We start from the raw sequence: 57,671 nt of genomic DNA, 5'->3' as shown, positions 1-57,671 counted from the left end.
AAGTCTACTCGGTCTACTCTGGGTATTCATGGACAAATAACCCTAACTCAAGCAATGATATTGGCTCAAGAAGCCCTCTTGGATATGACAATCGGTATAAACCCTATCGATAAGAAGAAAAAGAAGATTGCAGATGCTAAAAAAATTCTTGATATTGAACTGTCTCAGCCAACTTTAAATGAGGCATACCAGATATATATCAAACAACGCACATTAAAACCGCGTACCCTGGATGATTACAATGATGTGGTTAATGGCTACTTAAAAGACTGGAAAAATACGAAACTCAAAGACATTACATGTACGATAATTCAAGAAAAACATAAAGAGCTTTCAGTTAATAGTAAAGCCCAAGCCAATATGTGTATGCGTGTCTTTCGAGCTATTTATAACTTTTCGATAGAACACTATCTTGATGATGATGAACAACCCATCATTCCCCCACTGAATCCAGTTAAAACTTTAACGGCTAAAAACTCATGGAATAAGATTCGCAGACGTAGCTCATATATCAATGAAGATAAGTTACCAGATTGGATTACAGCTGTATTAAGCTTTGAAGATCGTGGCCAGCAGCTTGAGACTAACAAAGACTTTCTCATCACGTTAATACTAACTGGCTTTAGACGCGAAGAATGTGAGTCACTGGCATGGTCATCTGTAGACTTGAAATATGGCTACATCACTTCAATCGATCCAAAGAACAATGAACCCCACACCTTGCCAATGGGTAATTTTCTTTGGGAAATGATGAAGAAGCGTAGAAAGCAAGTTACATCAGAGTGGGTTTTCCCTTCTGCAAAATCTGAATCTGGCCACATTACGAACATTTCTAAGGTTCGAGCCAAAATCAATAAAAGCTGTGGCATCCAGTTTACTTTCCATGATCTACGCCGTACCTATGGTACGATTGCAGAGAGTCTGGACTATAGTAAATATACGATTAAAAGGCTTCTGAACCACAAGAATGAAGATCAAAATGATGTCACAGCAGCTTATGTTCAGATCAGTGATAAAAAGCTTCGAGCAGCTATGAACGAGATCGAGGTAATAGTTTTAGGTAAACATAGGAAAATACTTCTCAACCATAATACTAAAGCAATTAAACTATATACATATTAGTAAAGTTGATAAGGTGAAAAACGACGAAAACTCTATCGATTTAAATAAAAAACTCAACACTTTTAAAAGCAGTTGCCATAAACGCTTTCCCCATAACTGTTAAAAGTCAATTATCTCCTTTAACATTTGTCTTTCTGTATCTCAATGGACTTACACCTGTCCACCCTTTAAATGCCCTAATAAAAGAGGTTTGCTCCCTATAACCTAATAATTCAGAAACATCCAAAATACTAAGCTTTTCATCTAAAAGATAATCAAATGCCATCTCTTTTCTAATCACGCTCAATATTTCCTTAAAATTATATCCTCTTTTTTTCATTTTCGATTGAAGCATACGTGACGTTATACCAAGCTTATTAGCCACATAGCCTAAATTTACATCACCACTCTTAATAGCTTGTAAAATATTCTCAGTTAGCAGCTCATAAAAATTATCTAGATTAGAAAACTTGGCCAATCTTAGATCAGCTTGTTTAATTAAAATATTATTTAAAAGTGGATCTGCACTTGGTATTAATAAAAAAATACTATTTAAAGATATTTCTAAGGATGCACCCTCATTTAGAAACTCTACAGGACATCCAAAAAAAGCTTCATAAATATATAAAAGTCTTTTTTTTGTTGAGCTAAGACGTATCCTGTTTATGCTAATTTTGTTTGGATAAACCAATTGATTTAAAACACTTACAAGAATTGCCATTAACAACTCATCAATCAACTGATTGTTTTTCAAACAACTCTCTTTCCCCCAATGAATTACTATCGATTCCCTCTTAAAAATAAAATTTGCATCCTTAATCTCCAAAGCAAGCCTTTGGTACTTTTTGAATAAATTCAATGCTTCAAGTAGGCTATTACAAGACAACAGTAAATAACCTAAAATTCCAAAAGTTCTTGGCTCGACATATTTTGAAATTTCCAATCCAAGTCCTGGCTTAGGATATTGTCTATTGATTTCTTCAAGTAATGCCACCCATTCCCAAAGAGGGATCAGCTCATCTGTTTTGAAGTTTAAAAAATTTTCTGAAATTAATAAGTTATTATCCTCGCAAAAAGAAACTAATAGGTTTTGCATCGCACTCGATACTAATTTAACAGAATTCGTATTCTTCAAAACGGTCTACCTACAATTGAATACCACTAAAGAACCGTACCAAGAAAAAACTTAAAATAATTAAATATCAATAGCTTAAAATATATTTAGCTTTATTGCTAATTTTGTTATATTTTTCTTATAAATTTAAATGAACATTCACTTAAAAGACAATTTTCTAAATCTAAAAAATTATCTCAATCTTTTTCCTGCATTCTTTGGTAAGCACTTACATTCACCAAACATGTTATAAAGAAAAAATACAGGAGCATCGGCTGGGTACACTTCATCTTTTTCCAAAAAATAGTACACCCCCTCATGTAAAACTTTAAATTTTTCTTGTTCCCTCCCTACAACAACCCCTTGAGCTAATTTCATTTTTTTATACCTCTGTATTAGCACAACTTTACTAAAAACGATCACATTACCTACTTTTATTCTGTCTTTATCCACCCTAATATATAAGCCACAGTTTCTGCATTGCCAATTTTTCATACATATCTATCGAAAGTTTCTTTGTTGTTATTTTTGTACAACGAACCTTTCCAAATACTGGCATTTTATTTAAAAAAATTATCATTTTATGCAAAAACTGATGTATTTTTCACATAAATACAGATTTTTCGTTTAAAAATAATTAACAATGTATCAGTGTTGATAAGCATAAGTGTAAGTAGTTTTACAGCAGTAAGTATTCCGTCAGTCAACTCTAATAAATTGGCTAAGCAGGAAGTTGCAAATTATTTAAACAATATCTGAACCATAAATTTAGTGGAAAAAAAGTCACTTTGTAGGAAAGACCAAAAAAATTTAGATACTTGCAAATGAAAATAATTGAGTTTATTAAATAGCTTCTAAAGTTTTATAATTTTTATTACTTGAAAAGGTTCTTTAATGACAAACAAAAAAGATCTCCTTGAAGCCATTAACGGTTATACAGCGGCATGGAAAACTCTTTTTAATAGTAGTACCCCTGCTGATCAACATGAAGAATCTGGTATAGCAATGCGTTGGGAGGATTCCAAGTTTCCCTTTGCAAATGCTGCTTTTCTAACAGATGAAATTAGTGACCCAAATGTTTTAAAAAATAGACTTGAAACCGTCGTTGAGCGTATGAGAGTCAAAGCAAATGGTGGACTGCTAAATATTTGCAATGATTTAATTTCAGGGGAAGCAAAAGTATCTTTTGATAATATTCTTAATGAAGTTGGTTTAAAGTACGTCATGCCTCTTAATGCTATGGCAGGAGACATCCTACCCGTTAAACCTAAGTCAGTCGCTGGGCTAGAAATTAGAAAAGTGCAGTCTATTACTGAATTTAACGACTTTTCTGACATGAATTGCTTGGCTTATGGATTTGATCTTGAATGGGGTAGATCTGGACTTGATAAAGTTTGGGTCGACAGCGCATATTCTTTTGTTGGATATGTAGATAATAAACCTGTTTGTGCTGCTTCGACTGCTCAAATTGATGATGTTCTTTATTTAGCTTTAGTTGCCACCATTCCAGAGGCTCAGCGAAAAGGATACAGTGAGGCAATCGTAAGACATGCCTTAATTGAAGGTCACAAAGCTACAAGTTTAAAGCGGACCTTACTGCATGCCACCCCTGCTGGTGCACCAGTATATGAACGAATCGGATACTACAAATCAGCAAATATAAGTGCCTATCAAATAGCTTAACTTTAAGTACATAAAAAGCTCTCTTATGAGAGCTTTTTATGTACTTATCACTCTTTTAATTTCTCGTTAACCTAAAAATAGATGTTTATGAAACGTTATTTCTGTTGAGACAATTTTTGAGGCAAAGTACATTGATGGAAGATCACACTGGTATGGGATCTATCGAGAAGATGATATGCCTTTCACTGTCGCTGGAATTTATGAACATGTCACAGTAAACGACGAACCAGTTATCTGTATGAGCATGCTCACAATCAATGCCGATGCTCACCCTTTTATAAACCAATTCCACGCACCTGACGATGGAAAGCGTTCAATTGTGGTATTCCAAAAGGCCAGCGTAATGACTGGTTAACATGCAGCAATGACCAAGCTAAAGAATTTTTGGTTGAGATGCCGCTTGGTGAATACATTGCAGCACCTAAAAATGAAATAAAAAAACCAGTCTGCCTAAGCTGGTTGCTTAAATTCTATAAAAATAAATTACATCAAGATATTTCACACATAGTGTAATATTTTAGTCTTTGAAAAATTAAGCGTTAAATTTTATGTGTTCAATTAATATTAGGCAGGCAAATATACATGATTTCAAAGAATTAACAGAAATATGGTTTAATGCTTCAGTTAAAGCTCATGATTTTATTCCAGAGTCATATTGGGAAAATAATAAAGTAAATATGCAAGATACCTATCTGCCAATGTCCGAAGTTTATCTTTTAGAAAATAAAAATAATATCTATGGATTTATTGCTTTAGTTGGAAACAGGATAGCTGCACTTTTCGTGGCACCTGAACAACAAGGCAAAGGATTAGGTAAATTGCTAATCAATCATGTAAAGAGTATTCGAGATAACTTAGAATTAAACGTATATCAGCAAAATACAAATAGCGTCAAATTCTATGATTCTGTTGGCTTCGAAATTACAGAAGAAACCTTTGATGAAGACACTCAATCAAAAGAGTTTTTAATGCGATGGGAAAGAGTTTTTAAATGAGAATACTGTAACCCAAAAAACTGAGATGCATAAGTTCCGACCAAACACACACTGACGAGCGACAAGTTACGACTTATCCTTGTTTCAGCAGAAAATTTTAAAACATTTTAGCCCAAATCTAAAATACAACTTGAATATGTTACAAATTGAAGTGATAGCCATGAGCCATTCAATCGAAATCAAGAATCATCTCAAGCGTGATTTACTCTCTGATGTTAAATCAATCCTACTTGTTGATCCTTCTATTCACATGGAGATTTCGATAGCGATTGAGTCGATTTCTGCAGGTTTCCTTTCCCCAAACCAAGACTATATCGATAAAAAATAGATATAAATGGCTTCTTCATCTTAATCAAGTGTTGTAATTCTCAATGCGCAGTCTTAACCACGTCACGCTTGCTTTGTAATGCAGTTTTTAGACCTTTTGAATCTTTGTCACCTCCAAGTCAAGGAGGAACATCCCTTTCTCCCCAACATACAAAGCACGATGTTCTTCTTTGATCTGGTCTAGTCAATCCACAATAAATGGCAATGATATGTTCAAATCTCTCGTTTGATTATGTTGAACCTTTTCTCAAGGCAAGAAAAAAGCAGCTATATAGCTGCTTACTTTGTCTGAATCTAAAATTTATAAATGGATTAAAGGCGTTAGTTACTTAATTACATTCATTTTCAGGATCACTCATCATCTTTTTTAAGTTGTTAAATTCCTGAATGTACCTATTTTCATCATAGACAAACTCTAAATTATTCTGCTTGTGATAAGTCACGAATTCGTCATAACGACTAGTAACCAGTTGATAAAAGGCAAACTCTGCTTTCATCCCGTCACATTGAATCTTTTTTGCTTTTTTCCATTCAGCCTCACTTAACTCCTGACCTTTATAAAACTCATTAAACTCATATTCTTTTAAAAGCTTTTCTTGGCTTTCATCCAAGATCCTCAAATATTCCTTTTCAAAACTTTGGTTATAGGTTGCAAAACTATGGCTTGATATAAATAGTCCAATTAAAACAAATGCTTTTTTCATTTTGATCTCTTATATATTTTCAATAAGATATATCAGATTTGAAAAAGTTAATCAGACTTCTGAGTACAAACGGTAACACTGGTAAAAACATATTTCTCAGGTCGATCAATCTCAGACACATCGGTAAAGTTCAGATAAATATCACGAATATTCACCCCTGTTTCAACCTCAAACTTATTAACTAACTCCGCAATCTGATAGGTTATAGCCTTTTCTAACTCTTCCTTTCGTGTACAACATTCGGCAATTGATACTTTTGACATTGTAAGTACCTCTATGTTTGTTAAATTCCAAGCCTCTTAAATTTTAGCCCATCTAGCCTCCTAAGATGTTCCAGAGTGTAACGCTATTCCTCTGGATCAAAGAACTTATCAAAATCAAACTTACCTTCCTTATAACGCTTAACCACTGTTGGCCGTTGATTTGCAGCATTCACCATTTCTTGTGCTTCCTTATTAGCATCATAACGGCGGACTACACCCATGAATTTTTCAACGTCATGTCTTTGAATCATCAACTTAAGCTTACCCATTTCACGGTTATAAGATTGAATACCCTATTTATCTTTCTTATGCGCGATGTGGCAAAGCTCATGCTCAATCAGAGCACAGTAATCGACATCGATTGCATGCTGGGAGTAAGTCGCATTAATCATGATCTGTTCAGCTTGGCCAACCACAAAGCGACCTTGTTTCTTAAATTCACCTTTAGTCCCTATCACGGCGGTCTGTGGATAGTGGAACACTCCTAAATGTGCATGATCAGAGTTAAAAAACCTCCCGAAGGAGGTCTTAAGTTACAACAAAATAATACGTACAGACTTAAATTAAATTACCACAGATGTCTGTTGTTCCTGCGGGATACTCGAGTTTCATTCGAGAATGGTCAGTAATAATTTCTGTTGAAAATTCTGAATCAACATCATTAACAAGCTGTGACACCATACTTGTTGAAACAAAAAATGCACTCTGCAGTAAATTATTAAAATTATATAAATAACCTAAATCAACACCATTTAACACAAAGCCAATCTGCTTAGTGTTTTGATTGATATAAACACCAATACGTTGATGCTCTGATGATGTTTCATTGATTACATATGGTTTTTGGAAAAAATCTAAAGTTCCCGAATTTGAAACATGAGCTACCTTAACAACTATAGCGTTCCCCAAAACAGTATTATCTAACTCATTAATACTTTGATTAGTAGCAAAACCACAACCAATCATTAAATATGTGCCATCGGATAAAACACCGTAGACCCCATTTTCAATTGAAATGCCTATGTTTGTTTCAGGCAATGTTGTAAGAGACGGCAAAGGCAAAACGCTTAGTTCATTTTCAAAAGCCACAATACCTGTTGGAGAAATAATTTTTTCACCTTCGAGAGTTTGAATTACACCATTATTCAAATCTTTAATTTGCTTAATTAACTCTTTGCTATATGCAGCAAGAAATACACTTTCTTGATTAGCATGGGCTTTAAAACTGAACTTCTGACCTTCCACAACAGGATATTTACAATAATGCGGATAAAGAGAGGAGATATCTTCTGCGGTTGCATCAAAATCATATGAACACAAATGATTTGTTGGACATGTTGCACCACTCATAACTTTGGCAGATTTTTTTAATAATGTGTTAAACATAATTTTTCCTTATAAATTAATAAAATGTACTATTTTTTGTACAACTTGATTATGTAACAAATTCAAGATACAAGCAAGTAATTCAAATACATTAACTCAATAAAAAAATTATATTTTTTAAAAATAAATCAAGAGCTTACATAAAATAAAATCTAAACTTAAGGTCATATTACATAATTTGTTCATGCATTTCACAAGGACCTTTAAATATTTCTGATAACAAAAAAGCCCATCGTTCGATGAGCCTTTAAAAGTATTTATGACGGAATCATGAGTTAGTCATCTTCTTTACATTTATTAATCTCTTCGGCAAAGCTAAGTAAAAATGCTGTAATTTGTGACTCATATTCTGGGGAATGCATCAATACAGCAATCTCTTCTGGAGTCTTACCAATTAGGGAAATACGTAAAAATAAATGTTCAAAAAAATTAGCACTAACAGTTGTAAGAACTCGCCTTAATGAATCAAGCATATCATCACCACGGCTTGATGCATGTACTAGGACAATCGGTTTGTCGATAATTTCAATACGTGATACCAACCAATCGATTGCGTTCTTTAGTCCACCAGGAATTGCACGAATATATTCAGGACTCGAAATAATTACACCATCGACGGCAGCTACAGCTTCAATGAAATTTTGTACAACGACAGGTGTTTTGTCTCCTTCATTATCTGGTGAGAAAACTGGCAGTAAATTGAGCTGATGGAAAACATCTATCTCTATTGAATGTGGTGCAATCTCACTCACGGCTCGCAATAAAGCAGTATTTGTAGATGCTTCTCGCGCGCTACCTGAAAGAGCTAAAATTTTCATGTATTCCCTATATACCCTAATATTTCATAAAAATTATTCTGATTAGAAACCATGTATGGATGCTATCAAACAAAATACAACCAAACTTGTGAATGAATAATTATAAGCAACAAAAAAGCCCGCACACTGAGAATCTTTAATACTAGAGACCGGCTTAAACTTCGGCCACTATAACCTAAAAATAGCATTTGCCCTGTGTAAGGCCAAGTTTTTGAATATCCAAGGAGCGAATATCAACTCATCTTGATTCAACCTGCTTATTGACTTGTAGCCCCTTCTGCAATTTGAACAGCTGAAGCAACGTGATTAACTGCTAATTTCAGTACATTCGATTTATATAAAAAAAGAAAAGCAATGCCACCAAAAATAATTTGAGCGAGTCATAGTTGCCATGATTTTGTTGTAGGCTTCTCGACCTTCTTTAAAAATAAACATGTACATTTACGCCTAACTTAAATGACAAGCAAATGAGTTTATTAAAATAAAAAAACATTAAAAATCATTAAATTATATCAAGACATCTAATCCTCTCAGCTTAAGTAATGATCATACTGCCCTATTTTGATCATTTAAAAGCCATTCAAATTTCTTTTTCTGGTGTTTTCGGATATGTATTTTCCTGAAAAGTCGTATTACACTGCTGCGACTCAAAGCCTATGATGATAAACATGAAAAAATTTTTAGGAAAATCTATTTTTAAAGCAACAGGTTGGACATATAACGTTGATCCAGCCATTTTAGAAAAGAAACAAGTCATTATCGGTTTTGAGCATACCTCCAACTTAGATACCATCCTTTCTCTCGCTTTATTTGAAATTTTAGAATTAAAAATTCATACACTGATCAAAAAAGAATTATTCAAAGGTCCCTTAAAACCAATTTTAGAACGTTTAGGTGGCATTCCTGTCGACCGTAAAGCCAATAAAGATATCGTGACACAAATGGTTGAACTTTTTAATCAAAGTGACAGTTTTAATCTCGTGATTGCGCCTGAAGCAACACGTGCCAAGGATGGTGAAGAACGCAAACCGATTCGTACCGGTTTTTGGCATATCGCCAAAGCAGCCAATGTGCCAATCATTTTGATGTATGCCAATGCCCGTACCAAGCAAGGTGGCATTCTAGGGAAAATTTATCCAAGCGATTTACAATCAGATCTGGAAACGATCAAAGCGCTTTATGCGGAATACGACATAGATGTAAAAATTAGCTAATTAATCCAATCTATTTGATCAATCTTTAACGCTTGATCAAGATTTTAAAGTTTGAATATGAGCGATGCTAGTTTTCAACAAAACCATCGCTATGCTAATATTCCTGCACTTTTTTTAAGTTTTATTTTTTGGAGTTACTTCCATGGCGGGTCATTCTAAATGGGCCAATATTAAGCATCGTAAAGCTAAACAAGATGCAAGTCGCGGTAAGGTTTTTACTAAATACATCCGTGAAATCGTAACCGCTGCACGTTTGGGCGGGCCAGATGCGGCGAGTAACCCTCGTTTGCGTGCTGTAGTTGAAAAAGCACTGTCTGTGAATATGACACGTGACACCATCAACCGTGCAATCCAACGTGGTGCTGGTGGTGAAGACAATGATGATTTAAAAGAAGTGACCTATGAAGGTTATGGCGTTGGTGGTGTTGCGGTTATCGTTGAAACCATGACCGATAACTTAAACCGTACTGTTCCAGATGTTCGTCATTGTTTCTCTAAAACCAATGGCAACTTAGGTACCAATGGTTCGGTGGCTTACCTATTTACCAAACGCGGTGAAATTTCTTTTGAAGATATTTCTTTAGAAGACAAAGTCATGGAAGTTGCTTTAGAAGCAGGTGCTGATGATATCGAGATCGATGAAGATAGTATCTTGGTTATTACCAGCCCAGAAAGCTTTGGTGATGTTCAAGATGCACTTACAGCAGCAGGTTTAAAATCTGACAATGCTGAAGTTGTGATGAGTCCATCGACTAAAGCTGAAATCAATGATATTGATCAAGCTAAACAAATCATGAAAATGATTGATATGCTTGAAGATCTTGATGATGTCCAAAACGTTTATACCAACGTTGAATTCTCTGAAGATGTATTAACGCAACTTGATGCTTAATTCATTCACATCAGTAAAAAATGCATCTTTTTAGATGCATTTTTTATAGCTTATTTAAAAGCTTATAGCAGTTAAAGACATTGTATTCTTTAATCACGAAGCTGGAATGTAGTGCAACGACACTGTCAATTTTACCAATACGGCGTAATAGAATTTCACTATAGTCATCCATATTGCGTGCCACCAATTCCAAAATAAAATCAGCACTCTGCCCCGTTACAAGAAAGGCATTGGTGACTTCTGGAATATCTTCGATTTCTTGCAGGAATTTATCAAAGGTTTCACTGTCATGTTTGCTCAACGAAACCTGTAAAAGAATATGCAAACTAAAACCGAGTTTATTAAAATTAATTTCGCGTTTAAGCTGTCCCATCACTTGGGATTCAATCAGATTTTTAATGCGACGATGTACTGAACTTACCGAAAGATTGATGCGTTCTGATAGTTCATTCAGATTGACATCTTCATCGGTTAAAATTTCAAGAATTTGTTTATCAAAACGATCCAATTCCATTTTACAGTTCTCTCTCTGAATTTATGTTTTTATCGGAACTGCTCACTCAGTAATTTTAAGGGTCAAGGGAAAACATTCGTTTAACTTTTGACGATGCTGCATGGATAACGCAAACATGATTCCGATAAACTTTTGGTTTATCTCTGTCCCAAAGCCGAAACAAGACCTTTTGAGCAACTGTTCAACTGATCTCCCAATTGTTGAACAACTCGTTTCGATCCCCATCACACCCTGAAACATAAGATAACAAAGCCTTTTTATAATTATTTCCCTCTTTTCAGTTTTTTTAAAGTAAATTTGGCAATAATTTCTAATATTTTCTGCTTAAAACGAATTTTCTTTTAAATATTAATTTTATTCCCCAATAATTTTTTACTTTCTTGGCTATTTCTCTCTATTCTTTCCCATAAAAAAGCCCCGATTATAATCAATCAGGGCTTTTCGACTCAAAATCTGATTTATAAACCACGCCAATCAACGCGCGCATTACGCTCAGTGGCATAAATACGCTGTACATATTGCCCAATCGGTAGGTCTGATAAATAGTCATAATATTGCTTCAGTTCGCCATCAAACTGTTCAATATCGTCATTCTCGAGTTCCCACGGCGTACCTTTGATCACCAATAAGGGTGCAAGAATTGAACAGACCGCAATATCCGCCAAACCCAGACGATCACCGACCATATAACGCCCTTGATTATCAATCAGACGCTGATTCAGATCACTAATCAACTCAGTCATCCGTAGTTTGGACTGCGCCACTTTTTCAGGGCTGAGTTTATAATTGGTCGACACCAGGCTTTTTAATATTGGTTTAGAAATCTTCTCGAACTGGCGCAAATAGCCTTGCTCGCCCATCATGATTTCAAGTGGATGATCGCCAACCGAAAGCGCATGTGCTAATGACCAGCGACGAACATGTACACCAAGCTCGTCAGTCAGCTTGTCAATTTCTAAAGCTTGCTCACGTAACTGTTCATCTCTTCTGAGCAAGGTATGCTCAGGATAGGTACTATCCAGATATAAAGCGATTTGTGTTGAATCAGCAATCCAGTGTTTATCATCTTTCAACATCGGCAATAAATATTGCCCAGATTTCAGATAAGTAAACGCACGATGAAAACCAGGAATCAAATTATGTGCCACATAGTCCAATTCCTTATGATCTAACAACCAGCGAGCTTTTTCACAATAGTGAGACAAAGGAAATTGGTATAAAACCCGCATAGACTCTCCAAATTTATTTTTCTATTCGATCAAACATAAGGTTTTCCCTACTTTAGAAGTAAAAGTTAATGAATACAATGTCCTTTTTGCTCTATCTTTTTAATTTCAGCGTGATTGCTTTATAAATATTCTTGGTGAGATTATTCCTTTATTTCATAGAAAGCGCCTTTTCGCATTGATCAATAAAGACACAACATCACTAAACACCTGTTTTTAATCAATATTTAATATCTGTTTTTCTGTTATTTTTCTCATAAAAAATGCTTAAGAATTATTGTGATATCCAAGCCACAACTGATGGTTTAGTGGAAAAGTAAAACTTTTGTAAAGTGTCTCTTATCTATTAGAGGTGCTCACATGTCCAGTAATCAATCAGTGATTCAAGTTCAAACACAACTGATTTCAAATGATCAGCAGGCCATTAATGCTGCCTATCAAGTTGCTGACTTTGCATTAGAAGATCGAAATAATCGTGATCAAAATCGTATTTTACCCACCGAACAAATTATTCAGTTTAGCCAAAAAGGTCTGGGTGGAATCCGTGTACCGCAACACTATGGTGGTGCTTTTGTCTCCAATAAGACCTTAGCCCATGTGTTTCGTATTTTAAGTAAAGCCGATGCCAATGTTGGACAAATACCGCAAAACCAATTCGGCCTTTTAAATTTTATTAATATCACCGGTTCAGATGCACAAAAGCAGTTTATCTACACTGAAATTCTGGCAGGCAAACGCATTGCCAATGGTGGACCTGAAAAAAACTCCAAAGACACCAAAGCTATTCAAACCACGTTAAGGTTGGAAAATGGGCAATACTTTTTAAATGGGGAAAAGTTTTATTCGACTGGGACTAGCTTTGCAGATTGGTTAGCGATTCGTGCCTTACATCCAGATGGCTATACCGTATTGGCAATTGTTGATCGACATGCTGCTGGTGTTGAAGTGATTAATGACTGGAATGGCTTTGGTCAACGTACTACAGCCAGTGGAACAGTAAAACTACGCAATGTTGTCGTTGATCCTGCACTATTTTTTGATGAGCGCATTATTGCCGACACTCCAAATGTTCGCGGTGCGTATTCACAACTTTTACAGGTTGCCATTGATGTTGGTATTGCTGAAGCCGCTTTTGATGACACCTTATCCAGCATTCGTAAAGCACGCCCCATTATTGATGCAGGTGTAGAAAAAGCCAGTGAGGAGCATTACACCTTACAAGAAGTTGGCAAGCTCAATATCCTGCTCGATGCTGCCATTTTATTACTGGACGATGCTGCCGAATATCTAGATGAACTTGATCAAATTGCTGAGATTTCTGCCGAGCAAGCTGCTCGTGCTTCAATTTTAGTGGCAGAAGCAAAGATCTATGCCAATGATGCAGCCCTGCATATCTCCGAAAAATTACTAGAACTTGGTGGAAGCCGTGCCAGCCTGAGCCAACATAATCTTGATCAGCATTGGCGCAATGCTCGCGTACATACCTTACACGATCCTGTGCGTTGGAAATTCCATGCCATCGGTGACTATTACCTCAATGGTACGCACCCTGCCCGCCATGCCTGGATTTAAGGAGCACATCATCATGACCTCTTATCAAGAATTACAAGGTTTTGCCAAAACCAATTTTAAAGCAGCCCATATTATCCAAAGCGATGCCGAAGCCCTAGACATTGCGACCCAGCTCAGTCAACAGTTTAAACAAGCGGCGGTTGAACGTGATGCCAATCGAAACTTGCCGTTTACCGAAATCGAAGCCTATAGCCAGTCAGGTTTATGGGCAATTACCGTGCCGAAACAACATGGTGGTGCAGAGGTTTCCAGTCTAACCGTAGCTAAAGTGATTGCGCTGTTTAGTGGTGCAGATGGTTCAATCGGTCAGATTCCACAAAACCATTTTTATGCATTGGAAGTATTACGCAATACTGGTACGGAAGCACAAAAGAAACGCCTCTATCAAGAAGTGTTACAAGGTGCGCGTTTTGGTAATGCGCTGGCGGAATTTAAAACCCGCACATCTGCACATAAACAAAGCACCTTAATCCCAAGCGAAAATGGTTATCTGATCCAAGGGGAAAAATTCTATTGCACGGGTAGCCTGTTTGCACATCGTATTCCAACCCTAGTGGTGGATGAAGCTGGTAATGAATTTTTGGCTTTTGTACAAAGAGACAGCCAAGGTTTAGAACTGATTGATGACTGGTCTGGCTTTGGGCAACGGACTACAGGCAGCGGTACAGTCAAATTTAATCAGGTCTTTGTGGCCAAAGAGGATGTGATTGCTTTTGACACTGCCTTTAAGCAGCTATCTTTGGTGGGTCCATTTGCCCAAATCATGCATGCCGCAATTGAAGTCGGGATTGCCCGTGCGGCTTTTGAAGAAACACTGGCGCGTGTGCGTGTCGCCCGCCCATGGATTGATGCCAATATTGATTCCGCTACTCAAGATCCCTTAACCCTATCTGAGTTAGGTCGTGTGGCAACCGATGTCAAAGCCAGCGAACTTTTACTTAAACAAGCAGCTCGCTCTGTAGATATTGCCAAACAGGATCTCAATGCAGAGACCTTGGCCAAAGCCTCAATTGATGTCGCCAAAGTGCGTGCGCATAGTACGGAAACTGCATTAAAGGCATCATCGAAACTGATTGAATTGGCAGGTAGCCGTGGCAGTCAACGTGCTGATGGATTGGATCGCCATTGGCGTAATGCACGTGTACACACCTTGCATGATGCTGCACGCTGGAAATATTACTTCATTGGTAATTATGTGTTGAATGGCGTTCTGCCGCCACGTCGGGGGACTTTGTAATGAGTCAAACGGCTGCTAAAAAAATCTTGTTAAATGCCTTTGATATGAACTGTGTCGGTCATATCAATCATGGCCTATGGACACATCCACGGGATCAATCACATCGCTTTAATGAGCTGAGCTATTGGACAGAACTCGCACAGACCTTAGAACAAGGTTTGTTTGATGGTTTATTCCTCGCGGATATTACGGGTGTCTATGACGTCTATCAAAATGGCATCGATCTCACCCTGAAAGAATCGATTCAGTTACCAAGTCATGATCCTTCTACCCTAATTTCGGCGATGGCTTTGGTCACGCAAAATTTAAGCTTTGGTGTCACAGTTAATCTCAGTTATGAGCAGCCCTATCAATTTGCACGGCGCTTTGCCAGTCTGGATCATTTAACCCAAGGTCGTTTGGGCTGGAATATTGTCACTGGCTATTTGGATAGTGCCGAACGCCTAATTGGGCAAAAAGGTTTAAAAGATCATGATGCGCGCTATGATCAAGCCGAGGAGTTTTTACAGCTTTGCTATAAATATTGGGAAGGTTCTTGGGAAAATGACGCCTTAAAAAAAGATAAACAACAGCGCGTTTTTACTGACCCGAACAAGGTCCACTCAATCAATCATCAAGGGCAATATTACCAAAGCCAAGGTGTGTTTCAGGTTGCACCTTCGGTGCAACGTACCCCAACACTCTTCCAAGCTGGTGCATCACCGAAAGGACTACAGTTTGCTACGCGCCATGCCGAATGTATTTTTATTGGTGGTGATCAACCAGAAAAGATTCGTCAACAAGTCAATAAGATACGACTACAAGCACAGCAACAAGGGCGAGATGAAGATGCGATTAAAATCTTTGTTGGGATTACCGTCGTTGTGGCTGAAACACATGAACTTGCCCAGCAAAAACTGGCTGAATACCGTCAATATGCTAGCCCTGAAGCAGGTTTAGCACATTATGCCAGTTCAGTCGGAATTGATCTTGCCAAGTTTGCAGATGATGAAGCGATTCCTTATCAAAAGAGCAATAGCATTGCTTCCGTTAATGAAAAGTTTAAAGAACAGCGCATCAGCAAGAATGACTTAAAAGCACAGCATATTCTGGGTGGACGTTATCCCCTGATTGTCGGCAGTGGTACTGAGGTTGCGGAATACCTGATTGAACTACTCGATCAAACTGGCATTGATGGTTTTAACCTGACCCGTACGGTTGCACCTGAATCACACCATGATTTTATTCGACTGGTGATCCCTGAGTTACAGCAACGTGGACGTTATAAAACTGAATATGCCACAGGTTCACTGCGGAACAAACTGTTTGCCCAAGGCGATCTTTTAGCCGCAAGCCATCCTGCTGATCAATTCCGATGTAGAACGCATAACCACGCAGATGAGCTAAAAATAATTGAAGAAATTAGCGCTTAACATTTAAGAAAAGAATTGGAGAAATATATGGCTCAAACAGCCTCTAAAAAATGGTTGGGTATTGGCCTTGTCGTTGTTGTCGCAATTATTGCTTTATTGATTTGGAATAAACAAAGACAGCACCATAGCAGTGAACTGGTGATTGGGATTAGTCCTTCTTTTGCCCATCCACTGCAAGTTGCAGCGGATGAAGCCAAACAGCAAGGTTTGAATGTCAAATTGGTCGAGTTTTCCGACTGGAATACCCCAAACATCACTTTGAATCATGGGGATATCGATGCAAACTTTTTCCAGCATCAGCCTTTTTTGGATAATGCCATTAAAGAAACTGGCTTTAAATTAAAGTCATTTGCTGCGGGTGCGGCTTCGCATGTTGGACTGTATTCAAAAAAATATAAAAGTTTTGATGAACTTCCGAATGGTGCAACTGTTGCGATTCCGAATGATCCTGTCAATCAAGGGCGTGCTTTATTGCTATTGCAACAAGCCAAATTGATTGAGCTGAAAGACAGTAACAATCACCTTTCTGCATTGAAAGACATTAGCGCGAATCCGAAGAACCTGAAATTTACTGAAGTTGAAGGCCCGCAAACTGCACGTGCGATTGATGATGTTGATCTCGCTTTTGGCTACCCCCATTACTTACGTTTAGCCAAAACGGCTGATCCTGAAAGTGCCTTATTGTTTGATGACAACACCAATAAACGTTATGCGATTTTATTTGTGGTGCGGGATGATTATCAGGACAAGGACAACAAGCTACAGAAATTTGTCGAGATTTATCAAAACTCACCCAAAGTTAAAGCAGCCTTGGATAGCGATTTCGGTCCAACGTTGTGGTTCCCAGGTTGGAAATAAGGAGAACAATCATGGTGAGTTTTGGTTCACAGGTCGATTTTTCAGTCCCGCATCTAAAAATACGTGGTTTAAATAAGTTTTATGATGTACAGGGCCAACGCTTACATGCTCTAAAAGACATTAATATTGATATTCCCAAAGCACAGATTGTTGGGATTATCGGAAAAAGTGGCGCTGGTAAATCATCCCTACTCCGTACCTTAAACGGCTTAGAGTCGATTGATACAGGTAGTATTCTGATTCATCAACAAAATATTGCAGAATTTAGCCATGCCGAGTTGATCAAAACTCGGCAGAAAATTGGCATGATTTTTCAGCATTTTAATTTAATGTCTGCCAAAACGGTGTGGGAAAACGTGGCTTTACCGCTACGTATTGCGGGTTATGACAAGGCTGAGATCGAACAGCGGGTCAGTGAGGTACTGACGCTGGTGGGATTAGAGGCAAAGCGACATGATTACCCTGCTCAACTGTCTGGTGGACAGAAACAACGTGTTGGGATCGCGCGTGCCTTAGTTTCTCAGCCTGAAATCCTGCTCTGTGATGAAGCCACCTCAGCACTTGATCCTGAAAGTACTGCCAATATTCTGTCCTTATTAAAAGAGATTAACCAAAACCTCGGTTTAACCATTGTCTTGATCACCCATGAAATGCAGGTCATCCAAGAAATTTGCGATCAAGTCATCGTAATTGATCAGGGTGAAATTGTTGAAGCCGGGCAAGTCTGGTCGATATTTTCCAATCCACAACAACAGATCACGCAGGAATTACTCAACTTTGAACAGGTGAATTTGCCCTTTGAGTTGAGCCAAACCATTCTGCCTCAGAGTACGCATCAGATTTTAAAATTGAAATATGTCAGTGAATCGAAATCAGTGCCTGATTTATATGAACTATTGGATGGCTTTAATAGCCCCGTTCAGGTGTATTACAGTCAAATTGATAGCATTCAGCAGCGTACCATCGGTTCACTAATCATCGGGATTCGCAATCTCGACTTTGATCTCAACCACTCACAATCTGAAAAACATCCTGCTATAACACAACTTGAGGTGATCGGTTATGTACAATCAACTCATTGATCTATTACTGACAGGCACTACCGATACTTTAATCATGGTCGGTGTTTCAGCGATTCTCGCCTTTTTGATTGGTCTGCCAATTGCTTTAATTTTGGTGAGTACTGCTGATTTTGGGATTTATCCTTCCAAAAAAATCAATCAGTCATTAGGCTGGGTGATTAATATTACCCGTTCTGTACCCTTCCTGATTTTAATGGTGGCTTTGATTCCATTTACCCGCTGGATTGTCGGCACCAGTTACGGCGTCTTGGCTGCAATTGTGCCGTTGACCATCGCCGCGATTCCGTTCTTCGCACGTATTGCAGAGGTCAGTCTACGTGAAGTCGATCAAGGGTTGATTGAGGCAGCGCAAGCAATGGGCTGTAACCGCAAGCAGATTCTTTGGCATGTATTGCTTCCTGAAGCTTTACCGGGGATAGTTGCAGGTTTTACTGTGACTATTGTGACCATGATCAGTTCTTCTGCCATTGCAGGTGCCATTGGTGCAGGCGGTTTGGGCGATATCGCCTATCGCTACGGCTATCAACGTTTTGATATGCAAGTGATGTTGGCGGTGATTTTAGTCCTAATTGTTTTGGTCATGTTGGTACAAACCACAGGCGATAATATTGCCAAACAGCTCGATAAACGCAAAGTTTAAGCTTGAAATAAAAATCCACACTCGCCATGACCTGACTTTGTCATGGCTTTCATGTAAAATCAGCAGCAATTTTTAAATAACACATTTGTGAGTGGTTTCATGGGTTTTAATTGCGGTATTGTTGGTCTGCCAAACGTAGGTAAATCTACATTGTTCAATGCATTAACAAAGGCAGCGATTGCAGCTGAAAACTTTCCGTTCTGTACCATTGAGCCGAATACAGGTATTGTCCCTGTTCCAGATCCACGCCTAGACAAACTTACAGCGATTGTTAAACCACAACGTGTTATCCCGACCACGATGGAATTTGTTGATATCGCAGGTTTGGTTGCTGGTGCGTCAAAAGGTGAAGGCTTGGGTAACCAATTCCTTGCCAACATCCGTGAAACTGATGCAATTGCACACGTGGTTCGTTGTTTTGAAGATGAAAACGTGATTCACGTAAATGGTAAAATTGACCCATTAGATGACATCGCAACCATCAACACTGAACTTGCACTTGCTGACCTTGATACCGTTGCTAAAGCGTTATTACGTTTAACAAAAGCGGCAAAAGGCGGCGATAAAGAAGCACTAGCAACTAAAGCAGTGTTAGAAAAAATTCAGCCTTTACTTGATGAAGGTAAACCAGCACGTGCAGCTGAACTTTCTGATGACGAACGTAAAGCAGTCCGTGGTTTTGGTTTAATGACGCTTAAACCAACCATGTATATTGCCAACGTGGCAGAAGACGGTTTTGAAAATAATCCACATCTTGAAGCGGTAAAAAAACTTGCTGCTGAAGAGAATGCGATTGTTGTACCCCTTTGCAACCAGATCGAAGCTGAAATTTCATTATTAGAAGATGAAGATCGCGCTGAATTTTTGGAAGCGATGGGTATGGAAGAACCAGGCTTAAACGTGGTGATTCGTGCAGGTTATAGCTTACTTGGCTTACAGACTTACTTCACTGCGGGCGTACAAGAGGTTCGTGCTTGGACTGTGAAAGTTGGTGCAACTGCGCCGCAAGCGGCTGGTGTGATTCATACCGACTTCGAAAAAGGCTTTATCCGTGCTGAATGTGTGGCATATGATGACTTCATTCAATACAACGGTGAAAGCGGCGCCAAAGAAGCTGGTAAATGGCGTTTAGAAGGTAAAACTTATATCGTTCAAGATGGTGACGTATTGCACTTCCGTTTTAATGTATAAATCAGTGTTTTGATTTCCAAACCGCCAGTAAAGATCTTATTGGCGGTTTTTTTTAACATTCATTTAAATGAACACTTTATCAATGCTTATGCGTATAGATAACCCCCCAGTAAAGATGCTCATTTATAATTTTTATCAAGCCATTTTTTTATAGAAGTAATGTCTTTGAATTTATAATTAACCCGCCGCACTACCTGTCCTTCAAAACCTTCTGCATCGTCACCTAGTAGGCTTGTTAATTCTGTTAACTTCATATTTTTATCTATCTGATAAAGATTAACTTCATAAAAACTACCTTCTATTTGCGGGGTACAACAATAATATGATGTGTGAAGAGTTATAAGTAAGGGGATTTTCTTTATTTTTGGTCTATAGACACTAACGGCTAAAAGCTGAGGACTTTCTTTAGCAGCAAAATCAAAATATTCATTTACAAGAATCTCCTTTTTTGAATTTCCAATATAATTTTTTAAGATCTCACCTTGCTCCGATGAACACGTATAATTAAATAATTTATAGTCATTTTTCTTAAAAACCCTCAAATCTATGACTTGTTGCATATGACATTGGTCTTTTGCAAGTGCATTTTGATAACAAAATAAAGATAAAACAATAAACAGGAAATGTATAAGGTGTTTTCTCATTTAAAAAAATCCATCTCGATAAAATAAAAACCCAATAAATATTTTCAGTTATAATTTTTATCAAGCCATTTTTTAATAGTAGCTATATCCTTAAATTTAAAATGCATATAATCATCTGAAACACCATCTAAACCACTTTGAGAGTTTCCAAGAATATTACTTACATCAACCAACCTAACTCTTTTCTCAGTTAAATAAATTTCATATAAGTTAACATTATAAAGAATACCATTGACTATTGGAGAATCCCATACTTGTGTATGAAGTGTAATTAACAATGGTCTCTGATTATTTTTTTTATAAACACTTACAGCTTCCAACTTCGGCAACCACTTCCCTATATTTATATCATATTTATTAATAAATATTTTTTGATTACCTCCTTCTAAATAATTAATCACAACTGGATTTTCTTCATTACAAGATTTACTTACTATTCGAAAATCATCTTTCACCTTAAGACTTATTTTCGTATATTTTAGATCGCAGCCTTCATAAGTATCATTCGTTTTTGCATTAGTACAACCAATCATTAAAAAGAGTGTTGTAATTAATAGAAATTTCATAAAACCTCACTATTGAAAAATATTTTTAGACTTATCAAAAAAAGAACGTCTATCTTCTATCATTTTTGAGGTTGCTCCAGCATTTACACCTTTTGTAATTTTATCAACAACTCCATAAGTAAAACCCTCATCGGCATAATTATCATGATAACCTCTACAATAATTACAATTTCGATATCAGCTAAAACTTAACAATAAGCAGGCTAAAGTCAAAAATATAAGAAAAAAAATACCGAAAAAGATAAGAGTATATTGAATACAAAAAAAGAGGGGGAATTTATTGAGAAGTTGAACTAGTTCATTTTTTCTTACTATAAAAAAGAAATCTTTATTGTAAAGCTTCTTGAAGCTCATGCCTTGCTTAATATTTAATACTTCACGAAAAAAAACTACTGGAACCAATCCAATAAAATATGAATCAAATGGGTTGAGTGGTATTTTATAATGTCTCTCATCTCCATATACAAGCCTACAAATACCTTTTAAATTACAGGATAAATAAACATACTGAACGATAAAAGTAAATACATATAGAAATAAAAAAAGGAAAGCAAGAATAAAAAAAGAAAAAATTTTGTCTTCTAAAAATAAATTAATAAAATTAATCATTTTCTATTTCTATCATTAACTTTATCATATACATATTCTGCACCTAGACCAGTACCTGTACCAACAGCCCAACTGGCAACTGCACCTAAACCAGCAGCAACTCCCAATACAACCCATCCAGTTCCACCACTAGCAAGACCAATTACCACAGCACTTACTATCATACCGCCAGTTAAACCACCAACAATTTTAGAGGTTTCAACAACAGCTGTCCTTTCTTTTTCTTCAGGTTTAGCATCCGCAATAGCATTCCCAGCATTATAAATATCCAAACCAATAAATAACAAACCTCCTCCTTTAACATATTTACTAATTTTCCCCAATTCCGCCATATTCTTAGCGTACGCTTTTGTACCACCTTTGTAATTGGGATCTCGAATCAATGCTGTACTTTTTGTAACTTTCCTCATGTTTTGAGTTTGGATGCCACGATCCCATCTAAAAATGTCATTTAAAAAGTTATTGTCAAACTGTCTATATAAAGAGGAATATTTTCGTCTAAATTCTGATTCATGCTTGGGGTTAGCTAGTCTTGAACCTTTAGCAGCCTCTTCGTTATATTTTAGGGTAATCTCTCCTTGAACTTTACTTAGTTTTGCCATCGCTCCAACCGAAAAATTCATAGAAGCATCTATCCCCCCTTTTGCTATAGTTCCCCAAGCAATACCACTGCTTTCTGATGAAACAGGTGATTCAAACTTATGCGTTAAAGGATGAGCATTAGGATCATTAAACACCTCATGTTTAGAGGCAACAACTTGATTTTCACTATAGATATCAAGTAAAAACTCATAGTTTTGAGCAAAGAACTCTGCATCAAAGTCCTTATCCTTGTTCATTTGATCTAAATTCTTTTGGGCTTCTTGGGCATCCTTTTTATACTGTGCTAATTCCTTTGCTGTGGTTGAATTTGAGAGAACAATGACCATTCCGGGTGTTAGTAAGCGGATGGGAGCCATATTAGATATGTGAGGATTATTTGCTTTAAGCGTATCCCAATCAGAAGCCACTAATGGCTTTTTAAACACTCTTTTAGACCAGTCCTGCATAGTTTCAGTTTTTTTAATTAAATACCATGCAACTTCCCCATCATCTAAATAAATTTCCTTAATATTCTGTTTCACCTTCTGCGTTATTTCTGTAGTCATTTTAATGGTAAAGGTGCTATGCGTTTTTTTATTTGGATAAGCTTTTACAGCAATTCTCTGTAAACTTTCACCACGCAAATAAACTTCATAAATTAACATAGTATTTAAGTTATATATTTCAGTCCAACCTGTTAAACCCTGCTCATCAAAACTACCTTCAAATGTTGTTGTTTTCTTAGTCGCATTATTAATCACAAAGAATTTATAAGTTAAATCTTTCAATTTGAGAGGGGCTTGAACATTGAGCTTTAGACGGCTGAAATAGGTACTCATAGCTGATCTCCAGAGTCTTCTTCTCCAGCGTGCTCAATTTCATTCATCATTACTAGAGTCGTAATTTGTTGAGCAGATGGCGATGTTTTTAGCTTCATAAGTCCTTTTTGATCAGTTTTTCCCTTTTGAACATTTCCCTCTTCATCAAATAATATGTAAGGTTTATCAGCCATAACCTGACTTTCTTTATTTTTTACCAAGTATTGTAAAACATAAGGATTTTCTACATCGGGTAATACTGAAATAACCGTATTTACTTTCACCCCACCCATAAACACATGCTGACCTGCCTTCACTTCAAATTTGCCACCTGTGGTAGCAACAATTCCTGAACCATTCAGTTTCAGTTGAGAGTTTTTACCTGTAATCACAATTTCTTTTGCACTAATAATTTCAATCCGATCTTCAGTCGAAATAATTTGAATGCCTTGTTTGGAGAACAAGTCTATGCCATCCGTTTGTGCATGGACTTCAAACTTCCCCTTCGCCGCAACCTGTTTAATACCTGTTTGGGCAGCAAACAAACTAATCCTGTTTTGCGCATGGGCAATCAGATTTCTTTGTGTACTCAGATGAATACTCTCGCCAGCGATCTGATTGATCTGTCTATCAGCCGAGAAATGAATATCTTCATGGCTACTCAGGCCAATACCATCGGGTGAACTCAGTAACAGCAATGCTTTATTGAGTTTGGCAATCTTTACTTCGATCTGTGCAGCAAATTCCTTTAACTGTGCCAGTGACTCAATTTCATCTGTCTGCTGATTTTTGGCGACGTCACTCAGTGCTTGGGCATTATTATGATTCGTTTCAAGTTGCTGTCTGGCTAACTGTGCATCTAGATGTTCGCCTTGTGCTTGGTCTTGCTTATGGGTCGAAAGCAATAAACCCTCTCCCGCACGTACTGCACCCCATAAATCGGTACGCAGTTCAAAGCCCTCGCCACGATCTTCGCTTTCAGCTTTGGCTTTTGGATGACTGAGTTGACCGAGATTCAATTGACTGACGGCATGGCTACTTTGCAGTTGTGCACTAATCTGCCCTGTGCTGTCATCAAAACGCAGTTGATTAAATCCTTCGCCTTTATATTCACGTGATCGAATGCCTGCCAGTTTTTTGGTCTCAGGAAGTTTTCCTATTTGATCAAACTGTGTAGGTGAGTGTTGCGCTTCATGAATCCGCCCCAGCACAAAAGGACGGTCAAGGTTGCCATCAAAGAAGTCAATCACCACAATTTCACCGATGCGAGGCAAAAACCGTACACCAAAACCTTCGCCAGCCCAAGGGGTCAGGACATCGACCCATGCTGAGTCAGTATCATCATCGTTCGTTCCCGCACCACCATCATGGCTATGGTCTTCTGTACGTGTAAATAGAAAACGAACTTTTATACGCCCCCATTCGTCCACATGGATTTCTTCACCTTCAGTACCAACAACTCGAGCTCGCATTGGGTGAGCAGTTGGCCTATGAGTTAAAGGATTATATTCAGGTACGATTTTGATATTACGGCGTTGTAGTGTCAGTTGGTTGGCTTGGCGCTCTGGATGGTCTTTGATGTGCCACTGACTCTGGTTGATCAGATCATGTATCTGTTGGCTTAGGTCTTTTGGCAAATTATTCTGACTATAAAACTGCTTGGCAATGATCAGGAATTGCTTATCATCCCCTTGATGTTGATCTATTTCAGGATGTCCTTTCAGTTCAAACCAATACCCGACATGGGCATCTCGAACGGTGCTATCGCGACAAATTGCTTTGATTTTAAGTCATGGTATTGCCCAATGTACTGGTTGAGCTTTTCAATTTGTGCATGACCTGACGCTGTTGCACCATCTTCACCTTTTAGATCCTGTATCCATGCTGGGCTAAAATGCCATGCATCTTCGAGTCTAAGTGAGTTTGCATCATAGTTTTCACTCTGCTGATGCGTACTTTGGACACTGCCTACTCCGTCTTCTTGTTCCAGTGCATCAGCTTGCCAACGCTGGATATGCACAGCAGTGGGTTGTAAGCTACGTTCTGCCCTCAGTTTGGTCATGCTGTCGTATTGTTCAGTGGCATCACTACGGTGGTAACGAATCGTTCTTCGAGCTAAGGCTTGATACTGGCTATTGTCATCAATCAAACGGAGTTTTTGCGCTTGGATTGGACTATTGCTCATTGGAACAATAAGCTGGGCCTCATCGACTAACCAGCTCAGCCCTTCACTCCGCATCAAAAATGTTAAAAACTCTGCATCGCTCTGATTATGTTGCATAATAAAAGGACGTACATCATAGTCTTTGCTCAACCCACTTAAATCCAGTGTCAAGCTTGAAGCAAATAATGGGCTCCTTTGTTGCCATTCCTTAAATATGACTTGCACCACCTCACACACGCTTTTATTCATAAATACGCGAGAGTTTCGCCTTTTATGCCACAGCGCGGTTGGATCTTCTAAAGTCAGTTTATAGAGGCTTAAACTGCCGTCAGATAAGCCTTGTGATGCTTGGGTGATGATCCCAGTGACACGGCTAAGCTGCCCCTGATCAGTCACAGTATCTATCGCAGCCTGACTACCAATAAATTGTTTGAGCGGGATGGTAGCATTTGTTGACAGACAGATTAGTTCAGCCTTGAGCCCTTGATTAAGGCCATGAATGCCCTCAATATGCTGCAAGAAAATTTGAGGATTTAAACTCTGATTTGAAAACTGAATATGAATGACACGTTTATGTGCAGTCAGCCCTATTTTTTCCAACAGGAGCTCAATATTATTTAATCGCATATTAATCTTGTTATATAAAACTAAATCCATTTAATTATTTATTTTAAATCAGCTCACAGTCTTTTATTTGCTATTTTAGGACTTTTTATAAAACAACTTATTCCTTTATTTTCCCGAAATAAAACAACCCCACTATTTATGCATTTTTTATTTTACAGGTTAGCTTTCAAGTTATAAATTTAATTAGGATTAAAATAAAAAACCCCTAAAATTAGACATTTCAGGGGTTGTATGTAGGACTTTTACATCAAGCTAACAACTTAAGACACCGTCTGCGGCTTCATATCCATTTCAGCGCGTTTGATTTGGGCTTCTTGTAAAATCCGTTGATGCAACGGCTTACGGAAACCCAGTAAGAAAACAAATTCAGCCAAAACAAATAAAGGCCCGATGGCTAAACCAATCAGATCATCAACAAAAGCTGGTTTTTTCTTTTCAAAATAATGGCCCACGAATTGGAATACCCAACCCACTACAAAGATACCGATACTCGCACCTAGCCAACTCCACAATGGTAAAGCCGCAATTTTCACAGCCAATGGATACGCCAAGACAAATAAAATCAGCATCAAAATACCAAATAACTTATCCAGTGAAATATAATAAATCGTACTTAGGACAATAAGTAGCATGGCTAAAGTAATTGAAAAGCCAGAAATTTCTATACCAGCACGTGCTGTTAAACACAGAATAGAAAATACAATTAAAGGAATACCCACAAAATGGGTCACAACATTATTTCGATCTAAGTGATAAGCCGCATATTGACTAAGTAGACGTTCCAAATTTGTCATTTCTCATTCCTCATATAATTCGTTTATGCTGTTAATCTATAAGAAATATTGCAGCGAAGTTGTCATGTAGCTGACAAATGGATTTATTTTTCTCAAAGGAACCCGTTGTGCTAGATTCGATTTATATCCAACATTTGCAGCAAAACTCATGGTTTAGCCACCTAGCCGAGCCTTTTCAAAATTTTATTATTGAACATGGCAAGAAACATATCTTCGAAAAAAATGCAGCCGTTTTTAGTGCTCAAGATCGATTTGATGGGGTTTATGGCGTATTGGAAGGCTCAATTAGCTTGGGTTATATCGACGTCAATGGCAATGAAGCGATTGCTGCAATTGCGGAACCGATCATGTGGTTTGGTGAAATTTCCCTCATCGACCAGCAACCCCGCTCACATGATGCGATTGCATTAAAGAAAAGCGTGGTGCTGCAAATACCAGCACAACCACTCAATGATTTCTTGCTGCAAAATCCGTATTACTGGTACTACTTTGCCCTGCTGACCAGTCAAAAACTACGCTATGTATTTTTAGAGCAAATTGCGATTCAAACCCAAAGCATTACCCAGCGCCTAGCACAACGCTTATTGTTTATTTTAGAGGGTTATGGCAATCGTTCGTTTATTCAGGATTTTAGTATTCAAATCTCTCAAGACCAATTGGCCAATATGTTGACGGTATCTCGACAAACTGTAAATCAAGAGCTCAACCTGTTTGAAAAGCAAGGCGTCATTCAGCTTGGTTTTAAGAAAATCGAAGTCATTGATTTAGATCGGCTTAGAAAATTGGCAACGGTCGGTCACCTAAAAGCGTAAGTATAATGTCTTGTATTTTAAATGGATAAGCACAGCATTTTTTTGCAATATGCTTTTAAGCTTAAACATAAATTAAAAGATAAACTCTCACTATAAAATACTACTGATGCCCTAAAATATTTCACAAAATCAGTCTGCTTTCTTGTCTTGAACACGCCTACATTAAAGCTAAGCACTATCGCTTACCCGATGCAGATGACAATCATGAGAAAAATTGCAACGATTTTAACAGCAGGCCTATTTACAGTACTCAGCGCTAGCGCATTTGCCTGCCCGAAAGGAACTCAAATCCAAGGTGGTACAGGACCAAATCACAAAGGCGGTAAATGTGTTGCAACAAGTGTGGTAAAAACCAAGAAAGAAGCAACCAAAGCAACAGATACTGCAAAGCATGACATGACGAAAATGAAAGATACTGCGAAACACGATGCGATGAAAGCAACAACAGATACGAAAAAAGCAGCCAATACCACAGCAACCAAAGCCAAACAGGAAGCAGCAAAAACAGTCAAAACCTCATAAGCGTTTGATGACTTTAACCATAAAAAAGCGAGATAAAACATCTCGCTTTTTTATTGAAATAACAGTCTGGCATCCAAAGCGACCAATCCAAGCTAGGATAAGTTGCAAATGAGATGATTTCAATGCGACGCTTTGGTCAATTGCATTTTTTTGACAATATTATTAGCCTGACGCAATTGCTCCTTGGCAGGCAAGCGATCATCTACTAGGAAACACCATAATTTTCGATCTGAAATAGGTCTATAAACCCCTTGTATAACCGTTGCTGGCTGTCCATCAATCATAACGCCTAAACCAATCATCTGATCAAATAGACCTTGATCTTGGCTTTGCGTATTTTTGTTGACCAACTGATTAAACTTTTTCTGTGCAGAAGCTGAAATTTCAATTTCAACAACTGCCCTTCCGTCAACAAGAATCGCCTTTGCATTGACTAGTTCATTGGCAGTAAAAAAGGGAGATGGGCTCACAAATCGAAATGAACGATCATTAGAAAAATGTACAGGCTTGGTCTTCGGCATTTGCAGCTGATAGGCAAGATGGAAATCTACTTGGGCATAACTGGTGTTTATTCCCAGTAAACCAAATAGAATCCAGAAAACCGATAAGATGCGAAAATACATTTTTCACTCCTACTTTGGAGAAGTATTACCTAGCGCTGGATTATCAATTGCATCCTTACACTGTGCTTTATCACGCTCATAATCAGCCTGCTTCTGAGTCGATGCATTGGCATTATCTTTTACATCACGTGCCCAAGTATCCAAACTGGTCAATGCTTTACGACACAATGCATATTTGCCTTCCGTTACGGAATCGGTCATTTTGACATTGATACGCCAATCGGTACTGAGCTGACGCAATGGTTTTCTAACTTTTTCTTCAATCTCAGTCACTTGTTTATTATAAACAATCGGATCGATGTCATTGATCAACTTCCATGCTGTATTGGCATAGGTGGTGGCATCATTGTTAAGTTTCGGCGCAGGTTTGATTTCGACCTTTTCTTTTGGCTCATTATTTGAGTTTCCGCAAGCAGCCAATAAAAATGCACTACACAACAAGATTGCGGTTACACGAGAGTTTGGATTAGACATAGCAAATCGCCGATGAAACATTTGGACATTATGCTAGTCAATTTGGGAATAATTCTCAATGATTGTTACTTATTTACCTAGCAGAATGCTTTTTATTCTAAGCAATTGATTTTATGCTTTTGTTCAGCCTACGGTCAGACTTGTCCATCTATAAAAAATTAAAACTTCAAGAAGGAAGACATCCACAATGTCACAAATCAAGATTTATGCCTTACAAACGACTATTGAACAGTTTAGAAATCAACTTTCGCATGCCATCCATCAAGCTTTGGTTGAAAGTTTACACTATCCCATCGAAAAGAAATTTCAGCGTTTTATTGCGCTAGCGAAAGAAGACTTTATCTATCCCAATGATCGGAGCCAGCATTATCTAATTATCGAAATTTCGATGTTTGAAGGCAGAAGTACGGAAGCAAAAAAACGTTTGATTCAAAGCATTTTCACTTATATTCAGCAACAATGTGGAATTTCAGCACAAGATATTGAAATTACAATTTTTGAAACACCGAAATGCAATTGGGGAATCCGTGGTCAACATGCAGATGAATTACAACTGAATTATCAGGTAGATGTGTAAGCAGCCAAATCGCAGATGAAGTGCAATTTTCTGTCTAACAAAAAGCAGGTTTTTTGTGTCAGATTAGCTTAATTCCGCAAAAAGTTCTGCTATGCTTAAACGCAAATTACTCAGGATAGGATTATTCGCATGAGCGTCACTCTTGGAACTCCACTTCAATCTTCTGCATTTAAGGTTTTACTGTTAGGTTCTGGAGAGCTAGGTAAAGAAGTTGTGATTTCTTTACAACGCTTAGGTGTCGAAGTTCATGCTGCAGATCGTTATGATCATGCACCTGCAATGCAAGTCGCACATTATGCTTATACCCTGAATATGGCCGATCCAGCCGAATTAAAACAACTGATTGAAAAGATCAAACCCAATTTAATTGTTCCTGAAATTGAAGCCATTGCTACAGAAGTTTTGGTTGAAATTGAACAGAGCCAAACTGCAACAGTGATTCCATCGGCTAAAGCAGTCAATCTCACTATGAACCGTGAAGGGATTCGCCGTTTAGCTGCTGAAGAACTCGGCCTACCGACCTCTGCTTATCGCTTTGCCAATACCTTAGAAAGCTTCCGTGCCGCATGTGATGACATTGGTTATCCAAACTTTGTAAAACCTGTCATGTCTTCTTCAGGTAAAGGGCAATCTCGTGTGAAGAGCTTTGATGAAGTGAATACTGCTTGGGATTATGCAATGCAAGGCGGCCGCGTCAATCAAGGCACCGTAATTATTGAATCGCAAATTGATTTTGATTTTGAAATTACCCTGCTTACCGTCCGTGCAAAAAATCCAGAAACAGGTGAAATCGAAACACATTTCTGTGATCCGATTGGGCATCGTCAAGATGCGGGTGATTATGTCGAGAGCTGGCAGCCGCAACAGATGACGCCTGCTGCGCTGGAAGAAGCAAAACGCATTGCCAATAAAGTCACTGTTGCTTTAGGCGGTTGTGGTATCTTCGGTGTAGAGCTGTTTATTAAAGGCGATAAAGTTTGGTTTAGTGAAGTTTCACCTCGTCCTCATGATACCGGTCTGGTCACTTTAGCTTCACAATTCCAAAATGAATTTGAATTACATGCACGTGCAATTCTCGGTCTACCTGTTAATACAGCACGCCATAGTGTCGCTGCAAGTGCGGTGATTTATGCAGGTGTTGATGCTAAAAACTTGAGTTTCACTGGCTTGAATCTTGCTTTAGCAAATCCAAACACAGACTTACGTCTATTTGGCAAACCTGAGGGCTTTAAACGTCGCCGTATGGGCGTTGCAACTGCCCGTGCTGAAACGACTGATCTTGCACGTGAATTGGCACAGCAAGCCGCAGACCAAGTGAGTGTACAAACCAACGCTTAAGATGACCTTAGGTTATTATCATCACAATTTCCCCTCTTTTTAGGGGGGCTTTGATAGAAGATCCAGCTTTATGATCAAGACCTCTCCTTTGTTGAACTACGTCACCAGTCTTCATGATATTCAAGCCATTAACCAATGGCGTACGGATGTAGAAAAGCAATTGCAGGAGAGCTATGAAAATGGTCAACCTATTCGTGAAGTGATTGGAGCGCGTTCAGACTCTATTGATGAGGCCCTGATCTTTCTTTGGAATCATGCAGGCTTAGATCAAACTGAATTGGGCTTATTTGCAGTAGGCGGTTATGGTCGCCATGAAATGCTGCCCTATTCAGATACTGATATCATGATTTTGTCTGAGGATGAAATCAGTGAAGAACAAGAAAAACTGATCTCGACCTTTATTTCTTCTTTATGGGATGTAGGCAATTTCAAACCGGGTATCAGCGTTCGTACCATTCAAAACTGTGTTGAACAAGCGATTAATGATTTAACTGTTGCCACTACATTGATTGAAGCTCGGCTCATTACAGGTAATCAGCAGCTGGCAAAATGGCCACGCCGTATCGTTGCGCAAACATGGACGGATCAAACCTTCTATGATGCCAAAATGGTTGAACAAGCCAAACGTTATGCACAACACAACAACACAGAAAGTAATCTAGAACCCGATATTAAAAATGCCCCAGGGGGTATTCGGGATATCAATCAGATTGGCTGGATTGCTAAACGTCACTTCCGCGTCAATCGTATTTATGATTTGGTGCATTTGGGTTTTATCACTGAATTTGAACTGGGTGTATTGGAAGAGGCTGAAAGCTTTTTATGGGAAATTCGCACCCATTTACACCGTTTAGCCAAACGCGATGAAAACCGCTTATTGTTTGAATATCAACGTGATATCGCTGCAAAATTTGGCTATGTGCGTGAAGAAGGTCAGCCTGTTAACTTTGCTGTTGAACAGTTTATGAAGCGTTACTACCGTACCGCGCAGCAAGTTTCAACCCTGAATGAAATGTTACTCGCCTATTTCAATGAGTCAGTGATTACCCCACGTTTACCTGATTACGAACGCCACATTATTGATATTAATGAACGTTTTAAAATTGTCGATGGGAAATTGGCTGTTCAACATCACAAAGTATTTTCAGAAGAGCCAATTGCCATCTTAGAGTTATTCTACTTATTGGCAAATCGCCCTGAAATTACCGGTATTCGTGCCCGTACCTTGCGTCTACTGGTGCTTGCTGCAAAACGGATTGATCAGCGTTTCCGCGACAATCCAGAACATCAAGCCTTGTTTATGTCGATTATTCGCTCACCGCATTTATATGACACCATGGTGGCGATGAAGCGTTATGGCGTGTTGGGCAATTACATTCCTGCTTTTGGACAGATTACAGGCTTGATGCAATATGACCTGTTCCATATTTATACAGTTGATGCGCATACCCTGTTATTGCTACGCAATTTAAGCCGCTTTAAAGAACCTGAATTTGCTAAAGAATTCCCTGTGGTCAGCTCTGTGTTCCAGCGTATTGCCCGCCATGACATCGTGTATATGGCTGCAATTTTCCATGATATTGCTAAAGGTCGTGGCGGTGATCATAGTGAGCTTGGTGCACTGGATGCGATTGAATTCTGCCGCACCCATGGCTTTACCGAACGTGAATGTAAGTTGGTGGCATGGCTGATTAACAATCACTTATTGATGTCTCTTACTGCACAGAAAAAAGATATTTCTGACCCTGATGAAGTCAAAGACTTTGCTGAAAAAGTCGGCGATATGGAGCATCTCGATTATCTCTATACCCTGACAGTCGCAGATATTAATGCAACCAATCCGAAGCTCTGGAATACATGGCGTGCGTCTTTGATGCGTCAGCTGTATACCTATGCACGTGATGTGATTCGCTCAGGCTTGGGTCGTCCAGTTGACTATCAAATGCTGATTGAAGATACCAAATTTGCTGCCAGTGAACTCTTGGTCAATGACTTCTCTCTGGCTGAAGTAGAGAAAGTCTGGCAAGAGCTGGGTGATGAATACTTTGTTAAAGAGTCAGCCAATGAAATTGCTTGGCATACTCAGGCAATTTTACAACACGGCGATAATCCAGAACCATTGGTTTTATTACGGGCGCATCGTAATGCTGCCGATGATGCGGTTCAGATCTTTATCTATACCCGGGATCAACCGAACTTGTTTGCAACGACAGTTGCTGTACTGGATCGTATGAATCTTGATGTTCAAGATGCCCGTATTATCACTGCCTCAACTTCATTCAGCTTAGATACTTATCTGGTACTGGATCGTTTTGGTACATTGTTGACTGACCCTGATCGCGAACGCAAAGTGAAAGCCGCTTTGGTCGATGCATTGAGCCATTCGGATCAATATCCAGGGATCATGCAACGCCGTATTCCACGTCATTTACGTCATTTTGATGTGCAAAATACTGTAGATATTGTCTTAAACCCGACACTGCAGCAGCACATGGTTGAAATCTCAACCCTCGACCATCCAGGTCTGTTGGCGCGTATTGGTGGTTTGTTCATGTTGCAAGGTTTGGATATCCATTCTGCAAGAATTGCCACGCTGGGCGAACGTGCGGAAGATATTTTCTTCGTCACCAAGAAAAATGGTGTCTTGCTCACCGATGAAGAAGTGAAAACTTTTGCGGAAAGCTTAAAAGCCGCTTTAGATGAAGCATCGAATCAAATTTGTAATCCATCTTAAATTTTATTGTTTGGTAACTGTTTAAATGAACTCTAGCTTGTCGTTATTGCATCCCTATCCTTTTGAAAAGTTAAATCAACTTTTTAAAGATGTGCAACCTGCCAATTTACCGTTGATTCCTTTATCAATTGGTGAGCCTAAACATCCTGCACCAGAGTTCGTTAAACAAGCAATTATTGATAATTTTGCCCATCTATCGACCTATCCAAACAGTAAAGGTCTGCCTGAGTTGCGCCAAAGTATTGCACAGTGGCTCAGCAATCGCTTCAAGTTGAATCATATTAGTGCAGAAGATCATATCCTGCCTGTTTCTGGTACACGTGAAGGTATTTTCTCTTTTGTACAAGCTTTGATTAAGCGCGAAGATGCACCGTATGTGGTGATGCCAAATCCGTTTTATCAGATTTATGAAGGTGCAGCCCTACTTGCAGGTGCAAAACCCTATTTCATTAACTGTACCGAAGAAAATGGTTACCTAGGTGACTTTGATGCTGTCCCTGCGGAAGTCTGGGAAAAAACCGCCTTACTGTTTGTGTGTACACCAGGTAACCCAACAGGCACGGTTCTATCAAAAGAGCAGTTTAAAAAGTTGATTGCCCTGTCTGATCAATATGGTTTCGTGATTGCATCGGATGAATGTTATTCAGAACTTTGGTTTGACCAAGCACCAATCGGTCTATTAGAAGTTTGTGCTGAAATAGGCCATGATGATTATAAAAATTGCATCGTGTTCCATTCACTTTCTAAACGTTCAAACTTACCGGGTATGCGTTCTGGTTTTGTTGCGGGTGATGCGGCTTTATTAAAACCTTATTTGCAATACCGTACTTATCACGGCGCTGCAATGCCAGTACAAAATCAATTGGCATCTATTGCAGCGTGGAATGATGAAGCACATGTTGAAGAAAACCGTCAGCAGTATCGTGCTAAGTTTGATTTATTCCAGTCTGAGCTCGGTCATTTATTACCTTTACAGAAACCGGATGCGGGCTTTTATTACTGGTTAAAAGTGGACAATGATGAAACTTTTGCCAAAATGCTGATGGAAAAAGCGCATATCAAGGTTTTACCGGGTCGTTATTTGTCTCGTGATACAGAACAAGGCAATCCGGGTGAAGGTCATGTCAGAATGGCTTTGGTTGCAGATTTGGCACAGTGTGAAGAAGTGGTCAAACGATTGAAAACAATTCTATAAATAAAAAAATCCCCGAATATTCGGGGATTTTTTTTAAATCAAGACATTAGAAATCAAAACTTGCACTGAGCATAAAAGTGCGAGGTAAGCCTGCATTTAAATAAGTATTTGAGGTTTTCGCATTACTACCAATATTGTCATAGCCGCCGACTGAAGCCCAATATTTCTTATCAAAGACATTATTGATGCTTAAGTTAAACGTTGTTGGAACCTGATTGAATTGGGTTTTATAGCTTGCACCTAAATCTAAACGCGTCCAATCTCCCACTTTCAGGGTATTAGCATCATTGGCATAGCTAGAACCTGTATAAACTACACGACCATTCACCGCAAGATCCTGCTCGATTGGTAATTGCCAATCAGCGCCTAAATTGGCTTGGAATTTTGCAACACCAATTTCCTGATTACCATTGTATTTAGCTTCAGGAGTTTGCTTTTGTTTTGCATCTAACCAAGTCACACCACCCAGTATTTTAATTGAATCAGTAAGTTTGCCATAACTGCTCAACTCAGCACCGCGATGCACATATTTTCCGCCATCAACAAAATAATTGTTCTGGTCGACAATCCCTTTTTGTTTATCAATATCAAATAAGCTTAATGTTAAACCAATCTGATCATTTTCAAATTTCGCACCCACTTCTTTTTGCTTTGCAACAAATGGCTTAAGCACCGTTCCTTTGTTCTCAACGGTTGAGGGTGCTGAAAGCCCTTTTGCCAAAGACTCGATATAGTTCGCATAAATCGAGATTTCAGGGGTTATTTTATAACTGACACCAAGCGCAGGGGTAAATTTGCTTTCATCATAACTGGTTTTATCAGAGGTGTTATATGTATAGCTATCTTGCATAATTTGCTGATAACGCCCACCTAACATCACCGTTAAACGCTCATCTAATGCTTTGAGATTATCGCCAATCGCGATACTTCTTAAACGTGTCCGTGTCGTTAATTTCGGTGCATCTAATTGATTGCCTTTGAGTGCGCTACTCGAATATTCAGGCTTTTCATACTGTGTTGGTCGATAAATATTTCCAGCAAATGTATTGGTGTAATCCATCACATAGGCATTACGGCTATTCTGCTGGAAAGCAGATCCTGATAACACAAGATTATGTTCAATCGTACCTGTATTCAACTTCGCACGCACACCGATTTCGCCTGTGTTGACCATATCTACACGTGCATTATCAAAACGATAGGAAGTGCCGTCACCCGTTGTTGCATTGGTCAATGTGAAATTCGCCAAGCTATTGCTTTCTTCACCATGGCGGAAACCATAGGCAGCATAAGCTGTCACTGCATCACTTAAATCATATTCTGCACGGTAGCTACCAAACACATCTTCTTCATTAGAGTACGTCCACTTTTGCGCATAATTACTAGAAGAATCAATTGGTTTAGGGATACTCGTCACGCCACTTAAAGTAATGTTTGGGCGCGTTGCATCTAAGCGGTTATTGCTATAGCCCATGTCACCAGACAACCGTAAACGATCACCACGATAATCCAGTCCGATTGAGGCCAAGCCTAAAGAAGCTTTTTCATCATCGACACTGGTATTTCCGCCACGATATGCTGTATTTACACGTACCCCGAACTCTTGGTTCTCACCAAAACGACGGGAGATATCGTTTGCAATTTGTCCACCATTAAAATCTGTGCCTACAGTGACTCTGTTTAATGGTTCATTCGCGGCACGTTTTGGTAATAGATTAATTGCACCACCAATCCCCCCACTACTTGGTGTAGCACCATTCAAAAATGCAGACGCGCCTTTAAGTAACTCAACACGTTCAAACAATTCTGTAGGGATATATTGACGGGGTAAAATCGAGTACAAACCATTATAAGCAGTATCATCAGAACCTAAAACAAAGCCACGAATATAGTAAGATTCCTGAAAATTACCAAAACCTCTCGCAACTCGCACACTTGGATCTGCCTGTAAAACATCTCCTACACTTTTAGCTTGGCGTGACTGAATATATTCATTGGTATAGCTGGTCAAATTAAATGGTGTATCCAGATTTTTTTGATTGCCAAAAATCCCGACTCGACCGCCGCTCGCGACTTGTCCACCCGCAAAAGGCTCCGTTAAACCATCAGCCGAGGCATCTGCACTTGCAGTAATTCGAATGGTGTTTAATGTTACTGCTGTATCCGCTTGAACACTTGGTTGTGCCTCATCCGCAAAAACAGCTGTTGTCCCCATTGAAGCACATGCCATCATCAGCACTAATGGTTTAAGTTGTCTACCCATGATCTTTACCAGCCGACTTAAAAAATCGCATAATAAATGAGAATTGATACGTTTTACACTATTTTTTACCTATATGTGCCACTGTACAATTTTATGATTTTGGAAACTTAAACCCTATTAAAATTAAGATCCTGAATTCAATAATGATAAATTTAAAGCTATATAAATATCCAGAATGGAACATTTATTTTAAATTTGCCCAATAAATAGGATTGCTGCGATGAGCATCATCAGTCCGCCCGAAATACGACTGACTACTTTTACTGCACGCGGCCTGCTCCTAAGCAATTTCTTGGCTGCTATCCCCACAAACATATACACCACAGCACAACTAATTAAGTGAATTAATCCCAGCAAAATAATTTGTGCGGTTGGTGAAAATGCCATTTGTGGATGAATAAACGGTGGTAACAAGGCAAAAAATAACAGCAAGACTTTCGGGTTTAAGCCACTAATCCCCATTCCTTTAATCAACCATGAACCTGCTGAATCAAGCGATTGCGTGGCATCGGTCTCAGTTGAAATAGTGGCTGGATGTATAAATAGATTGATACCCATCCATAACAAATAACAGGCACCCATGATCGTCATCACAGTGAGTAAAATTGGATAGTGTTGCACCAAAGCACCCACACCTGCTGCCACACATAAGATCGCCATGAGATGCCCAAACACCAAACCAGTGACGGCATTTAGAATAAATTTACCTTTGATGCCTGCAAGAATGACATAAGCCCAATCGGCGCCAGGTGTTAATACGAATAAGATCGAAACGCACCAAAAAGCAAAAATGACACTGAGTTCCATAAGCAAAGCCCTTCTTACATCGACAATACGATCTTTGATCGTTTTCTTTTTCACCATTTGGTGAAGATTGTTGAGAAAGGATATGCTTTAATGGTGAAAATGTTATTCCAAATACTTCTATATCTTCAAAGCCCGAAGGGAGATTCTTCTAAATGGATCGCATTGATAAGAAAATTATTGCTGAACTACAAGCAAATGGGCGATTATCTATCACAGAACTGGCAGAAAGAATTGGTTTAAGCCTGTCACCTTGCCATCGCCGTGTTAAAGCATTAGAAGAAAGTGGTGTGATCAAAGGCTATCACGCTGATCTAGAAGCCTCAAAAATCGGCCTTAATTTCTCAGCGATTATCTTCGTCACTTTAAAAGATGGAGATAAAAAAGCACTTTCTAGCTTTGAGGAAAAAGTCATTGAAATTGGCAATGTGATTCAGGCACAACGTTTATTTGGAAATCCAGATTATTTACTGCATGTGGTTGCTAAAGACTTGGCCAGTTTCCAGAAACTCTATGATGACAGCCTCTCGGCCTTACCCAATGTCCAGCGTTTGACCTCAACCATTGTCATGAAAAATGTGGTCTCCAATCGTTTACTGCCTCTTTAAGCAATAATTATCATTTTGGGTAGAATAAAAAGTGCGGAATTGAAGCAATTCACACTTTTCCCAAGCTGAAAAGTCATAAACCTAAGCGACTTTATTAATTTTTTTATCTGTCTATAGGCTATTGACCAACTGTTGAAATCTTCGTCTATACTTAGCCATCAAAACTTGATGACTATGGAAAGATGACTTCTCAAACTCCCAAGAAAATAAAGAAAAAGGGTTGGCTCATTTTAGCAATTGCGGTTGTACTTTTAATGATTGCAGTTGTGGTTTGGCAGACTGGAACTGCTAAAAAATCAGTGAATCCTGAAAAAGCTAAAAACGCAGATAGCACCGAACAAAAAGCTGCTTTAACTGTAACAGTTGTTCAACCCCAACAACAAAATTGGGAACAAACCTTTACTGCCAATGGCAATATTGCGGCATGGCAAGAAGTAGTGATTGGCAGCGAACTCTCAGGCCAGCGCCTCACCCGTGTCAATGTCAATGTCGGTGATGAAGTACGTCGTGGACAGGTCTTAGCTGAAATTAATAGCGAAACCATCCGTGCCGATTTGGCAGCAGCCAAAGCCAGTTATGCAGAAGCTCAAGCAGTACTGGCAGATGCGATTACCAACAATAAACGTATCCAGCAACTGAAAAATACTGGCGCAATTTCAGCGCAAGAGTCTACTCAGTATCAAACCTCTCAAGCAACAGCTCAAGCGCGTCTAGATGCAGCCAAAGCACAAATTGAAAGTAACCAATTACGCTTAGCACAGACTCAAGTGGTTTCACCTGACAATGGTGTGATTTCAGCCCGTACAGCAACGGTCGGATCGCTTGCACAAACAGGTCAAGAGTTGTTCCGCCTGATTCGTGATCATCGTTTAGAATGGCGTGCCGAAGTGACCACATCGGATTTGTACAAGCTCAAACAAGGCATGACTGCACATATTGTTTCACCTGACCCTGCGCAACCTGCAGTAACTGGTAAAGTTAGAATGATTGCACCTGTGATTGATCCACAAACCCGCTATGGCTTAGTTTATGTGGATATTCCAACCACACAGGCTGTGCGTATGGGCATGTTTGTTAAAGGTGAATTTGATTTAGGTCAGAAACTCGCATTGACGGTTCCGCAAACAGCCCTGCTATTACGTGATGGTTTTTCCTATGTCTTTATTGTCAATGACAAGAATCGTGTCACCCAACAGAAAGTCATTGTTGGTCGCCGTTTGGGAGATCGTGTCGAACTCTTGAATTTACCCGCCAATGTAAAAGTGGTTTCTTCAGGTACAGGTTTCTTAGCTGATGGCGATCTGGTCAGTATTGCCAAAGACATTCCAGAGACACCTCTTAGCAAACAACTTGTGACCACACAGGAGAAATAATATGAATTTCTCCGCTTGGTCGATCCGCAATCCAATCCCCGGCATTCTGTTATTTATTATGTTGGGTTTGGCAGGATTGCTCTGTTTTAAATGGATGAAGATCCAGCAGTTCCCTGACATTGAACTACCCATGGTCACTGTCACAGCGGCATTACCTGGGGCTGCACCACCTCAGCTTGAAACCGAAGTCGCACGTAAGATTGAAAACTCGATTGCAACTCTGCAAGGTTTGAGGAATCAGTACACCAACATTCAAGATGGTGTGGTCACTGTCACAGCAGAGTTTCAACTAGAAAAACCTCTACAAGAAGCGGTGGATGATGTGCGCAATGCAGTGTCACAAGTTCGCTCCGATCTACCTGCCGATCTACGAGATCCAATTGTCAGTAAGATCAATCTTTCAGGTTCTCCAATCCTGACGTACACCATTCAATCACCAAAGATGGATGAAGAAGCGCTGTCATGGTTTGTAGACTATGATATCGCCCGTGCGATGTTACAGGTTAAAGGCGTTGGTGCAGTCGCTCGTGTTGGTGGTGTCACACGCCAAGTTGAAGTCGAGCTCGATCCTGAAAAACTATTGGCGCTGAATGCAACTGCAACCGACATTACCCGTCAACTACGTTTGATTCAGCAAGATGCTTCTGGCGGTCAAACCAAAATCGGTGGTAGCGAACAATCTATCCGCACCATTGCGACAGTAAAAACAGCTGATGAAATTGGTGCAATGGATATTGCACTTAGTGATGGTCGACATATTCGTCTGGATCAGGTTGCAACTGTTCGTGATGGTATGGCTGAACGACGTTCCGCTGCACTATTGAACGGCGAACCCGTAATTGGCTTCGAAATCACACGAAGTAAGGGCGCTAGTGAAGTCGATGTTGAAAAAGGGGTCGTCGTCGCATTAGATAAACTCAAAGCGGCACATCCCGATATCAAAATCAACGAAGCCTTTAACTTTGTAAAGCCGGTCGAAGATAACTATAAAGGCTCGATGTCACTGTTGTATGAAGGCGCAATATTAGCGATCTTAGTGGTGTGGTTGTTCTTACGTGACTGGCGTGCCACCATTATTGCGGCAACTGCCCTGCCATTATCAATTTTACCTGCCTTAATTGGCATGTATTTCTTTGGCTTTACCCTCAATACCGTTACGCTTTTAGCCATGTCACTGGTGGTGGGTATTCTGGTCGATGATGCCATTGTTGAGATTGAAAATATCATCCGGCATTTACGCATGGGGAAAACGCCCTATGAGGCGGCCATGGAAGCAGCCGATGAAATTGGTCTGGCCGTGATTGCCACAACATTTACGCTCATTGCGGTATTCCTACCTACGGCTTTTATGAGTGGTATCGCAGGTAAATTTTTCGTTCAGTTTGGTTGGACGGCTGCTCTTGCGATCTTTGCCTCACTGCTTGTTGCGCGTTTACTCACCCCAATGATGTCCGCCTATATTCTGAAACCTTGGGTTGGTAAAGTTGAACAGCAAGATGAATCAACAACAGTAGAAACTGCCACTGATCAAGGCACAAGCAGTCTAGCCAAAGACCGGGCTAAAGATGGCAAAGTCATGCGCGGCTATATGCGTTTGGTGACATGGTGTCTCAATCATCGCTGGCTCACCCTCAGCGGTGCAATTGCCTTTTTTGTCGGTTCAGTCTTACTAATTCCGTTACTACCTACAGGCTTCGTCCCACCACCCGATACAGGACAAACGCAAGTTCGTTTGGAGCTTACCCCGGGTTCGCAGTTTGCAGATACACTCAAGACTGCCGAATATGCACGTACGCTGATTAAGGATCATCCCGAGATCAAAAGTATCTATACCACCATTGGTGGCGGTGCTGCGGGAACAGATCCTTTTGCAGGTGGTGCATCAAGTGAACCGCGTAAAGCAACCCTCACGATTCAAACCACGGAACGTTCAGATCGCAGTGCCAGCCTACAAGACATTGAAGATCAACTGCGCCAACGTCTTGCCCCACTTCCGGGTGCACGCATTCAGGTTGGTTTAGCGGGTAACAACAGTCAATACCAACTCGCTTTATCAGGTGATGATCCAGAGGCCTTAATGGCAACTGCACGTAGCCTTGAGCGTGAATTACGTACCATTCCGAATGTAGGCAGTATCACCTCGAGTGCAGCCTTGATTCGTCCTGAGCTAGTGATTCGCCCTGATTTTGCCAAAGCGGCTGATTTAGGCGTAACCACCTATGATATTGCAGAAACCTTACGCATCGCGACTGCAGGTGACTTTGATCAAAACTTGGCAAAACTCAATCTGTCTCAACGCCAAGTGCCTGTAGTGATTAAACTGCCACTGGCTGCTCGTCAAGATCAGGAGCTTATGAAACGCTTGATGGTGAAAGGGAGTCGAGGCCCAGTGATGCTCGGTACCATTGCTGATGTCAATATCGAGAGTGGTCCATCACAAATTGACCGTTTCAACCGTTTGCGTAATATCAACTTCAATATTGAATTGAATAATCAACCGTTGGGAGATATTGCGGCAAAAGTTGATCAACTACCGACTATGAAGAATTTACCGCCTACTGTGAAGCGCACCAATATTGGTGATGCCGAGGTGATGCAGGAACTGTTCTCTAGTTTTGGTTTAGCGATGCTGACAGGCGTTTTATGTATCTACGTCGTATTGGTATTGTTATTTAAAGACTTCTTGCAGCCAATTACCATTCTGGTGGCCTTACCTCTATCACTGGGTGGTGCATTCGTGATGCTGCTGTTAGCCAAAAGTAGTTTCTCGATGCCAAGTTTGATTGGTCTGATTATGCTGATGGGGATTGCCAGTAAGAACTCAATTCTACTGGTCGATTATGCGATTATCGCAAGGAATGAAAAGCATTATTCGCGATTCAATGCCCTCCTCGATGCCTGCCATAAACGGGCACGTCCAATCATTATGACCACACTGGCCATGGGTGCTGGGATGTTACCGATTGCACTTGGTATTGGTACTGATCCAAGTTTCCGTGCACCAATGGCAATCTCGGTCATTGGTGGCTTGATTACCAGTACCTTCTTATCGTTATTGGTGATTCCTGTGGTGTACACCTTTATCGATGATATTAATCGCAAGATCCATCGCTTTAGGAAGACACCTCATCAACCTGTTGAACCCACTCAATAAGCTTGAATAAAAAAAGACGGTCAAATGACCGTCTTTTTATTTAATACATGATCAGGATCAGCATAAACAACAAAAAACTGCATCCTGCCAAATAATATAAATGCTGTAGATGTCGATTTAACCACGACAGATAAATGCTCGAACCGATCAATTGAACAATAGTGAGGTTCCAGATCAATACCAATCCGACCATCCAAAAACACAGCAATGCATTTTGAACAAAATTATATTGTGGATAAATCAAGATCACCAAGACGCTATAGAACATCAAATTCTTCGGGTTCAACACACTGGAAAGCAAACCTGATAGAAACGCCTTCAGGTAAGCATACTTTTGTGGTTGATCAACACATTGCTCAGCAAGTTGATTGACCCTCTGTGTTGATTGAGCCAAACGAAAACATTGAATCGCCAAATAGGCAAAATAAACAACACCCAACCACTTCATGAGGATAAATAATTCGGTATTCACCTGACCGATGATAAATAAACTCAAATAGATACTGATCAGTATGATGACATTCCCCAATGCAATGCCTGCACAAGTAAATCGCGCAGCCTTTTTCTGGCTCTGTATCAAGGTCTTTAAAATTAAAAAGAAATCTGCGCCGGGTGTCAGTAATGCAATAAAATGCGTGATGGCGATGGTTAGAAACAGCTCCATAGCTACTCTCCAAATAAATCGGAGTCAGCTTAAAAAAGTGTGGCGTTTCGTTCTTGTATAAAATTGCGTGGACTAAGATTTTTTATAATATTGCTTGGGCGTTATGCCAGTATGTTGCTTAAAAACGCGATGAAAATGGCTTTGATCACTAAAATCCAGTTCATATGCCAATCTGGCTAGATCACGATCAGATTCTCTTAAACGCTGCCGAGCTTGGTTGACCTTATAGTTCAACTGATAAGCATGTGGGGTTAATCCAAAGCAATGTTTAAACAACCGGATTAATGCATAACGGCTAAGTTGCATCTTTTCGGCAAGATATTGCAGAGACAGATTCTCAATATTGTCTTCAAGGCATTCCAATAAGTCTGAAAGATGCTGCTGAAAATAATGAGAAGGTTGAATTTTTTCCCAGTTAAAATTGGGTAGTAAAATATTGGTTAAGACCTGAATTAAATCATGTTCTTTTTGCAGGAGTGAAAGTTGCGGATTAAACAAAACTGCATTTAAGCCTGAAAAAGCCTGATAAATATTCCGCTCATTGATAATCTTGGGTTTGAATTTAGGTAGATACGGCGTATCAAAATCAACGTTGAGATCAGTATGGTGCTGTAGCTCCTCAACCAATGCAGTCAACCATGTCGCATTCAGATGCATCATCTGATAACTCCATGCCTGATTTGGCAACGGATTACAGGAATGTTCTACATGAGCAGGAATAGCAACGAGACAGCCCGCTTCAATCAACTGATCTTGGGCAAAAAAACTTGAAAAATGACTTTGTCCCGCATCGACTGCACCAATCGAAAATGTGGGGTGACTATGCGATTTATAGCAGATTCGACTTTGACATGCCCTACGCGTTTCGACATAAGGCATGTCTGCATCACTCCAGAATTCAACAGTTGAGTCCAAAAGAATTCAAACCTCAACCAAAAACGTTGTTCATTTATTTCTTCGCCAATGCTTTTTCGATATCAGCTTCCAAAGCTTCAGGCTTGGTGGTCGGCGCATAACGCTCCAAAACTTCACCATTACGGCCGACTAAGAACTTAGTGAAATTCCATTTGATATTACGACTACCCAAAAGCCCTTTCGCTTCACGCGTTAAATAACGAAAAATCACATGTGCTTCTGGCCCTTTTACATCCACCTTGGCAAACATGGGAAAACTGACCCCATAATTGCGCTGGCAATATGCACCAATTTCTTTATTGGTTCCTGGATCTTGCCCTCCAAATTGATTGCAAGGAAAACCTAATACCTCAAGTCCCTGAGCGTTATATTTTTCATAAAGTTTTTCTAATCCAGCAAACTGGGGAGTAAAGCCACACTTGCTTGCAGTATTTACAATTAGCATGACCTTGCCTTTATAATCAGCGAGCGCTTTTGTTTCTCCCTCTAACAATTCAGCTTCAAACTGATAAATGTTACTCATGGATACGTTTCCTCGTCGTTCTTTTCTTCTGTTTTAAGTTGTAATGATGCCGAATTCACGCAATAACGCAGTCCTGTCGGCTGTGGACCATCCTCAAACACATGGCCCAAATGTGCATCGCAATCATGGCAGACAATTTCTGTTCTGACCATACCATGCGACAAATCTTCATGCTCTTCGATTGCAACGCTGTCAATTGGTCGAAAAAAGCTCGGCCAACCACAACCACTATCATATTTTGTTTCTGAAGAAAATAATTCTGCACCACAACAACGGCAAACATACGTGCCATGTTGTTTATTGTTCCAGTATTGTCCAGTAAATGCGGGTTCTGTGCCCTTTTGACGAGTTATGCGATATTCTTCAGGTGATAATTCTCTTTGCCATTCTCGGTCTGTTTTATTCACTTTTCCCATAACCTGCACCTTTTATTCTGATGTTAGAACTATCTTAATGATCAGGTTTTATATTTACGCCATTCAAAAAAAAAACTCTAGTCTCAGATCGTATAATTTAGTGAAATTTAAACACTTTAATCATAAATAGCAAAAAGAAAGCAAATTAAAAATTTGAAGTAAGCAATTTTTAACAATATTGTCTTCTTCGTGAGCAAATATAGTGTTATGCTTATTTCGCACGGTTGTATAGGACAAACAATGTCTCAGAAAAAAAGTGTGGTTTTTCAAAATCTATTACCAACCATCAGACAATATCAACAGTCAGGTTTTACCCATGAAAAAATTGTTGAATTGCTGAGAGATCAACACGATCTGAATTTGGTAAGCGTTGAAACCTTTAAAAGTTATTTATACCGATATGCAAAAGTGAATCCAGCTATGTCAAAAAATACTGTTGTTCCCCAGTCTAATCAATCAAGCCGAGAAATTAAAAAATCATCTAAGCTTGAGCATGTTTGTTACGACATCCGTGGACCAGTATTACGCGCCGCCAATGAAATGGAGGAGCAAGGACATAAAATCATCAAGCTGAATATCGGCAACCCTGCACCTTTTGGCTTTGAAGCACCTCAAGAAATTATTAACGATGTTGCATTAAACCTTCCGAATGCAATTGGTTATACCGACTCAAAAGGGATTTTCCCTGCACGCAAAGCCATCTGCCAGTATTACCAGCAGAAAGGTATCTTTGATATGCATGTCAATGATGTGTATGTCGGCAATGGTGTTTCTGAACTGATCGTAATGGCAATGCAAGGTCTGCTGGATGATGGCGATGAAATGCTAGTGCCTATGCCTGATTATCCATTATGGACAGCAGCAGTGAATCTTTCAGGGGGCACTGCAGTTCACTATAAATGTGATTCTGAAAACTACTGGTATCCTGACATTGCGGATATGGAAAGCAAAATCACACCGAACACCCGTGGTATTGTGATTATCAATCCGAACAACCCAACCGGTTCCGTCTATCCACGTCATGTGTTAGAGCAAATTGTTGCACTAGCGAAAAAGCATGACCTGATTTTATTTGCTGATGAAATCTACGACAAAATCGTTTATGACGGCATTGAGCATGTAGCGGTTGCGGCTTTGGCTGGCGATCAACTGTGTATTTCATTCAATGGCTTGTCGAAAGCATATCGTATTGCAGGTTATCGCGCAGGTTGGATGGCAATCACAGGCAACAAAGCACGTGCGGCTGACTATATCGAAGGCTTAGATATGTTGGCTTCAATGCGTCTATGTGCCAATCATCAAGCGCAATATGCGATTCAAACAGCCCTAGGCGGTTATCAGTCGATTAATGACTTGATTCGTCCAGGTGGGCGTCTATATGAACAGCGCAATATTGCTTGGGAAATGCTGAACGAAATCCCTGGACTAAGCTGCGTAAAACCAGATGGCGCAATGTACTGCTTCCCTAAACTCGATCCAACAGTTTACCCAATCGAAGATGATGAAAAACTGATGTTGGATTTACTAAAAGCAGAGAAAGTACTACTAGTCCAAGGGACAGGTTTTAACTGGCCGACACCAGATCATTTCCGGGTAGTGTTCTTACCTGCTGAAAACGAACTCCGTGAAGCCATTAACCGTTTAGGCCGTTTCTTGGCAAAAATGCGTTAATTCAGTCGATGAGGTATCTCTCTATGAGATACCTCATTTTCATATTCACCATCAAAGAATATTAATCGTCAGCGGATTGAAGAGTATCCCATAAATCTTCGTATTCTTTGGCTTTCTTTAAGTTTTTGGTCAAACCAAACCCGCCTTTTTCATACAAACGAGATAGAGACAGCAAAGCATCCATTTCATCTTGTGAAAAAGCCAGCTCATAATATTCAACCGCTTTTTTATAATTCTTTGCGACGCCTTTGCCTTCTTCATACATATAGGCCATATTATAAGAACCCAAGGCCTCTTCCGCTTTGGATGCCAAACTAAATAAGCGCATCGCCTCCTTATAGTCCTGCTTAATCACACTATTTCCTTCCAGATAGAAAATACCGAGATTATTGATCGCTCCAGCTTCATCTTGCTTAGCTGCCAATTGATAATAATGCACTGCCTTATTCAAGTCCTGAGCAACACCTTTCTCTTCATCTCCTTCTTTATAAAGATGACCAAGCTCAACTTGTGCCAGATCCAGACCCGCATCAGCAGACTTGGTCATCCACTCTAAGCCTTTCTTGGTATTGGCTTTAACACCTTCATCTCCATTCAGATACATATAACCGAGATAATACTGTGCTCTTAACTGTCCTTTCTGTGCTGCTTGGGTGTACCATTTTAAAGCGGTTGGGTTGTCTTCCTCAGTACCTTCACCATAGTTATACATATAGCCGACAGAGAAAATTGCATCGGCATTACCCTTTGCTGCAGACTTCTTAAACCACTCCAATGCTTTACCAAAATCCTGTTCCACTTCAATGCCATAATAATAAGCATCACCTAAATTATTCTGAGCAATCGCATCACCATTTTTAGCTTGTTGTACCAATTCTGGGCTATACGGCACATCATCTGCATGGCTAATGCTAAATAAACTGCTAGTTAATAATATTGAAAGTACGATATTTTTTAATTTCATTATTTGGCTCACATTGCTACATTTTTATGCGATTACATTCTAACGGTAAAACACTTTATGTAAACCAATATTTATATTCACATAAAAATCAAAAACTAATTTTTAATATTTTATAAAAATAACAAAGCAAAAACACGGTTTGCCAAAATATTAGGCATGTCATTTTCGGTTTGCATGCTAAACTATGCGTTGCTTTGAAAAAGGATAGTCCTTCTATGCGGTTTGTTCATCTCGGTATCCACACAGAATTTTCGATCACAGAATCGATTGTTCGCATACCTGATTTGGTCAAAGCTGCCATAAAAGATGAGATGCCTGCATTAGCACTCACCGACTTATCCAACCTACATGCTGCAGTCAAGTTTTATGAAGCATGCTTAAAAAAAGGCATTAAACCGATCTTAGGTAGCGTGATTCGACTCAACGATGCAGAACACCGTGCAACTTTATTGGCAACAAGCAGTAAAGGTTGGCTGAATCTGACTGAAATCGTGTCACGTGGCTTTATTGAAGGTCAACAACTCAGTATTCCATGCGTGCAAAAAGAATGGGTACTTGAGCAATCCGATGATCTAATCGTCTTGCTTGGACAGCATAGTGATGTCGGTAAAATGCTCTGCTCTTCCAATCCACAAAAAGCCGAGCCTTTATTAGAAGCATGGATTGAGAAGTTTGGTAACCGTGTCTATTTGGCCTTAACACGCACTGAACGTGTTGGTGAAGAAGATTTCATTCAGCAAGCAGTCAAGCTCGCTGCCAAATATCAAATTGGTGTGGTCGCACATAACGATGTGCACTTTGTTGAACAAGACGATTTTGAAGCCCATGAAGCACGGGTATGTATTGCTGATGGTTATGTCTTAGGTGATGATAAACGCCCCAAAAACTACAGCACTGAACAATACTTTAAAACCGGCGAGCAAATGTCTGAGCTGTTCTCAGACATTCCAAGCGCGATTGAAAACACTTATCAAATTGCAAAACGCTGTAATGTTGCCTTGCAACTCGGCACCTATTTCTTACCAGACTTCCCGATTCCTGATGGCTATACCATCGACACTTATTTCGAGCATTTATCTCGTACAGGCTTAGAAGAACGTTTAACCCATCTTTATCCAATTGAAGAACGGGATGAGGATTGGGCCGAAATTCGCAAACCTTATGATGAGCGGATTAAATACGAAGTCGATATTATTCTCAAGATGGGATTCCCAGGTTACTTCCTGATCGTCATGGACTTTATCCAATGGGCGAAAAACAATGGGGTACCTGTCGGACCCGGTCGTGGTTCAGGTGCTGGTTCTCTTGTCGCCTATAGTTTAAAAATTACCGACCTTGACCCCTTACGTTATGATCTGCTGTTTGAACGTTTCTTGAACCCAGAACGTGTTTCGATGCCCGACTTCGACGTCGATTTCTGTATTGCAGGTCGTGACCGTGTGATTGAATATGTGGCACAGAACTATGGTCGCCAAGCGGTATCACAGATTGCCACCTTCGGTACCATGGCGGCAAAAGGTGCGATTCGAGATGTGGCACGGGTCTTGGGTAAGTCTTATGGTCTTGCTGATCGTATTTCCAAAATGATTCCAACTAAACCGCTGGGTGTCGATTTGGTCACAGCGATTGACATGGAGCCACAGCTTAAAGATATCGTCACCAACCCATCCAACCCTGACAATGACGATGCGGCTGAAATCTGGGAAATGGCACTCAAACTCGAAGGGATCACCCGTAATACAGGGAAACATGCGGGTGGTGTTGTTATTGCGCCAGGGAAAATTACCGATTATTCCGCAGTCCTGTGTGATGCCGATGGCACCAACCGTGTTGCGCAATACGATAAAGATGATGTTGAAGCTGCGGGTCTGGTCAAGTTCGACTTCTTGGGCTTACGTAACTTAACCGTCATTGAAGATGCGATTCAAAATATTAATAAACGCATCAGATCTGAAATTCCACTGAATATTTCCAATGTCCCACTTGACGATAAAGACGCCTATTTAGTCTTTGCGGAAGCAAACACTACAGCCGTGTTCCAGTTTGAATCCGTCGGCATGAAAAAGATGTTGAAGGAAGCAAGACCAAGCAAGTTCGAAGAAATTATTGCCTTCGTTTCCTTGTATCGCCCCGGCCCGATGGATCTGATTCCAGACTTTATTCACCGTATGCATGGCGGTGAATTTGAATATCTGCATCCATTGCTTGAAGGCGTATTAGAACCCACTTACGGGATTATGGTTTATCAGGAACAGGTGATGCAGGCCGCACAGTTCTGTGCTGGCTATACACTCGGTGGCGCGGATTTACTCCGCCGTGCCATGGGTAAAAAGAAGCCTGAAGAAATGGTCAAACAGCGCCAAATCTTTATTGAAGGTGCTGCTAAAAAAGAGATTGATGAAGCAACAGCCAACCATATCTTCGACTATATGGAAAAGTTCGCCGGCTATGGTTTTAACAAATCCCATGCTGCAGCCTATGCCCTAGTTGCCTACCATACCGCTTGGTTAAAAGCACATTATCCTGCTGAGTTTATGGCGGCTGTTTTATCCTCGGAAATGCAGAATACCGACAGTATCGTCTTCTTGATTGATGACTGTCGTAATAACAAACTCGAAGTGCTGCCCCCTTCCGTGAATATGTCTTTGTATCACTTCCACGCCAGCGATGAAGCAACCATTGTGTATGGTTTAGGCGCAATCAAAGGTGTCGGCGAACAAGCGATGCAATCGGTGATCGATTCACGGATTAATGAAGGTCCATATAAAGATTTATTTGACTTCTGCCATCGTATTGATTTGAAAAAAATCAATAAACGTACATTAGAAGCCCTGATACGTGCGGGTGCACTGGATTGTCTTGGGATTGAACGCTCTAGCCTGATGGCACAGTTACCTGAAGCAGTACAAGCGGCTGAACAAGCACGCAGCAACCGCGAAACAGGGATTATGGATCTGTTTGGTGAAGTTGAAGAAGTTCAGCGCAAACCTGCTAAACCTGTCAAACCATGGTCAGATGAAGTTCGCTTAAAAGGTGAAAAAGATACACTTGGTCTCTACCTCACAGGCCATCCAATCGATGTGTATCGTCCTGAATTAAAATCGTTTATCCCAGCAAAACTGAATGAACTGACACCGACTCGCCGAGGTGTTACTACGGTTTTTGCGGGTCTGGTGGTGGATATTGCCAACTTCCCGAACCGTATCATGATCACACTGGATGATGGTACGGCCCGTGTAGAGATCAGCTGTAACCACGAACGTTTCCAGCGTTATAAAGACATTGTTCGCTTAGAACAAGTTGTAGTAATTGAGGGTGAAATTTATGAACGTGAAGGTTTTGACCGTCCAATGGCACGCCTCAGCAAAGCGTTCAACTTAAATGAAATCCGCCAGAAACGCGCACAAAGCATTCAGGTTCGCCTACCACAAGACCTGATGACCAAATCTTTGGCCAAAGATTTACAAAATATTCTCTTGCCTTATTGCAATGTCGATATGTGCCAGCATATTGGACTACAAATTCAGCTACAACAAAGCTTTGCCAATGCAGAACTCCATCTCGGCCCGCAATGGAAAGTAGCGCCATTGGATGAACTTCTAGGTAAGCTACGCGATTATTTTGGTAAAGAATCGATCTTTATCGAATATCAAGTGAAATCAAAAGCTGCCAAAGTCGCTGAAGCACCGAAAGTTGCGACAATCGCACCACCACCAGACAATATGTCGATGGATGAAGCGCTTGATCTTTATCAAGCGGATGTCTCTCAATATTCTTAATTTTGGATGATATATGAACCTGTTTGACTCAAATAACGTGTCCAAACATTTGGATCATGTGCGTATTGTTATGGTCAATACCACTCTGCCAGCTAATATTGGTAGCGCCTTACGGGCCATGAAAACCATGGGTTTATCCAAACTGGTTTTGGTTGCACCAAAAACCTATCCGCATCCCGATATCGATGCTCTGGCGGCAGGTGCACAAGATTTAATTGAACAAATTGAAATTGTTGAGACCTTAGAACAAGCCATTCAAGATTGTCATTTGGTTTTTGGAACCAGTGCACGTAGCCGCACCATTCCATGGCCCTTACTGGATGTTCGTCCTGCTGCACAGGAAGCACTACAAGCTGCAACTAAAGCACAGCATATTGCAATTGTATTTGGTCGTGAAGATCGTGGTCTGACTAATGAAGAATTGGCTTTGGCCAATTATCACTTAACCATTCCAGTGAATCCTGAATACGGTGTATTGAATGTTGCTCAAGCCATCCAAGTGGTCTGTTATGAACTCAGAATGGCTGCATTGGAGCAAAATACCTCGGTGACAGAAACACCAGTCGATCACATGCAACTCAAACAGCAACAAAGCATGGAATGGGATGAGCCTTTAGTCACACAACAGCAAATGGAAGAGTTTTATCCCCATCTGGAAAAAATGCTGACAGAAATCGAGTTTCTTGATCCGAATAATCCCCGTTTACTGCCATTACGCTTGCGTCGCCTGTTCGGAAGGATACAATTAGATCGTATGGAGTACCATTTATTGCGCGGTATTTTCAGTCGCGTACAGGCACTTGCCAAAGGTTCATGGAAAAAAACAGATACGGAGGATCATAGTCATGATTAAACAGCTAAAAGAAGATATAGAAGCTGTATTTGCGCGTGATCCCGCGGCCCGAAATACGCTCGAAGTTCTCACCACTTATCCTGGGATTCATGCCTTGATCATGCACCGTATGGCGCATGAGCTCTGGAAAAAGGAATATAAAGGCAGTGCCCGTTTGCTCTCTTCATTTAGCCGTTTTGCCACTGGGATTGAAATCCATCCTGGTGCAAAAATTGGCAAACGCTTTTTTATCGACCACGGCATGGGTGTGGTGATTGGTGAAACAGCTGAAATTGGTGATGATGTCACGTTGTATCATGGCGTAACCTTAGGTGGAACGACATGGAATAAAGGCAAACGCCATCCAACCCTCGAAGATGGTGTGGTCGTTGGAGCTGGTGCAAAAATCTTAGGCCCATTTACGGTACATAAAGGCGCTAAGGTTGGTTCAAATGCCGTCGTTACCAAAGAAGTTCCAGAAGGTGTAACCGCTGTTGGTAACCCCGCCCGCTATATTTTCAAAGACAAGAGCCAAATCGAGCAAGATGAAGCCAGCCGCCGGGACTATGCTGAAAGTATTGGTTTCCAACCTTATGCGACGACCCAAGACCAGTCCGACCCAATTTTGGAAGGTATTCGTGTTTTACTCGATCGTATGCAGAAAAATGAAAAACAGATGAATGTACTGTGCCAGCGATTGTCTGAACTTGATCCAAGTTTCAAACCGCAAAGCTCAAAAAATCAACCATTGAGTAAAGAGGAACTTAAAATTATTGAAGAAGTTAGACGCGAGTGCGAAGCTCAGAACAAAACTTCAGCAACATAGTCAAATATATAAGAAATGTAACAAGCTTCTCATTGCAAGTTGGTTTTGCTTTTCCTAGACTGGTAAAACCAACGATCTACTTCTCATTTAACTAAAATTAATGGATGTAAAGCATGAATTTTAAGCCTTTGGCATTACTTGTACTTTCAACTTCTTTTTTGACGGCCTGTGGTATCGCCCCAGTTAAAAAAGAAAAGGTTGCTGAACCATTTGTGTTTAAAGAACCAGATCCAACTCCTCCATTCTATGCTTTAAATCCAACTAAGTATGATGCACCACCAAGTTTTGAAGTCGCAATTAAAGATGCTGCTGCTCAACCTGTAACCAAAATGGTAGTGTCTTTACAAAGTGATCCAACCAAATCGACCACACTAGATATCAATAAGCTAATCGTACCGACCATTGACAACAAACAGCGCAGCATGAAATATGCAGTTCTTGCTGGTGATAATGAAATTGATGTGACTGAAATTGATGACTTCTTACAATTGGTCGAAGGTAAAGCCCGTCACTACCCACCTCGTTTTCCTGAACGTCAAGAACGCAAAGGTTATGAAGTCAAGTTAAAAGAAACCACACAAAAGTTGGATGCACTTGCTGAAAAACCAAATGCGTCTTTAGATGTATTGACACGTGCGTTTAAAGCAAGTGTGATGGCACGTAACATGGACTTAGGTACAGCCTACACAACAAAATCATTAACCTATGCGCAACGTATTCTTGCGATCAACCCAAATGATCCTGAAACCAATTTCTGGTTTGGTTTTGGTTTATCTGAAGGTGGTGGTCAACGTGAAGCGATTCCTTATTTAGACAAAGCCATGAAAGGTGGTGTTCAAGAAGCGTACCTGTCTGCTGCCAATAACTATTTATGGTTAGAGCAGAAGAAAAATGCGATTCAAACCTTGAAAAACTACAAAATTAGCTATCCGGATGAAGCTGAAGTAACTGATCGCTTGATCAAAGAAGTCGAAACAGGCAAACGCTGGAATGTATGGCAAGTTCTCAACTAATTGGAACTGCCTAGATTTGTAAAAAATAGACTGTCGTGTACAGTCTATTTTTTTATCTATCATTGAAAAAACATTCGATTTTCGTATTATAGCAAGAATCTCCCAACGAACTTGCTGACATATCATGCTAGCATTTGCCCCCAATAAGCGTTTATTTTTTATCTCTCTATGCAGCACCATGTTGATGAGTGGTTGCCAAGTTGTCAGTCTTAAACAGCAAGCAGTTAATGTAACGATTGCCAACGAACGTAACAGTATTCTGACTCAAAAAAAGCTCAGCGAAGCCAGCCTCAATGTCTTATCAATGTCTGGTAAAGAAGCCAAAATCTGTATGCAAACACCAAATGAGTGCATTGCAGATCTACACAAAATTCCGCAAATTCAGGATGAGCAATTACTGTCAACTGCCAGTGAATTATATCTTTCCAAGGCACTCACCATTTCAGATTCGTCTGAATGCAAGATCAGCAAACTGACAAAACATAAACCAGTAGAAGAACAGAAAGCCATTCAAAAGACCTATGAGCAATGCTTGGATCAAGAGCTGGAAGCTTTAGATAAAAGCATTCGCTATAGTTATGCATATTTATTCAAAACGGCTCGACAGCCGCAAGAACGCATTTTTGATAACCGTCAGGTCCAGATTCGAGACTTTTACAATCAAGCTTTAACCAAATTGGTAAATGTACATAGTTTAAGAAACCCTTCTAAAACCATTAGCCCCACCATTCAGATTGGCAAAAGCACCTACACTATCGATATTCAGTCCTATCAACGCTTACAAAATATGAAGCTGGAGAAATTTATTTCCAGCTATAACATGAACTTTTCAGGGCTAAGAGCCATTAACCGCCGAGATGGTTTCGGTTCCGATTTTGTTGCAGTGTTTCCTTCAACGGATGCTGTCCATGGCGAAAATAAATATATTCTAGACCCTTTAACCTTCAACTACCCTAATGGCATTAATCCCAATATCCATAAAGCTCGTTATTTAGCCGCGACCATTATTGCGCAGCCCAAAAATGCAGCCGCAACAATTAATGATGTTTTAAATAATCCCAACTTTGAAGTAAAGGTTTATGACCCTTATAGCGTAGAAAAAGTCAGTATTGCGGGGAAAGAATATTCGCTTGCAGCCAATTTCTCAGCACCGTATGGACTTTGGTTAGCTGAGAATAATTTAGGGGCAGCAGCTTATTTAACTTTAATTGATCGTGATCAGCATCTGACCATGCCACATCTCTATATGCTGGAACCCTATAATCCGAACAAGAAAGTGATTGTATTGGTCCATGGCCTTGCCAGCAGTCCTGAAGCATGGATTGCAGTGACCAATGATATTATGGGTGATGCCGTCCTACGTGAACATTATCAAGTCTGGCAAGTGTTTTACTCCACTAATATGCCGATTCTAGAAAGTCGCTTCCAGATTTACGCACTCTTAAAACAAGCTTTTGGCTCAATCAACAATAAAGATGCAGCAGCCCAAGATGCAGTTTTAATTGGGCATAGTATGGGAGGCATTATCAGCCGACTCTTAGTAAGCAATGCTGATATTTCCAAACAGGCGCTCACCATGATGAGTAGCCGTCAACAAACGCGTTTACGCAAACATCCTGTCATTGGTGAACGACTCAAAATGGAACCGATTACTAATTTTGATCGTGCCATTTTCTTGGCGGCTCCACATAAAGGAACGGACTTTGCCGATCGCTGGTTTACACTGGCAGCACGTAAAATCATCAAACTCCCTGCAACCTTCTTGACCACTTTGGCAGATACACTCACCAGTGATGATATGGATTTAAAAGAATTCGTTAAAACCCTGACCAATGATGTGATTCAAAATGGGCCAAGTGATCTCAGTAAGAAATCCAAGTTTATGGAATTAACCGCCTCTATTCCACCAGAAAATGGACTGGTTTTTCACTCGATTATGGGTAATATCACCAAAAGTGACGATCCAAATATCATTACAGACGGGATTGTTCCTTATAAGAGTGCACATTTAGATGGCGCTGTTTCCGAGAAAATTTTTACTGGCGGTCACTCAATTCAAGAAACGCCAGAAGCAGTTTTAGAATTACGTCGTATCTTACGTGAACACCTTGTTGATCATGGTTTATATAAACCTAAGAACTAAACACAATAAAAAAGCCCCAAATCATTGGGGCTTTTTTAAGCGATAACTTACACACCAGAACGGATCATATAATCAAAAGCAGACAGTGATGCTTTGGCACCCTCACCTGTAGCAATGATGATTTGCTTGTACGGCACTGTAGTACAGTCACCTGCGGCAAACACACCTTTGACATTGGTTTCGTTGCGATCATTAATCATGATCTCACCACGATTACTGAGTTCAACCGCACTGTTCTTTAAGAAATCTGTGTTTGGTAATAAACCAATTTGTACAAAGATCCCTGCAAGTTCTACAGTGTGTTCAACCTCAGTGGCGCGGTCTTTATATTTCAATGCCGTTACCTGAGCACCATCACCGACCACTTCAGTACTTAAGGCATTCATGATCACGGTGGTATTTGGCAAGCTATTTA

Annotated in this window: 50 protein-coding genes and 3 pseudogenes (2 of these 53 cut by a window edge); 29 read left to right on the top strand and 24 right to left on the bottom strand. The window is 39.8% G+C overall.

What is annotated here, in order from left to right; translation table 11 throughout:
- On the top strand, positions 1 to 1,122 hold the 3' portion of the coding sequence (locus tag NDN13_RS02770) for a site-specific integrase (protein WP_251117085.1). 150 nt of this gene lie to the left of the window's left edge; only the last 1,122 of its 1,272 coding nucleotides appear in the window; the start codon falls outside the window, past its left edge; its stop codon occupies positions 1,120 to 1,122.
- Between the two features lie 106 nt (positions 1,123 to 1,228).
- On the opposite strand, the gene NDN13_RS02765 is transcribed toward NDN13_RS02770, so the two are convergent.
- Together NDN13_RS02765 and NDN13_RS02760 are read right to left on the bottom strand one after the other, a co-directional pair.
- The gene (locus NDN13_RS02765; protein ID WP_251117084.1) at positions 1,229 to 2,197 is read right to left on the bottom strand and encodes an AraC family transcriptional regulator; all 969 of its coding nucleotides are present in this window, start codon (positions 2,195 to 2,197) and stop codon (positions 1,229 to 1,231) included.
- A 210-nt stretch (positions 2,198 to 2,407) separates the two neighbouring features.
- A complete protein-coding gene (locus NDN13_RS02760; RefSeq protein WP_251117083.1) occupies positions 2,408 to 2,710 on the bottom strand; it encodes a hypothetical protein in 303 nt (100 codons plus the stop codon).
- A 399-nt stretch (positions 2,711 to 3,109) separates the two neighbouring features.
- On the opposite strand from NDN13_RS02760, the gene NDN13_RS02755 reads away from it, so the two are divergent.
- From NDN13_RS02755 to NDN13_RS02740, 4 genes and pseudogenes are all read left to right on the top strand, one after another.
- Positions 3,110 to 3,898, top strand: a complete 789-nt coding sequence (locus NDN13_RS02755; RefSeq protein WP_251117082.1) for a GNAT family N-acetyltransferase — start codon at positions 3,110 to 3,112, stop codon at positions 3,896 to 3,898.
- Between the two features lie 94 nt (positions 3,899 to 3,992).
- Positions 3,993 to 4,411 (top strand): annotated as a pseudogene (locus tag NDN13_RS02750) (SOS response-associated peptidase family protein); the annotation flags it as partial.
- 35 nt (positions 4,412 to 4,446) lie between these two features.
- On the top strand, positions 4,447 to 4,893 hold the full coding sequence (locus tag NDN13_RS02745) for an N-acetyltransferase (RefSeq protein WP_251117081.1): 447 nt from the start codon (positions 4,447 to 4,449) through the stop codon (positions 4,891 to 4,893).
- Between the two features lie 160 nt (positions 4,894 to 5,053).
- Complete coding sequence (locus NDN13_RS02740; RefSeq protein WP_251117080.1) at positions 5,054 to 5,221, top strand: hypothetical protein; 168 nt, start codon at positions 5,054 to 5,056, stop codon at positions 5,219 to 5,221.
- A gap of 328 nt (positions 5,222 to 5,549) precedes the next feature.
- Here NDN13_RS02740 and NDN13_RS02735 read toward each other — a convergent pair whose 3' ends face one another.
- The 5 genes and pseudogenes from NDN13_RS02735 to NDN13_RS02715 form a co-directional block, all read right to left on the bottom strand.
- The gene (locus NDN13_RS02735; protein WP_251117079.1) at positions 5,550 to 5,924 is read right to left on the bottom strand and encodes a hypothetical protein; all 375 of its coding nucleotides are present in this window, start codon (positions 5,922 to 5,924) and stop codon (positions 5,550 to 5,552) included.
- Positions 5,925 to 5,971: 47 nt separating this feature from the next.
- A complete protein-coding gene (locus NDN13_RS02730; RefSeq protein ID WP_251117078.1) occupies positions 5,972 to 6,187 on the bottom strand; it encodes a hypothetical protein in 216 nt (71 codons plus the stop codon).
- Positions 6,188 to 6,270: 83 nt separating this feature from the next.
- A pseudogene (locus tag NDN13_RS02725) lies at positions 6,271 to 6,603 on the bottom strand (putative metallopeptidase).
- Between the two features lie 142 nt (positions 6,604 to 6,745).
- Complete coding sequence (locus NDN13_RS02720; protein ID WP_251117077.1) at positions 6,746 to 7,573, bottom strand: DUF4882 family protein; 828 nt, start codon at positions 7,571 to 7,573, stop codon at positions 6,746 to 6,748.
- A 275-nt stretch (positions 7,574 to 7,848) separates the two neighbouring features.
- Positions 7,849 to 8,391: an NADPH-dependent FMN reductase gene (locus NDN13_RS02715; RefSeq protein ID WP_251117076.1), complete on the bottom strand. Its 543-nt coding sequence runs from the start codon at positions 8,389 to 8,391 to the stop codon at positions 7,849 to 7,851.
- A gap of 668 nt (positions 8,392 to 9,059) precedes the next feature.
- On the opposite strand from NDN13_RS02715, the gene NDN13_RS02710 reads away from it, so the two are divergent.
- A complete protein-coding gene (locus tag NDN13_RS02710; protein ID WP_251117075.1) occupies positions 9,060 to 9,605 on the top strand; it encodes a 1-acyl-sn-glycerol-3-phosphate acyltransferase in 546 nt (181 codons plus the stop codon).
- Between the two features lie 142 nt (positions 9,606 to 9,747).
- Positions 9,748 to 10,497, top strand: a complete 750-nt coding sequence (locus NDN13_RS02705; RefSeq protein WP_251117074.1) for a YebC/PmpR family DNA-binding transcriptional regulator — start codon at positions 9,748 to 9,750, stop codon at positions 10,495 to 10,497.
- A gap of 43 nt (positions 10,498 to 10,540) precedes the next feature.
- Here the strand turns inward: NDN13_RS02705 and NDN13_RS02700 are convergent, their stop codons facing one another.
- A complete protein-coding gene (locus tag NDN13_RS02700; protein WP_004653077.1) occupies positions 10,541 to 11,011 on the bottom strand; it encodes an Lrp/AsnC family transcriptional regulator in 471 nt (156 codons plus the stop codon).
- A gap of 458 nt (positions 11,012 to 11,469) precedes the next feature.
- Positions 11,470 to 12,240: a glutathione S-transferase family protein gene (locus tag NDN13_RS02695; RefSeq protein WP_171548311.1), complete on the bottom strand. Its 771-nt coding sequence runs from the start codon at positions 12,238 to 12,240 to the stop codon at positions 11,470 to 11,472.
- A 357-nt stretch (positions 12,241 to 12,597) separates the two neighbouring features.
- On the opposite strand from NDN13_RS02695, the gene NDN13_RS02690 reads away from it, so the two are divergent.
- The 7 genes from NDN13_RS02690 to ychF all read left to right on the top strand — a co-directional run bounded on the left by NDN13_RS02690 (position 12,598) and on the right by ychF (position 20,229).
- Positions 12,598 to 13,809, top strand: coding sequence for an SfnB family sulfur acquisition oxidoreductase (locus NDN13_RS02690; protein WP_251117073.1), 1,212 nt, complete (start codon positions 12,598 to 12,600; stop codon positions 13,807 to 13,809).
- Between the two features lie 13 nt (positions 13,810 to 13,822).
- Positions 13,823 to 15,046 (top strand): SfnB family sulfur acquisition oxidoreductase, encoded by a 1,224-nt coding sequence (locus NDN13_RS02685; RefSeq protein ID WP_251118147.1) that lies wholly within the window; start codon positions 13,823 to 13,825, stop codon positions 15,044 to 15,046.
- Positions 15,046 to 16,458, top strand: coding sequence for an LLM class flavin-dependent oxidoreductase (locus tag NDN13_RS02680; protein WP_251117072.1), 1,413 nt, complete (start codon positions 15,046 to 15,048; stop codon positions 16,456 to 16,458). The genes NDN13_RS02685 and NDN13_RS02680 overlap by 1 nt, the downstream gene beginning before the upstream one ends.
- Before the next feature lie 27 nt (positions 16,459 to 16,485).
- Entirely contained in the window at positions 16,486 to 17,316 is an 831-nt protein-coding gene (locus tag NDN13_RS02675) for a MetQ/NlpA family ABC transporter substrate-binding protein (RefSeq protein WP_251117071.1), read from the top strand.
- 11 nt (positions 17,317 to 17,327) lie between these two features.
- Entirely contained in the window at positions 17,328 to 18,398 is a 1,071-nt protein-coding gene (locus tag NDN13_RS02670) for a methionine ABC transporter ATP-binding protein (RefSeq protein WP_251117070.1), read from the top strand.
- Positions 18,379 to 19,038: a methionine ABC transporter permease gene (locus NDN13_RS02665; RefSeq protein ID WP_004639351.1), complete on the top strand. Its 660-nt coding sequence runs from the start codon at positions 18,379 to 18,381 to the stop codon at positions 19,036 to 19,038. The genes NDN13_RS02670 and NDN13_RS02665 overlap by 20 nt, the downstream gene beginning before the upstream one ends.
- A 99-nt stretch (positions 19,039 to 19,137) precedes the next feature.
- Entirely contained in the window at positions 19,138 to 20,229 is a 1,092-nt protein-coding gene (gene ychF / locus NDN13_RS02660) for a redox-regulated ATPase YchF (protein WP_251117069.1), read from the top strand.
- 119 nt (positions 20,230 to 20,348) lie between these two features.
- Here the strand turns inward: ychF and NDN13_RS02655 are convergent, their stop codons facing one another.
- The 5 genes and pseudogenes from NDN13_RS02655 to NDN13_RS02635 form a co-directional block, all read right to left on the bottom strand.
- Positions 20,349 to 20,873 (bottom strand): hypothetical protein, encoded by a 525-nt coding sequence (locus tag NDN13_RS02655; RefSeq protein ID WP_251117068.1) that lies wholly within the window; start codon positions 20,871 to 20,873, stop codon positions 20,349 to 20,351.
- 44 nt (positions 20,874 to 20,917) lie between these two features.
- The gene (locus NDN13_RS02650) at positions 20,918 to 21,439 is read right to left on the bottom strand and encodes a hypothetical protein (protein WP_251117067.1); all 522 of its coding nucleotides are present in this window, start codon (positions 21,437 to 21,439) and stop codon (positions 20,918 to 20,920) included.
- Positions 21,440 to 22,044: 605 nt separating this feature from the next.
- A complete protein-coding gene (locus tag NDN13_RS02645) occupies positions 22,045 to 23,469 on the bottom strand; it encodes a hypothetical protein (RefSeq protein ID WP_251117066.1) in 1,425 nt (474 codons plus the stop codon).
- Positions 23,466 to 26,239: pseudogene (locus NDN13_RS02640) on the bottom strand (type VI secretion system Vgr family protein). The gene NDN13_RS02645 and the pseudogene NDN13_RS02640 overlap by 4 nt, the downstream one beginning before the upstream one ends.
- Before the next feature lie 260 nt (positions 26,240 to 26,499).
- Entirely contained in the window at positions 26,500 to 27,033 is a 534-nt protein-coding gene (locus NDN13_RS02635; protein ID WP_241305130.1) for an Mpo1 family 2-hydroxy fatty acid dioxygenase, read from the bottom strand.
- Positions 27,034 to 27,140: 107 nt separating this feature from the next.
- Between NDN13_RS02635 and NDN13_RS02630 the strand changes: the two genes are divergently transcribed.
- Positions 27,141 to 27,845, top strand: a complete 705-nt coding sequence (locus tag NDN13_RS02630) for a Crp/Fnr family transcriptional regulator (RefSeq protein ID WP_004807836.1) — start codon at positions 27,141 to 27,143, stop codon at positions 27,843 to 27,845.
- 204 nt (positions 27,846 to 28,049) lie between these two features.
- The gene (locus NDN13_RS02625; protein ID WP_004807838.1) at positions 28,050 to 28,367 is read left to right on the top strand and encodes a hypothetical protein; all 318 of its coding nucleotides are present in this window, start codon (positions 28,050 to 28,052) and stop codon (positions 28,365 to 28,367) included.
- A 119-nt stretch (positions 28,368 to 28,486) separates the two neighbouring features.
- On the opposite strand, the gene NDN13_RS02620 is transcribed toward NDN13_RS02625, so the two are convergent.
- Positions 28,487 to 28,990: a hypothetical protein gene (locus tag NDN13_RS02620; protein WP_167247807.1), complete on the bottom strand. Its 504-nt coding sequence runs from the start codon at positions 28,988 to 28,990 to the stop codon at positions 28,487 to 28,489.
- Positions 28,991 to 28,999: 9 nt separating this feature from the next.
- Positions 29,000 to 29,464 carry a hypothetical protein gene (locus tag NDN13_RS02615; RefSeq protein ID WP_251117065.1) on the bottom strand — a complete coding sequence of 155 codons (465 nt, stop codon included), beginning with the start codon at positions 29,462 to 29,464 and terminating at the stop codon, positions 29,000 to 29,002.
- A gap of 187 nt (positions 29,465 to 29,651) precedes the next feature.
- Between NDN13_RS02615 and NDN13_RS02610 the strand changes: the two genes are divergently transcribed.
- The 4 genes from NDN13_RS02610 to dapC all read left to right on the top strand — a co-directional run bounded on the left by NDN13_RS02610 (position 29,652) and on the right by dapC (position 35,308).
- Positions 29,652 to 30,041, top strand: a complete 390-nt coding sequence (locus NDN13_RS02610) for a tautomerase family protein (protein WP_251117064.1) — start codon at positions 29,652 to 29,654, stop codon at positions 30,039 to 30,041.
- Positions 30,042 to 30,161: 120 nt separating this feature from the next.
- Positions 30,162 to 31,379: a formate-dependent phosphoribosylglycinamide formyltransferase gene (gene purT / locus NDN13_RS02605; protein WP_251118146.1), complete on the top strand. Its 1,218-nt coding sequence runs from the start codon at positions 30,162 to 30,164 to the stop codon at positions 31,377 to 31,379.
- Positions 31,380 to 31,449: 70 nt separating this feature from the next.
- On the top strand, positions 31,450 to 34,113 hold the full coding sequence (gene glnD / locus NDN13_RS02600; protein ID WP_005189443.1) for a [protein-PII] uridylyltransferase: 2,664 nt from the start codon (positions 31,450 to 31,452) through the stop codon (positions 34,111 to 34,113).
- A gap of 25 nt (positions 34,114 to 34,138) precedes the next feature.
- Complete coding sequence (dapC, locus tag NDN13_RS02595) at positions 34,139 to 35,308, top strand: succinyldiaminopimelate transaminase (protein ID WP_251117063.1); 1,170 nt, start codon at positions 34,139 to 34,141, stop codon at positions 35,306 to 35,308.
- Between the two features lie 46 nt (positions 35,309 to 35,354).
- On the opposite strand, the gene NDN13_RS02590 is transcribed toward dapC, so the two are convergent.
- Together NDN13_RS02590 and NDN13_RS02585 are read right to left on the bottom strand one after the other, a co-directional pair.
- On the bottom strand, positions 35,355 to 37,571 hold the full coding sequence (locus NDN13_RS02590; protein WP_251117062.1) for a TonB-dependent receptor: 2,217 nt from the start codon (positions 37,569 to 37,571) through the stop codon (positions 35,355 to 35,357).
- Between the two features lie 189 nt (positions 37,572 to 37,760).
- The gene (locus NDN13_RS02585) at positions 37,761 to 38,378 is read right to left on the bottom strand and encodes a LysE family translocator (RefSeq protein ID WP_251117061.1); all 618 of its coding nucleotides are present in this window, start codon (positions 38,376 to 38,378) and stop codon (positions 37,761 to 37,763) included.
- Positions 38,379 to 38,530: 152 nt separating this feature from the next.
- Between NDN13_RS02585 and NDN13_RS02580 the strand changes: the two genes are divergently transcribed.
- From NDN13_RS02580 to NDN13_RS02570, 3 genes are all read left to right on the top strand, one after another.
- Positions 38,531 to 38,983: an Lrp/AsnC family transcriptional regulator gene (locus NDN13_RS02580; RefSeq protein ID WP_004653055.1), complete on the top strand. Its 453-nt coding sequence runs from the start codon at positions 38,531 to 38,533 to the stop codon at positions 38,981 to 38,983.
- A 182-nt stretch (positions 38,984 to 39,165) separates the two neighbouring features.
- Positions 39,166 to 40,356 carry an efflux RND transporter periplasmic adaptor subunit gene (locus NDN13_RS02575; RefSeq protein WP_251117060.1) on the top strand — a complete coding sequence of 397 codons (1,191 nt, stop codon included), beginning with the start codon at positions 39,166 to 39,168 and terminating at the stop codon, positions 40,354 to 40,356.
- 1 nt (position 40,357) lies between these two features.
- A complete protein-coding gene (locus tag NDN13_RS02570; protein WP_251117059.1) occupies positions 40,358 to 43,510 on the top strand; it encodes an efflux RND transporter permease subunit in 3,153 nt (1,050 codons plus the stop codon).
- 40 nt (positions 43,511 to 43,550) lie between these two features.
- On the opposite strand, the gene NDN13_RS02565 is transcribed toward NDN13_RS02570, so the two are convergent.
- From NDN13_RS02565 to msrB, 4 genes are all read right to left on the bottom strand, one after another.
- A complete protein-coding gene (locus tag NDN13_RS02565) occupies positions 43,551 to 44,174 on the bottom strand; it encodes a LysE family translocator (RefSeq protein ID WP_251117058.1) in 624 nt (207 codons plus the stop codon).
- Positions 44,175 to 44,246: 72 nt separating this feature from the next.
- Entirely contained in the window at positions 44,247 to 45,095 is an 849-nt protein-coding gene (locus NDN13_RS02560) for an AraC family transcriptional regulator (protein WP_251118145.1), read from the bottom strand.
- 28 nt (positions 45,096 to 45,123) lie between these two features.
- Positions 45,124 to 45,612 (bottom strand): glutathione peroxidase, encoded by a 489-nt coding sequence (locus NDN13_RS02555; protein ID WP_004653049.1) that lies wholly within the window; start codon positions 45,610 to 45,612, stop codon positions 45,124 to 45,126.
- Positions 45,609 to 46,028 (bottom strand): peptide-methionine (R)-S-oxide reductase MsrB, encoded by a 420-nt coding sequence (gene msrB, locus NDN13_RS02550; protein ID WP_004653048.1) that lies wholly within the window; start codon positions 46,026 to 46,028, stop codon positions 45,609 to 45,611. Before msrB ends, NDN13_RS02555 begins: the two co-directional genes overlap by 4 nt.
- Positions 46,029 to 46,268: 240 nt before the next feature.
- On the opposite strand from msrB, the gene NDN13_RS02545 reads away from it, so the two are divergent.
- Complete coding sequence (locus tag NDN13_RS02545; protein WP_159414678.1) at positions 46,269 to 47,699, top strand: pyridoxal phosphate-dependent aminotransferase; 1,431 nt, start codon at positions 46,269 to 46,271, stop codon at positions 47,697 to 47,699.
- 61 nt (positions 47,700 to 47,760) lie between these two features.
- On the opposite strand, the gene NDN13_RS02540 is transcribed toward NDN13_RS02545, so the two are convergent.
- Positions 47,761 to 48,663 carry a tetratricopeptide repeat protein gene (locus NDN13_RS02540; protein ID WP_251117057.1) on the bottom strand — a complete coding sequence of 301 codons (903 nt, stop codon included), beginning with the start codon at positions 48,661 to 48,663 and terminating at the stop codon, positions 47,761 to 47,763.
- 215 nt (positions 48,664 to 48,878) lie between these two features.
- On the opposite strand from NDN13_RS02540, the gene dnaE reads away from it, so the two are divergent.
- The 5 genes from dnaE to NDN13_RS02515 all read left to right on the top strand — a co-directional run bounded on the left by dnaE (position 48,879) and on the right by NDN13_RS02515 (position 57,256).
- On the top strand, positions 48,879 to 52,442 hold the full coding sequence (gene dnaE / locus NDN13_RS02535) for a DNA polymerase III subunit alpha (RefSeq protein WP_251117056.1): 3,564 nt from the start codon (positions 48,879 to 48,881) through the stop codon (positions 52,440 to 52,442).
- A 13-nt stretch (positions 52,443 to 52,455) separates the two neighbouring features.
- Positions 52,456 to 53,295 (top strand): RNA methyltransferase, encoded by an 840-nt coding sequence (locus NDN13_RS02530; RefSeq protein WP_251117055.1) that lies wholly within the window; start codon positions 52,456 to 52,458, stop codon positions 53,293 to 53,295.
- Positions 53,288 to 54,100, top strand: a complete 813-nt coding sequence (gene cysE / locus NDN13_RS02525) for a serine O-acetyltransferase (RefSeq protein WP_251117054.1) — start codon at positions 53,288 to 53,290, stop codon at positions 54,098 to 54,100. The genes NDN13_RS02530 and cysE overlap by 8 nt, the downstream gene beginning before the upstream one ends.
- Positions 54,101 to 54,213: 113 nt before the next feature.
- Positions 54,214 to 55,113, top strand: coding sequence for an ABUW_2363 family tetratricopeptide repeat lipoprotein (locus tag NDN13_RS02520; protein WP_251117053.1), 900 nt, complete (start codon positions 54,214 to 54,216; stop codon positions 55,111 to 55,113).
- Positions 55,114 to 55,237: 124 nt separating this feature from the next.
- Complete coding sequence (locus NDN13_RS02515) at positions 55,238 to 57,256, top strand: esterase/lipase family protein (RefSeq protein ID WP_251117052.1); 2,019 nt, start codon at positions 55,238 to 55,240, stop codon at positions 57,254 to 57,256.
- A 47-nt stretch (positions 57,257 to 57,303) separates the two neighbouring features.
- On the opposite strand, the gene ahpF is transcribed toward NDN13_RS02515, so the two are convergent.
- On the bottom strand, positions 57,304 to 57,671 hold the final stretch of the coding sequence (gene ahpF, locus NDN13_RS02510; protein ID WP_251117051.1) for an alkyl hydroperoxide reductase subunit F. It continues 1,198 nt past the right edge of the window; 368 of the gene's 1,566 nt are visible here — the last part of the coding sequence; the start codon falls outside the window, past its right edge — the gene reads right to left on this strand; the stop codon is at positions 57,304 to 57,306.

Origin of the sequence: Acinetobacter sp. C32I, assembly GCF_023702715.1 — a bacterium.
Classification (GTDB): Bacteria; Pseudomonadota; Gammaproteobacteria; order Pseudomonadales; family Moraxellaceae; genus Acinetobacter.
The sequence above is the reverse complement of the archived record's forward strand: the minus strand, read 5'-3'. Positions and strand labels throughout refer to the sequence as shown.

Bases quoted from the DNA above. Each gene is read 5' to 3' on its own strand.
- NDN13_RS02765 (WP_251117084.1), bottom strand. From the start codon at position 2,197: ATGCAAAACCTATTAGTTTCTTTTTGCGAGGATAATAACTTATTAATT.
- NDN13_RS02760 (WP_251117083.1), bottom strand. From the start codon at position 2,710: ATGAAAAATTGGCAATGCAGAAACTGTGGCTTATATATTAGGGTGGAT.
- NDN13_RS02755 (WP_251117082.1), top strand. From the start codon at position 3,110: ATGACAAACAAAAAAGATCTCCTTGAAGCCATTAACGGTTATACAGCG.
- NDN13_RS02745 (WP_251117081.1), top strand. From the start codon at position 4,447: ATGTGTTCAATTAATATTAGGCAGGCAAATATACATGATTTCAAAGAA.
- NDN13_RS02740 (WP_251117080.1), top strand. From the start codon at position 5,054: ATGAGCCATTCAATCGAAATCAAGAATCATCTCAAGCGTGATTTACTC.
- NDN13_RS02735 (WP_251117079.1), bottom strand. From the start codon at position 5,924: ATGAAAAAAGCATTTGTTTTAATTGGACTATTTATATCAAGCCATAGT.
- NDN13_RS02730 (WP_251117078.1), bottom strand. From the start codon at position 6,187: ATGTCAAAAGTATCAATTGCCGAATGTTGTACACGAAAGGAAGAGTTA.
- NDN13_RS02720 (WP_251117077.1), bottom strand. From the start codon at position 7,573: ATGTTTAACACATTATTAAAAAAATCTGCCAAAGTTATGAGTGGTGCA.
- NDN13_RS02715 (WP_251117076.1), bottom strand. From the start codon at position 8,391: ATGAAAATTTTAGCTCTTTCAGGTAGCGCGCGAGAAGCATCTACAAAT.
- NDN13_RS02710 (WP_251117075.1), top strand. From the start codon at position 9,060: ATGAAAAAATTTTTAGGAAAATCTATTTTTAAAGCAACAGGTTGGACA.
- NDN13_RS02705 (WP_251117074.1), top strand. From the start codon at position 9,748: ATGGCGGGTCATTCTAAATGGGCCAATATTAAGCATCGTAAAGCTAAA.
- NDN13_RS02700 (WP_004653077.1), bottom strand. From the start codon at position 11,011: ATGGAATTGGATCGTTTTGATAAACAAATTCTTGAAATTTTAACCGAT.
- NDN13_RS02695 (WP_171548311.1), bottom strand. From the start codon at position 12,240: ATGCGGGTTTTATACCAATTTCCTTTGTCTCACTATTGTGAAAAAGCT.
- NDN13_RS02690 (WP_251117073.1), top strand. From the start codon at position 12,598: ATGTCCAGTAATCAATCAGTGATTCAAGTTCAAACACAACTGATTTCA.
- NDN13_RS02685 (WP_251118147.1), top strand. From the start codon at position 13,823: ATGACCTCTTATCAAGAATTACAAGGTTTTGCCAAAACCAATTTTAAA.
- NDN13_RS02680 (WP_251117072.1), top strand. From the start codon at position 15,046: ATGAGTCAAACGGCTGCTAAAAAAATCTTGTTAAATGCCTTTGATATG.
- NDN13_RS02675 (WP_251117071.1), top strand. From the start codon at position 16,486: ATGGCTCAAACAGCCTCTAAAAAATGGTTGGGTATTGGCCTTGTCGTT.
- NDN13_RS02670 (WP_251117070.1), top strand. From the start codon at position 17,328: ATGGTGAGTTTTGGTTCACAGGTCGATTTTTCAGTCCCGCATCTAAAA.
- NDN13_RS02665 (WP_004639351.1), top strand. From the start codon at position 18,379: ATGTACAATCAACTCATTGATCTATTACTGACAGGCACTACCGATACT.
- ychF (WP_251117069.1), top strand. From the start codon at position 19,138: ATGGGTTTTAATTGCGGTATTGTTGGTCTGCCAAACGTAGGTAAATCT.
- NDN13_RS02655 (WP_251117068.1), bottom strand. From the start codon at position 20,873: ATGAGAAAACACCTTATACATTTCCTGTTTATTGTTTTATCTTTATTT.
- NDN13_RS02650 (WP_251117067.1), bottom strand. From the start codon at position 21,439: ATGAAATTTCTATTAATTACAACACTCTTTTTAATGATTGGTTGTACT.
- NDN13_RS02645 (WP_251117066.1), bottom strand. From the start codon at position 23,469: ATGAGTACCTATTTCAGCCGTCTAAAGCTCAATGTTCAAGCCCCTCTC.
- NDN13_RS02635 (WP_241305130.1), bottom strand. From the start codon at position 27,033: ATGACAAATTTGGAACGTCTACTTAGTCAATATGCGGCTTATCACTTA.
- NDN13_RS02625 (WP_004807838.1), top strand. From the start codon at position 28,050: ATGAGAAAAATTGCAACGATTTTAACAGCAGGCCTATTTACAGTACTC.
- NDN13_RS02620 (WP_167247807.1), bottom strand. From the start codon at position 28,990: ATGTATTTTCGCATCTTATCGGTTTTCTGGATTCTATTTGGTTTACTG.
- NDN13_RS02615 (WP_251117065.1), bottom strand. From the start codon at position 29,464: ATGTCTAATCCAAACTCTCGTGTAACCGCAATCTTGTTGTGTAGTGCA.
- NDN13_RS02610 (WP_251117064.1), top strand. From the start codon at position 29,652: ATGTCACAAATCAAGATTTATGCCTTACAAACGACTATTGAACAGTTT.
- glnD (WP_005189443.1), top strand. From the start codon at position 31,450: ATGATCAAGACCTCTCCTTTGTTGAACTACGTCACCAGTCTTCATGAT.
- dapC (WP_251117063.1), top strand. From the start codon at position 34,139: ATGAACTCTAGCTTGTCGTTATTGCATCCCTATCCTTTTGAAAAGTTA.
- NDN13_RS02590 (WP_251117062.1), bottom strand. From the start codon at position 37,571: ATGGGTAGACAACTTAAACCATTAGTGCTGATGATGGCATGTGCTTCA.
- NDN13_RS02585 (WP_251117061.1), bottom strand. From the start codon at position 38,378: ATGGAACTCAGTGTCATTTTTGCTTTTTGGTGCGTTTCGATCTTATTC.
- NDN13_RS02580 (WP_004653055.1), top strand. From the start codon at position 38,531: ATGGATCGCATTGATAAGAAAATTATTGCTGAACTACAAGCAAATGGG.
- NDN13_RS02575 (WP_251117060.1), top strand. From the start codon at position 39,166: ATGACTTCTCAAACTCCCAAGAAAATAAAGAAAAAGGGTTGGCTCATT.
- NDN13_RS02570 (WP_251117059.1), top strand. From the start codon at position 40,358: ATGAATTTCTCCGCTTGGTCGATCCGCAATCCAATCCCCGGCATTCTG.
- NDN13_RS02565 (WP_251117058.1), bottom strand. From the start codon at position 44,174: ATGGAGCTGTTTCTAACCATCGCCATCACGCATTTTATTGCATTACTG.
- NDN13_RS02555 (WP_004653049.1), bottom strand. From the start codon at position 45,612: ATGAGTAACATTTATCAGTTTGAAGCTGAATTGTTAGAGGGAGAAACA.
- msrB (WP_004653048.1), bottom strand. From the start codon at position 46,028: ATGGGAAAAGTGAATAAAACAGACCGAGAATGGCAAAGAGAATTATCA.
- NDN13_RS02545 (WP_159414678.1), top strand. From the start codon at position 46,269: ATGTCTCAGAAAAAAAGTGTGGTTTTTCAAAATCTATTACCAACCATC.
- NDN13_RS02540 (WP_251117057.1), bottom strand. From the start codon at position 48,663: ATGAAATTAAAAAATATCGTACTTTCAATATTATTAACTAGCAGTTTA.
- dnaE (WP_251117056.1), top strand. From the start codon at position 48,879: ATGCGGTTTGTTCATCTCGGTATCCACACAGAATTTTCGATCACAGAA.
- NDN13_RS02530 (WP_251117055.1), top strand. From the start codon at position 52,456: ATGAACCTGTTTGACTCAAATAACGTGTCCAAACATTTGGATCATGTG.
- cysE (WP_251117054.1), top strand. From the start codon at position 53,288: ATGATTAAACAGCTAAAAGAAGATATAGAAGCTGTATTTGCGCGTGAT.
- NDN13_RS02520 (WP_251117053.1), top strand. From the start codon at position 54,214: ATGAATTTTAAGCCTTTGGCATTACTTGTACTTTCAACTTCTTTTTTG.
- NDN13_RS02515 (WP_251117052.1), top strand. From the start codon at position 55,238: ATGCTAGCATTTGCCCCCAATAAGCGTTTATTTTTTATCTCTCTATGC.